The sequence below is a fragment of the uncultured Tissierella sp. genome, from assembly GCF_902479755.1.
In the GTDB taxonomy this organism is placed as follows: Bacteria; Bacillota; Clostridia; order Tissierellales; family Tissierellaceae; genus Tissierella; species Tissierella carlieri.
Map to the genome: position 1 here is coordinate 1 of NZ_CABSQO010000021.1, position 57,671 is coordinate 57,671.

Consider the following 57,671-nt stretch of genomic DNA (forward strand, 5'->3'; position numbering starts at 1 on the left):
ATTTTATACTTTTATATAAAATATTTTATTTAATACTTTAATTTATTGTAGTTTCATTTATAATAGATACTATACGATTTATTTTGAGTGTCGAAATGCTTGATAAATATTAACAAAAGGAGAATTGAGACCATATGAAAGCCTTTCTTTCTTTAAAAAACTTTTTTTCAAAGCATAAGTGGAATTATCTAATTGGAATCATTTGGCTTATAATTATAGATTCTGTTCAGCTAATAGTTCCACAAATATTCAGGAATTTAACAAATGATTTTGAAAATAACTTGTTAAATTCTAAGGGAATTACAAAGTATGTATGTTTAATTATACTGACTGGAACAGTCATAGCAGCTGGAAGATTTTTTTGGAGAATATATATTTTGGGCACTTCTCGTGAACTTGAATATTATTTAAGAAAAAAAATCTTTAATCACTTATTAACACTTTCACCTAACTATTTCAATACTCACAAAACTGGAGATTTAATGGCTCATGTAACAAATGATGTTAATGCAGTGCGAATGGCTATTGGACAAGGAACAATAATGATTGTTGATTCTGGTTTTATGATAATTCTATCTCTTATTATGATGATAAAAACTACAAATCTTAGACTAACTTCCATAGCTCTATTTACCTTACCGTTTATCATTATTGTAGTTAGCAAATTTGGTAAAATTATTCATAAGCGTTTCAAAATAGTTCAAGAGGCCTTTTCTGACCTTACAGACACTACCCAAGAAAGTTTTTCTGGTATCCGGGTCGTTAAATCTTTTGTACAAGAAGAGCTTGAATTAGAAAAGTTTTCTAGGGTAAATAAGGACAATTTGAATAAAAATATAGATTTAGTTAAAATATCTGGAACATTCCACCCATTTATCCAGTTTATATCTTCAATTAGCTTTCTTTTAGTAATATTTTATGGAGGCAAAGAAGTAATACTAAATAGAATTTCTTTGGGAGACTTTATTGCCTTTAACTCATATTTGGGCTTGTTAGTATGGCCAATGATGGCTTTAGGTTGGGTTATAAATGTTTTACAAAGAGGAGCTGCTTCTATGGATAGGATCAATTCTATTCTAGATGAGAAACCAGATATTTCTGATGTTGAAGATGCTATTAAATTAAATAAATCAAAAGGAAAAGTTGAATTCCAAGAGGTTAGCTTTAAATATCCTGGAGCTAATAGTTATGCTCTTAGGAATATAAATTTTACTGTAGAACAAGGAAAATCACTAGCAATAATCGGTAGAACTGGTAGCGGTAAATCAACAATTGTAAGTTTGCTGCTAAGGCTTTACGACATTCATAAAGGTAAGATTTTATTTGATGACATAGATATTAAGAATCTATCCTTAAAATCCCTTAGAGAAAATATAGGATATGTTCCGCAAGATAACTTTTTATTTTCTACTACTATAGAAGAAAATATTGGGTTTTCATTTGAAAATTCAATTTCACATGATAGGGTTATTCATGCAGCTATATTAGCTGAAGTATATGATAATATTCTAGAATTTCCAAATGATTTTCAAACAATTTTAGGAGAAAGAGGTGTCACCCTATCTGGAGGCCAAAAACAAAGAACTTCTATTGCACGGGCTATAATTAAAGAACCTTCTGTACTTATTTTAGATGATAGTTTATCTAGTGTAGATACTCAAACAGAAGAGAAAATATTAAAAAATTTGAAAAATTTTATGAATACAAGAACTACTATTATTATAAGCCATAGAATATCTACAGTGAAAAATTGTGATGAAATTATCTTCTTAGCTGATGGTGAAATTGCTGAAAGAGGAACACATGATTTTCTTATATCTCTTAATGGGTTATATTCAGATTTATATGAAAAACAATTATTAGAGGAAAAAATAGTTAATGATTAGGAGGGAAAAAATTGAGTAATGAATATAAAGATGATGAAATAATGGGAAAGGCCTATGACTCAAGGTTAATGAAACGACTTTTACAATATGCAAAACCTTATTTTCTATACCTTCTCTTAGCTATTATTATGATGATTGGAATTACAGCTTTAGAGCTTTTAAGACCTTATCTCCTCAAAATTACTATTGATGATTATATTACAGGATATAAAAAACCTATGTATGAAATGGAAATAAATGATCCCCATAAAGGTATAATTTTCAATAATAAAAAATATGTTAGACTTGATTCCATAGATATAGAAGAAAGAGTTAATTTTAATTCTTATCCTGTTGTTAATATAATACAAGAGAATGGAGAGTATTACCTTGGAGATTATAATAGTGAAATAATAGAAGATAGAATGCATTTAGATAATGAATCATATACAGACTTTAGAGAAATAGATATTAAAGGCATAAATAAAATATCAGCCATATTTATAATATCCATAATATTAGCTTTTGCTTTAAATTATTTTCAAGTGCTTATACTTAATTATACTTCACAAAAGATAGTGTTTAATATAAGACAAGAAATATTTTCACATATTCAAAGTCTTTCCATTTCTTATTTTGATAAAAATCCAATCGGAAGACTTGTTACTAGAGTAACAAATGATACAGAAACCTTAAACGAAATGTATACTTCAGTTTTAGTAAATCTCTTTAAAGATATATTTATCCTCATAGGTATTGTTTTTGTTATGATAAAAATGGATTTGACCTTAGCGTTGCTTTCCCTTACTCTGCTGCCTTTGATTTTAATAGCCTCAATAATATTTAGGAAAAAGATTAGAGTAATTTACAGATTAGGTCGAGCACAGCTAGCTAAAATCAATTCTACTTTGAATGAAAATATAACTGGAATGAGAATTATACAAATATTTAAAAGAGAGGATAAAATCTCTACTCAATTTGATGAGATTAATACTGATTATCTGAAAACAGCAAAGAAAGAAATCACTTTGTTTGCTATTTTTAGACCGTCTATTGAAGTAATCCGTTCATTAGGTATAGCTACTATTATATATTATGGAGGGGGACAAGTTGTTTCAAACGCTTTAGAGTTTGGAGTATTATATGCTTTTATAGATTATCTACAAAGATTTTTTGAGCCAATACTTGATTTAACCGAAAAATATAATATACTTCAGTCTGCTATGGCCTCAAGTGAAAGGATTTTCACTATACTTGACGATAATACTATAATTGAAAATCCCATTAATCCATTTATCCCTAATAATATTAAAGGTAAAATTGAATTTAAAAATGTGTGGTTTGCATATGAAGGTGAAAATTGGGTTTTGAAGGATGTTAGCTTTATAATAAATCCTGGAGATACTGTGGCTTTTGTAGGAGCAACTGGAGCAGGAAAATCATCTATTATCAACCTTATAACTAGATTCTATGATATACAAAGAGGTGAGATATTAATAGATGATATTAATATTAAAGAATATGATAAATTTCAGCTTCGCAAAAATATAGGTGTAGTATTACAAGATGTATTTCTTTTCACTGGAACAATAGAAGATAATATTAGACTAAATAACTTTGAAATCCCTGATGATAGGATAATAGAAGTATCAAAATATGTAAATGCAGACTATTTTATAAATAAATTGCCACTTAAATATAAAGAACCTGTGATGGAGAGAGGTTCAACATTATCTTCTGGTGAAAGACAGCTTCTTGCTTTTGCAAGAACTTTAGCTTATAATCCTAGTATATTGATATTAGATGAAGCAACTTCTAGTATAGATACAGAAACAGAACTATTAATTCAAGATGCCTTAGAAAAATTAATCAAAGGTAGAACTAGCATTGCCGTTGCTCATAGGTTATCAACTATACAACATGCAGATAAGATCATAGTTCTTAGCAAAGGTGTTATTAAAGAAGTTGGGACGCATCAGGAGCTATTATCTAAGGAAGGAATGTATTATGATTTATATAAACTTCAGTATAAAGAGGACTTCAGCCAATGACTCTTTACTACTTAGTAGTTTTTTAGTAGAATATTTTAGACAATAAATGTTTAGGAGTGTTAAACAAATGTATGATTTTCATCTTCATAGTGAATATTCCATTGATTCAAAAACATCCATGGAAGATATGGTAGTAACAGCAATTGATAAAAATATGAAAAGTATTTGTTTTACCGATCATGTTGATTTTGATTCTACTGCACAAAGAATTGATTTTGTTTTTAGAACTTCTGATTATTTTAAAAACATTAGACAAGTAAAATATAAGTATATGAAGGATATTGAAATACTTGCAGGAGTAGAAATTGGAATTCAACCTCACTTACTTGAAAGATACAATAGGTTTATTGAATCTAATGATTTTGATTTCGTGTTAATGTCAATTCATTCAGTAAATAAATTAGATATTTATTCTGATAATTTTACTAAAGGTGTTAAACCTATAACCGCTTTGGAAGAATACTATAAGGATATGTATTATTGCATAAAAAACTTTAACAATTTTGATGTCTTGGGACATCTAGATTATATAGACAGATATTTTGAAGATTATTCTTCTATCCCAAAATATGACGATTATTACTATCCTATAGAATGTATCTTGAAACTTCTAATAGAAAATGGTAAAGGTATTGAAATAAATACTGCAGGAATGAGATATGGATTAGGTTATTTCCATCCTAAGATTCAGATATTGAAATTATACAAAGAATTAGGTGGTGAAATAATAACCATAGGATCAGATTCTCATACCCCTGAAAATATAGGATATGAATATAGAACTGTAGAAAAAATGCTTAAAGAAATAGGTTTTAAATATATTCATATATTTAAAGAGAGAAAAAAATACCCTATAAATATTATCTAAAAATCCTCTTAAAGCTAGCTTTAAGAGGATTTTCGCCCACAATGCCGTCAACTCAGCTAATTCACACCCGCCTTAATAAAGGGGGGTTTCCTGTTAATATCTTCTAACGTCCTCTCTTAGAAGGCTTGTTATCCAATATTAAACGCAGACTCCCGTGTCTGTTATGTCGGTTGAATTATCAGAGATAACGCACACCGCAGAAAATTCTTATAATATTATTATACATCTTTTATTATGTTTTTTCAAGCAAACTAAAGATTTTATTCTTTTCTATGCTCTAATTAGTATTTTGTTAATTTCATCTTCAGATAATACTTCTTTTTCTATAAGATTCTCTGCTAAGGATTGTAAGCTATTCATATTACTATTTAATATATTAATAGTATCTAAATAAAGCTTCTCTAGTATCTCCTTAGCCCTATTTAATAACCTTCCATCATCCAAATTTCTACTGGATAAAACGTTATAGTTTAATAATCCAACTATTTCATCCATTCCGAATACTCCAATCATGGATAAAGTCATATTAGTAGCTTTCTCCAAATCTGAAGACGCCCCAGTTGTTATTTCTTCTTTTCCAAATATTATTTCTTCCGCCGCCCTTCCTCCAAGAGCAATCATAATATTGGATAATATATCTTTCTTTGTTTGATACATCTTATCTGGAGGAATATTTAAGCTAAATCCTCCCATACCCTTTGTACTAGGTATTATACTCACTTTAGTAACCCTATTATCTTTAGCTATTAATTTCGCCACTAGAGCATGTCCTGCCTCATGGTAAGCTGTGATTTCCTTATCCTTAATATCTATAGAGGATCTATCTTTTTTCTCTTCCCCAACTAACACTGAATAATATGCTTTATTTATATGATCCATAGTAATTTCTTTTGATTTTTCTTTTACGGCAATAATAGCAGATTCATTCATTAAATTTTCAAGTTTGGCACCACTAAAATAGATAGTTTCTAATGCAACTTTTTTTAAATCTACTTTTTTAGAGACAGGTTTGTTTTTACTGTGTAGCTTAAGTATTTCATATCTTCCATTTACATCAGGGAGAGAAACCTCTACTTGTCTATCAAATCTTCCAGGTCTAAGTAATGCTTCATCTAGTATATCTATTCTATTGGTAGCTGCCACTACAATAATTCCCTCATTTTCCTTGAAACCTGACATCTCCGTCAAGAGTGCATTTAATGTTCTATCCCCTTCTTCACTACCAGAAGGATGGTCTCCAGACTTTCTCTTTTTTCCAAGAGAATCTATTTCATCAATAAATATAACAGATTTTCCTGCTTCTTTAGCCTTTTTAAATAACTCTCTTATACGGCTAGCCCCAAGTCCTGCATATACTTGTACAAAGTCTGAACCTGATACAGCATAAAATGGAACTCCCGCTTCACCAGCCATAGCTTTTGCTAAAAGTGTCTTTCCTGTACCAGGAGCCCCATATAAAAGAACACCTCTAGGTAATCTTGCACCAAACTTATTATATATCTCTGGATTTTTGATAAAATCAACCATATCCATTAAAGATTCTTTAGCTTCTTCGTTGCCTGCTACATCATCAAATGTAATTCTCCTAGATGAATAATCTGTAGTTACCTTCGACATATTAGACATTTCTTTTTCCGCTTGCTTAGACATATTTCTATTTAAGTAGAATATCGTAAAGCCCATTACTGAAACTAACAAAAGCATAGGTATAGCTTGATTCAAATTCCCATCCTTTTCTACTACCTTAACATCATATAGTAATAATTCTTCTTTAAATTTTTCAGTTCTTGGATTATCAGTAATTGCAACTTTTCCATTTTTAAGTTTTATCTCAATCTTCCCATTATTCGATAATTTAACTTCCTCTACTAGACCTTTTTGTACATGAGTTAAAAATAAAGTATAAGGCATTTCCTCCACTTTATTTTTATTTTTTATATATAATAATCCAGTAGATAATATAACAATAGAAATAGCTATAGATATGATGATTTTCATTTTTTTATTTATCTCCATAACACCACTCCTTCGGTTTACATAATATCTATTAAATTATAACACCATCTTAGCCATATGTCTATTTCCTTGATTTGTTAATTTTGATACGAGGGATTAAAGTAGAATTTTCCTATTCGTTATAAAATAAGGGACCTTTCCATATATGGAGGCCCCTTATTTCTCTTACTTATTTTTATCTAACATTTCTAATATTTTATCCAATTTGGTATTTTGTTCCTCGCTCAACATAGGTCTGATGCTTTCCAACTTTTCCAATATTGTAGCAAATTGTTCTTCACTCATTTGATCTTCCATCTCAGATTTTACTCTAATAATCTCTACAAATATATCCTCATCTGATTTATCCATATACTTATCTGCAAGATTTCCAATCATTGAAAGTTCTGCATCACTAGGATTATACTCCCCAATATTGTCAATCATCTTCTTGATTTTCTTATCTTTCATTTTTATACCTCCCTTTCTTATATCATAATTTATGAAAGATAAAATAAATATATTACTAAATCATAGTGCAACTATTAATTTGCTTTTGCATATAATGAATATTATACCTAGAGTCAGGGGGGCTAATTTTGGATAATAAGTTATTAATATTTATATTTCTTTTAATAATTGGAAAGAATCAAGGCAATGAATTCGCTAGTCTGCAAACCTTAGGAAATTTTATAAACAACATTGAAATTGACCCTAAGTATACATTAGAAAAGATTAAGATAGTAAAAAAGGTCGGAGCATACTTTCCTGAGCATTACATACCTTTGATAAATAAATCAATACTATTTACCGAACGCCTTATAAAGATAAATGAATTAGTTGATTTTATGCAAAATGATGAGTATCAGTATATTAAAGAACCAATATCTGTAGATAACACTAAAGATAGATTAAATAAAATTATGCATACTATACAGAAAGAAGTTCCAAGACCAGAAGTGAATAACCTTGGAACTATGATGGATTTAATACTAAACATGGATAAGTATAAAAAAATGTTTTCAATGTTATCATCTCTTATGGGTAATCAAGATAATTCAAAAGATCCTACTCAGTTAATGAGTATGCTTGCACCTATGCTGGGTAACGATAGTCAAAAAAATAATGATAAACTTAAAGAAATGGGTAAAATGATGGAAATAATGAAAGTCTTAAACTCACCAAAGCAAGAAAATAGCAAAGAAGATAAGAAAATAGAAATAGTAGAAAAGCCACCTAAAGAATAAGTGTTACTTATTCTTTAGGTGGTTAATTAGTCTTTTCATATCCTCAGGTAGAGAGGCGATAAATTCTATATCTTTTTTTGTTCTAGGATGTTTTATTTTTAAATAATATGAATGCAAAGCTTGCCTATCTATATAAGGGCTTTCTTCATTATATAGAACATCTCCTATTATTGGATGGCCGATATGATTTAAATGAACTCTAATCTGATGAGATCTCCCTGTAAATATCTGTACATCAAGTAAGGATGCCTCTTTATATTTTTCAATTACAGTATATTTAGTTAAAGCCTTTTGCCCATTTTCTGTCACTACTTTTTTAACACTTTTGTCTTCCTCTCTTCCGATAGGTAAATCTATATAATCTTCATTTTTTTCTACAATACCAGATACTATTGCCTGATACTTTTTTTCCACTTCATTTGATTCAAACTGCAAAGCCATTTGCTGATGTGCAAAAGGATTCTTTGCTACAATTAAAATTCCAGTAGTATTCATATCTAGTCTATTTACAAATCTTATCTTCTTCTTTATACCTTTTTCTTTAAAATAATATGATATTCCATTGGATAAAGTATTTTCTTGATGAGACTTTGTTGGATGTACCACTATATTTGGTTGTTTATTTAAAATCAGAAGATCAAAATCCTCATAAATAATATCTATCTCCATTTTTTCTGGTGTTGTATTCTCATCTTCGTTTTCCATATATATAGATACTAAATCACCTTTTTCAAGAATTAATCCTTTTCTTTTAAATTTACCATTTACATATATTTGCTTTCCTTTGTATAACTTTCTAAATAATCGTCCTGAAATATCATTACTAGAGAGGAATTCCTCTAAATCTAGTCCATCTTTATCAGCTTTAAAAACAACAATATTTTCATTTTCTTTAAATAAATTCATAATTTCCTCCAAATTTTCTTATCTTTATTATATAATATTGGTAAACTAATTATATCAAATTTTATTTAATTTTAAAGATAAAAACCGTTTAGGGGGTCAATTTGTGAATACCATAGATAATAGAATAATTAATATTATTTCAAATTATAATTTTGAATCAAAGAAAACATCCCAGCTTTTATCAGAAAAGCTTAAATATAAAGGTTTCCATATACCAGAGAATTATAGCGACAATGCGGAGCTTAATATATGCGTTGGTGGTGATGGTGCATTTCTAAGAGCAGTACATCGCAATAAATTCCCTAGTATTCCTTTTGTAGGAATAAATACTGGTCATTTAGGTTTTTTTCAAGAAATATTACCTGGAAATATTGATGAATTTATTGATAAATATATAAATAAGGATTATGTTGTCGAAGAGATTTCGTTAGTAAATGCAAAAATATGTACTAAAAACAAATGCTTTTTTCTCACTGGTGTAAATGAAATAGTTATTAAAGGAATTAAATCCAAGGTAGTTCATCTAGAAATATTTATAGATGGTAATCATTTAGAGAAATTTAGTGGCGATGGGGTTATTATATCAACACCCGTAGGTAGTACTGCCTACAATTTTTCCAGTGGTGGAAGTATAATATATCCATCACTAAAAACACTACAACTTACTCCTCTATCACCTATTAGTTCTAAGGCTTATAGATCTCTGCCAAATAGTGCAGTGGTGCCGGGAGATATAATTATATCTATTAAACCAGAACTTAGATATGAAAATTCAATTTTAGTCATCAATGATGGAGTTGAATTCAAATACAATAACATCACTAGTATCGATTTGAAGATTTCTGATAAAACTATTAAAAAATTGAACTTCGATAAGAATATGTACTGGGATAATTTAAAGAGCAAGTTTCTATAGAAAACTCCCCCATTATAGTATAATGGGGGAACTTTGTTTAATCTTTATTCTCTAAACTCTCAATTATTCTATCCATGCCTTCCCTTATTTCTCTAATATCCCTTATAGCAGAAAGAACTTTAACGAAGATATATACACCTAAAGCCATAATAGCTATTAATGATAATAGACTAATATAGCTCATCAGTAATGAACTAAGATTGGGTAAAGCCCTTACCTCTACCATTATATTCCCCCCGTGAAAAACTTAAATTATATCAACTTATCCATCTCATCAACTAATTTACTAAATAACTTCATTGCATTATTTACTGGTTCTTCTGTAGTCATATCTACTCCTGCTGCTTTTAGTACATTTAATGGATAATCTGAGCTTCCACTCTTTAAGAAGTTTATATATCTATCTACTGCTGGTTTTCCTTCTTCTAATATCTTTTCAGATAATGCAACTGCTGCTGAATAACCTGTTGCATATTGGAATACATAGTAGTTATAGTAAAAATGAGGTATTCTTGCCCATTCCATTGCAATTTCGTCATCTACCACTACATCTGGTCCGTAATATAATTCATTTATTTTCTTATAGGCCTCACATAGATAATCAGCAGTCAATGCTCCGCCATCTTCAAGATATTCATTTATTGTTTTCTCAAATTCTGCAAACATAGTTTGTCTAAATACTGTAGTTCTAAAGCTTTCCAAATAATGATTTAATAAATATAATTTTTCATTTTTATCTTTAACATTTTTTAACATGTAATCCATAAGTAAAGCTTCATTTGCAGTGGACGCAACTTCAGCTACAAATATGGAGTAATCTCCATAAATATAAGGTTGTGTCTTTCTTGTGAAATAGCTATGAATGGAATGTCCTAATTCATGAGCCACTGTAAATACATTGTCCAATGTATCATGGTAATTTAATAAGATAAATGGTTTAGAATCATAGGAACCACCTGAATATGCACCAGATCTTTTCCCTCTATTTTCATATACATCTATCCACCTTGAACTGAATCCTTCTTCTACCGCTTCCATATATTCTCCGCCTAGAGGAACTAAGGCTTTTTTTACTAATTCTACGCCTTCCTCATATGGTATTTTTAAATCTACATCCTTTACTATTGGAGTATATAAGTCATACATATGAAGTTCTTCCACTCCTAAAGCTCTTTTTCTAATTGTCATATACTTATACATACTATCTAAATTATTATGAATGGACTTAATTAAATTATCATAAACCGATAAAGATACATTGTTTTGATCTAAGGATGCTTCCCTACTTGATTTATAATTTCTTACAGTAGCATTAAATATATTCTTTTTTAAATCTCCATTTAGCGAAGCAGCAAAGGTATTCTTAAATCCTTTATAAGTAGTATACAGAGCTTCAAATGCTCTCTTCCTCACATCCCTATCTTTTGATTCCATAAGTGGAATAAAATTACCATGAGTTACCTCTACATCTTTACCCTCTTCATCTTTTATTGTAGGAAATTTAATGTCTGCATTATTTAACATGGAGAATATTTTCTGTGGTGAATTAGCCACCTCTCCCATTTGAGCTAATATAGATTCTTCTCTAGCAGAAAGCACATGTTCTTTTTGCCTCATAATATCGTCAATATGCTTTTTATATAACTTTAATTCAGGTTTTTCTTCATAATATTTTTCTAATGTAGCTAAATCTAATGTTAATATTTCTGGTACTACATAGGAAGTCTTTTCTCCCACTTCTACGTATAACCCCAATCCTTTATCAGATAAGGCCTGAGAGTTTCCTTCTCTAGTATCTTCATCTAATTTCATATGCGCATAGGAATATAGATGTTCTGTTATTCTATATAAATCCCCCATATCATTTAACACATTATAAAGATTTTCACTACTTGAAACTACTTTTTCCTTATAGGATTCAAAGTTTTTAGCCATTTCTTTGGCATTATTATATGATTTTTCCCATTCGCTAAAATCAGCAAACATGGACTCTATATCCCACTTTTTTTCCTTTGGAATATCTTTTCTCTCAAGTATTTCATTTTTACTTGTCATCTTATTACCTCCCCTTATTCATTGATATTATTTATTACATGTAACATAATATCCCTCGCTATAGGTGCTGCAGATTTACCTCCAGTTGATCCTTCTTCTTCCAATATCACCGCAACTGCAACCTTTGGATCATCTGCTGGTGCAAAGCCAACAAACCATGCATGAGATTTACCTGAAGAATTTTCAGCTGTTCCTGTCTTCCCTGCCACCTTTACATTTTTTATTCTTGCATTTGTTCCTGTTCCAGATTTTATTACCTCTACCATCATATCCTTAACTTCATTGGCTATAATAGAATCTGTTCCTTGAGATAAAATTTCAGTTGTATTTTTTCTTAATATCTTATCATTTTTAGATATAATCTCTTTAACAAGAATAGGTTTAACTACCTGACCTCCATTTGCTATACCAGAAGCTATTAACGCCATATTCAGTGGTGTAACTAATAATTTGCCTTGACCTATAGCTGCGGCCGCAATATCTGTTTTACCTAAATTTTCTTTGAAAGGGAATTGAGAGTTTTTGATAGGTAAATCAAATGGAATGTCATTATTTATCATAAATTTCTCTGCCACATTTCCTATTTTATCTTTCCCTATTTCGATTGCCTTTTCAGTAAAATATGTGTTACACGATTTAACTAAAGCCTGTTTTAAATCAATATTGCCATGCGCCTTTCCTTGATAGTCTTTAAATACATATCCATTAATATTAGTACTACCTGTACACTCATAAGATTTATCTAGATTCACCGTATTTAAGGCAGCAATAGTAGTTATAATCTTAAATGTAGATCCAGGGGCATATAATCCTTGAGTAGCTCTATTTATAAGTGGGCTGTCTGGATTTTCTGTTATTTCCTTCCAGTCCTCTTTTAAATTTGATACATCAAAATCTGGGAGACTAACCATTGCATATACTTCTCCTGTAGTGGGGTTCATAGCGACAATTGACCCCTTCTTTCCCTTTAACAATGATCTAGCCTTAGTCTGTAGATCATGATCTATAGTTAATTTAATTGAATTTCCTTCAGTTGTTGGTGCAACAATATTTTTTATTTCATTTATAGCAGCATTTTCATTTATATTTAATAAGGTGTTATTATATTGAAGCTCTAAACCTGCTTTTCCATATTCTCTATAACTATAACCTATTATATGGCTATATAATCTCTCATATAAATAGTATCTATTATATACATCACCTTTTTTTTCACTATATGCTAATGTTCTTCCATTTCGATCTAGTATTGAGCCTCTTAATATTGATTCTTCGTTAATCCATAGTCTTTTGTTATAGCTATTATTCTTTATTGCTTCTGCTCTAAAGACTTGAAAATAACTAATATATACTATTAAAGATATAAACATTAAGCAGAATCCTACTAAGACAAAAATTACTCTTTTATTCTCCTTGTTCATCCTTGTCCTCCTTAATTTCTATTTCCTCAGAACATATTTGAAGTATTCCTAAAGCAATAAAACTTGATAATATAGAACTACCTCCATAGCTAACAAATGGTAAAGTTAATCCTGTTAAAGGTATCATCTTAAGTACGCCGCCTAAGATAATAAATGACTGAATTCCAAATAAAATACTGATGCCTAAAGCCAAGATTTTATAAAATGGATTCTCTTGAGATATTCCAATCTTAAACCCTCTGTATACTAAAATCATAAATAGCATTATTATACCTATGCCAGTAAAAATTCCCATTTCCTCACAAATAGCTGAAAAAATAAAATCTGTGTATACTACTGGAATAAACTCTGGATGACCTAGACCTAATCCCCTACCAAAGAAGCCACCTTCAGCAATAGCAAATAAGGACTGTGTTATCTGATAACCTTGCCTCTCTATATATTTCCAAGGATTCAACCAGGCTTGAAATCTAATTTTAACATGGTCAAATAATGTATATCCCAATATACCTCCTATAGTAAAAAGACCAATATTATAAAAGATTAGCTTTCTGTCCTCCTCATAGATAAATTGTATTGCAATAAATATTGCATAAAAAACTAGAGCTGTGCCTAAATCTCTTTGCAAAAATAATAATATAATAAATGAATATACAACTCCCATTAAATAATAAGACGAGTATTTCTTTTCTTTCCATTTTGAAATATTAGAGTAATAAGCTGCTAATATAAAAATAAGCAAGAGTTTTGTAATTTCGGCTGGTTGAAAAGCAACTTTTCCTAAGTTGACCCAGTTTATAGCACCTTTTTTTCTACTTCCAAATATAAATGTTATCAAAAAAAGAACATAGGATCCTGCTGTATAAAGATATATCCAATTTTTCCATCCTCTAATATACTTCAATATAAAATAGGTTATAAAAAACACAAATATACCAGTTGATAACCATATTAATTGTTTAATACCTAACCCTTCATCAATCCTATATATCATTATAATTCCTATGGATATTAGCATAGTAACAATTAAGAATATATAGTTGTCACCAGTAGAAACCTTAGCTAATATATAATTTGATAAATATATTATTAATATCAATCCTATACCTGTCCCTAATGTTAATCTATCAATTTTTTCTCCTTGATAGACTAATAATAAAGATAAAGCTAAAATTTCAAAAATAAATAATAAATTTCTTGGGGATTTCCCCCTAATTACTTTTTTAAACATAATATTCTCCTATCATCTATTCACAAATAGAAATTCTATCTGTCCAATTCTAATAATATCTCCGTCATTTAGTCTTGCTACATCAAAAATCTTATCCCCATTTAAATAAGTGCCATTAGCACTATTTAAATCTTCTAGATAATAATCTCCTTCATCTTCTATTATCTGAAAATGTCTCTTTGAAACAAAGGGATCCTTTACTACAATATTATTATCCCCGTGTCTACCTAAAGAAATAGAATCATCAATAGAGTAATATTCTTTTATCTTAAATGGTAAAGAATCTTTTCTATTAATTAGTTTCAGATATACTTTTTCATCAGAAGATATTCCTTCCATGCCTCTTATATCTAAATAAATAAGTCTAATAATACTAAAGATGAATAAATATATAATTACAATAAATATATATTTAAATAATATGGCTAATATATTGTACATAAACTATTCCTCCAAAATTCTCTCTATTTAACTATGTTATCACAAACTTTGTCCATTGTGAATTATTTTAAACCTATACATTCTAAATATATTGCTAATATTATTAATAATTTTAGCAACTACTATTTAAACAATAGTGAAAATCTGATAAGATATTATAAAAGCAAAAATGGGGGTGTTAATTTGAACAAATTAAAACGTTCTAAAAGTAACAGGGTTTTTTCTGGTGTTTGTGGTGGTTTAGGAGAATATTTTAATATTGATCCTACTATAGTACGTGTTGTCTGGGTATTACTTGGATTACCATCTTTTGGCACTACATTTGTAGTTTATCTAATATGTAGCTTTGTTATACCTGAAGATGATGGAATTATTCATAGTGATGATTATAATGAAAAACTTCGCAATAATACTCCTCTTTTAATAGGCGGTGGATTAATAATATGGGGTAGTTTCTTGTTAGCTAAGATACTATTTCCTTGGTTTACCATAAGGCTCGCAAGTTTATGGAGGTTTTGGCCAGTTCTATTAATATTATTGGGCATATATATCTTGATTAATCAAAGAGATAAATAAAAAAGGCTTATATCCAAAATGAATAAATTAAGTAAGCCTGTTTTGAAACCTGTAGAAAAGTTAAAATTTGAAAAGGATTTGTAGAAACTTTCCTATGGGTCATAAAAAGTCTTGGTATACCAAGACTTTTTACTAATACTTATATTTATGGCATATAATGTGAGAATATTATTATTTTAGCAAAAGGAGTTATTATGAAAATTACTAGTATTGAACCACAAAGAAATAAAAATAGAGTTAATATTTACGTAGATGATGTTTTCTCCATAGGAATAGCAGAAGAATTAAGATTCAAACATAAATTAGAAGTCGGCATGGAAGTAGATGATGATTTTATTAAAGACGTTCTTCAATCTGAAGAACAAAATAAAGTTTTAAATTATGCACTCAATTTACTGTCATATAGACAACGATCAGAAAAAGAAATGTATAATGCCCTTAAGCGTAAAAATTTTGAGGATTCTTATATCAAAAATGCAATGAATTATTGTAGAGAAAATCGTTATTTAGATGATAAAACCTTCACCGAATCATTCATTAGAGATAAAATAAATTTAAGTAAATTTGGCCCTGAAAGAATAAGGTATGAACTAATCTTGAAAGGAATACCAAAAAATATCATTGATGATCTTCTTATTCTTGACTATGATGAACAATATGAATCAGCAATGAATTTAGCATTGAAAAAACTATCCTCTTATAAAAAAGAGGATCGTAATAGCATCTATAGAAAACTCAGTGGTTTCCTACAGAGAAAAGGGTATTCCTATGATATTATATCTAAAGTTATGAAAGAAATCCTGAAGGATTAGGTGATTTAATTTGTGCTACGTGTATATCTTACGATGTAAGGACAATACTCTTTATACAGGCTGGACTGTAGATTTAAATAAAAGAATATATATGCATAATTTAGGTAAAGCTTCCAAGTACACTAGGGCAAGATTGCCAGTTGAACTAGTATATTTCGAAAAATTTGATAATAAAATAGAAGCACAAAGAAGAGAATATGCTATCAAGCAGCTTTCAAGGTCCCAAAAATTAAAGCTTATTAGCGATTATAATTAATTATATAGTTGAATCACAAGATTTTAGAGGTGATATAATGATTCATTTTTTTGATAGAGTATCAAAGAATCCTATAATTGCAGCAGTACAAAATTTAGATAAATTAGATGATGCCTTAGATTCTCCCTGTGAAATAATATTTCTTCTATCAGGAAATATATTTAACTTGAAAGAAATATCTTATAGAATAAGTTCAAAAAATAAGGGTTTATATATACATATAGACTCTATAGATGGTTTTTCCAAAGATACTTGGGGTTTGGAATATATAATTAAAAATATATCTCCTGACGGAATAATAACAGAAAAGAACAATTTAGTGAAATTAAGTAAGGATATGGGGGTATTCACTATACAAAGATTATTTATACCTAACTCATGTTCTCTAGAAAATTCCATATCCTCCATAAAAAAAACACGACCAAATGCTATTGAAATACTTCCTGGAATAATGCCAAAAATAATAAAAAAGGTTATTAAAGAAACAAAAATATCCGTAATCGCCAGTGGTTTAATTACGGATAAATATGATTTAGATTCTAGTCTAGATGCTGGAGCTATAGCTGTATCTGCATCTTGTAAAGATGTTTGGTATATATAAATTTATTCTCTGCCCTTTTTAAATATCCCAATAATAAGCCCTGTGGATAATCCAATAAATCCAGCAATCATTGTAGTTACAACGACCAATAATCTATTAACATCCCCCAATGTTGAAGAATCTACACCTACATAAAATAGATTATATATTCCTATTAAAATCAGGATGAATCCTGGAATATATTTTATAGCCCTATTTTTTTTAGAAATAAGATAGGTTATAAAAGTAATAACTATTGCTCCTAATGCAAACACTCCTAATATTTTTGCGAATTCTAAGTGAACGATTAATTCTTTCATGATTCATCCCCCATCTCTATATTAGTATTCTACCGCCTCAGCTTCATTCTTTAAAAATTCCTCTTCCCATAGCATAGTATATCTACCTGTAGCCCATTCTGCCATTACAATGGTTTCTGAGTTATCTATTTTAATCCTTCCTAATTCCTTTTGAGATATTTCATGATTATTAATTGAATATATTAATAAATTATTTCTTGTTACAATAATAATTATATCTTCATTGGGTGAGGTATAAGCATCTATAGCTTCAGGCACTTTAGATTTTATAACATTCCATGGTATGGCCAACTCATCATAATTTACTAATTCCTTAGGAGGAATTGTCTTTATATTATAATCCTTATAAAATTCTTCACCTTCACTCTGATAATTTATTCGGCCCTTCATAATCCAATATCCATTTCTTCTCGCTAATCCAAAACTCTCTTCATTTAAAAGTATATTAGAATTAGTTTTAACTATACTTTGAGCACCTTCTTTAAAAACCCTTAGCCCTTCCTCACCAATTATATCTGAAACTTTAATTCCTTTTTCATCGTTTAAATAATCAATTGGGTAAACCTGTAAAGTTCTTTTGTCATTTGATAAATCAATTAATTCTGTAGAAATATAATCATTACCAATATATAAAATATTTTTAAGTATAGATGGATATAACCCTTTTGCCTTAGGATTTAAGGAAGCTGTTATAAGAAGTGAAGCCGAATCATCAAGAAATCCCTCTTTAAATTTTCCTTTTTGCGTTGCTCTAATCTTATCATTTACAGAATTATCTATATCCTCTCTTTTCACCTCTACAAACCAAAAACCTTTTTTTCTAGGCACTAATAAATTATTCATTTCATATGCAGAAGCTATATTACGATTGTTGGTTCTGATCCAAATGGTCTTATATTTCCATCCATCAGTTTGATTCACTTCATCATAGGAATAAGACTTTATCCCTAGAAGAATTCCAGAACGTAATATATCTACTTCTTCCGCATTGGAAATTCTCATAATACTTTTCTCAATATTTATATATCTATCAATTTCTTCTTTACTTATTTGATCAACACTTTTCTTTAAAAAGTAAAATCTATCTTCAACGAAGGTAATCATTTCATTATCACTATATCTAATAAACTCATAATATTGATTATTACCTAATATAGTTATTATCTCAGCTTCCTCTTCAGAGAGATTTAATTCTTCAGGAGACACTTTATATTTATACAATAAGTAATCGGCAAGTTTCACATTCTTTAGTTTATAGGTAGGCTCTTCTACATAATCTTCACCTATTACTGTAGCAGATTTATGAAACAAAGCCTCCTTATTAATTAAAGACTCTGAATCTCCTATGCTTCCTTTTTTATAAGGACTATCGATAGCTTTCTCTATAATCCATTTACCCTGTATAGGAGGCAGATTATTTTCTGGAGCCTTTATTCTATCCTTAGTCTCAAATTTATTAATACTACAGGAAGTCGAAAAAATGAATAATATTATAATAGATATAATTAAATATACTTTTCTCATTAGCTGACCTCCCTCAATGGCAATCTTACTATTACTCTAGTTCCTTCGTTTATATTAGATAATATTTCCATGGTGCCATTATGAAGCTTAACAATTTCATCACAAATAGATAATCCGATGCCACTATGAGATTTACTGTTTTTCCCTTTGTAAAACTTTTCCTTCACCTTTGGCAAATCTTCTTCAGATATACCAACTCCATTATCTTTTACTTCTAATACTAAAATATCATTTTCTTTATATGCATTTAAAATAACTTTTCCATCTTCAGATGTAAATTTAAAAGCATTATCTAATAGATTGATGAGTACCTGCTTTATTCTATTTTCATCTCCAAGCATATATCCAAGACTTTGATCTATATTTATAATAAATTCAATCCTATTATTTACTGCTCTAGGTGTTAGTTGTTTTCCTATCATTTCAATTGTATCTTTTATCTGAAATTCATCATTTTCCAGCTTTATCCTTCCAGAAACAAATCTAGAAAAATCTAAAAGTTCTTCTACCATAATACTTAGTCTATCACTTTCTTTTTCAATGATTTCAAGTCCATCTAACATAATTTCATTTCCACCAAAATCTTCACATTTTAATGTAGCTGCCCACCCCTTTATAGATGTAAGTGGAGTACGAAGTTCATGTGATACCGAAGATATAAAATCATTCTTAATCTGTTCTTTCTTAACCAATTCCTCTGCCATATAGTTTAGCGTATCTGATAGTCTACCAATTTCATCTTCTAGTTCAATATCACTTCTCACTTTTAATTGTCCATCAGCCATTTTTTCTGCAACTCTCGTTACCTCCTGAAGTGGCCGTATTATAGAATTAGCAAGAAAAACACTTACCATACCAGAAATAAAAACGACTATAACACCCATACCTAACAACAAAAAAGAAATAAATCTTATTACTCCATTAGTTTCCTTAAGAGAAGTAATAAATCTGATAATTCCTATGACTCTATCTTGATCTTTTATTGCTGCTGAAACAGACATTACTGGACTATTATAATAGTTTACATTTCCTATCCAAACTCCTTTTTCTCCATTTATTGCCTTTTTTATATCTGGATATAAGTTTGAATTATCATTTGTAACCCCTAAAGAATCCATTATGAGTTTTCCATCAGAGTTAAGTATCTGAACCTGTGCTGTTGTATGCTGCCAGAATACATCTATGTCGTCTATGACTATATCTTCTAATCTATCTAAAGAAAAATATCTTAAATAATAGTCTATAGAAAATTCTATCTGATTGCTAAGTATATCCTCAATATTTTTATAATAATAGTCTTTCATACCATTTATTAATACAACCTCTAAAATAACCACGGTTATAATAATAATCAGCATAAAACTTTTAACTAATCTAGTCTTTATACTTTTTCTCATTAATCATTCCTCTAATCTTAACCTAATGTTAATTTGACAAAATTCTAACTTTTAACCTTCCATCTATATCCTATTCCCCAAACAGTTTCAATAAAATTGGGATTACTAGAATCATCTTCTATCTTAGATCTAAGTCTCCTAATATTTACGTCTACAATTTTAGAATCACCTACAAAATCATAACCCCATACTAAGTTTAGTATTTCATCTCTTTTGAAAGCCTTTCCAGAATTTTCTACAAAAAGTTTGGCTATAGCATATTCAGTAGGAGTAAGCTCTATCTCACAATTTTCTTTATAAAACTTACGGGAGTAGGTATCTATTTTAAAAGGTTCAGAAACCAATATAGTGTCTTCATTTATATTTTCTGACGACTCTATTCTTCTCGTTAAAGATTTTACTCTTAAGATTAACTCTGTAGGATTAAAAGGCTTGGTCATATAATCATCAGTCCCATACTCCAACCCCATAATCTTATCTACATCTTGAGATTTAGCAGTTAACATTATTATACCTAAGTTTGGCAACTCTTCTCGTAGAACTTTACATACCTCAAAACCATCAATTCCTGGTAACATAAGATCTAAAATAACTATATCCACCTTTTCATTTCTTGCAATTTCTATTCCTTCTTCTCCACTTCCTGCTTCCAGCACCTTGAAACCATTCCTTTCAAGGTTTATTCTTACAAACTTCCTTATAGATGATTCATCTTCTACTACAAGAATTGATTTACTCATTAAAAATCACATCCTTAATTTTAATCTTGATCCAGTACTCTAAATTCATATCCTTCTTCTATAAGATAATCAATTATTTCAGGTAAAGCCTCAACGGTTGTTTTTTTGGAATCAGAATCATGCATTAATATAATGATTTCTTTTTTTCCCTTTGCTGTAGCCTTCAATCTATCTATTAATTTATTTTTTGGTAAATCTATTCCTTCTGCATCGCCATTTAATGCATTCCAATTATAATTTTTATATCCTTTATCCGTAGCTGCTTTTAAAAATTTTTGTTTATGTTTTTCAAAGGACCCTCCTGGCAATCTTAGTAATTTCGTTTCAAAGTCCTCTCCCAAAACTTCTTTCAATACTTTATCTGTAGAATTAATCTCACCTAAGAAGTTATCAATATTTTTATATATATAACTATATTTATGACTATAAGAATGATGTCCAATAGAATGACCTTCTTCGTAAACCCTCTTTAGGACATCTTGATTCATATTAGCCATTTTTCCTAAAATAAAAAATGTAGCTTTGATATCATAATCAGCCAATATATCTAAAATTGCAGGTGTAATTTGCTTTGATGGTCCATCATCAAAAGTTAAATAAGCAATTTTCCCCTTTTTTACTTCTTCATTTACTATTTTTTGTTCCTCCGCTTTAGTTTTTTCTTCTTTAATTCTCTTTTCTTCTGCAATTCTTTTCTCTTCTGCTATTCTCTTTTCTTCTGCAATTCTTTCTGCCTCTGCTCTCAATCTTTCTTCCTCAATTTGTCTAATTTCCCCATCCAAAACTATGCTAACGGGATTGTTTGAGCCCATTATATTTAAAGTGTCTGCTACACTAACAGCTGCAACTGCATTAGTTGAATTGCAAAAAATCTTTACTGATATACTGCCAATTAAAAAAAATATAATAGCAAGCAAAAAAATATACCTTTTCTTTATAATAAAGGATTTTTTATGTTTTTTCATTTATGTCCCCCCTATATCCTTTTCTGTCTTATGTTTAATTCTAGCATATTATAAATATTAATTCTATTGGTTACAAACAAATTAATAAATAGTTACAAAGATTTTACATTATCTATTCTTATGTATATATATTTCCAGAAAATCAATATTCAAACTAAAATAGGCTGTTTTCAGCCTATTTATTATAGTGGAAAAAAGCTTCTGTTTCTCCTGAATAATTCAGAGATTAGTAAAATTGTTATTAAATCCCTAGTAATTCTGCTTCTTCCAAAAAATGGTCTTTGTTCTGCCCTAACCCTCCCTCTATACTTTCTTTCATATGGATCTTCATGTATTTCTGGATATTCATGTACCATTTTTATATATATATCATCCACCATCTTTTCCATTTGTTCTCTTGTAATCTTTTCCATAGAACAATTATCATCTAAATGCTCATTCACTGCTGATATAACCTTAGGATAGATTCTGTAATATAGTTCTGGATAATCATAATGCATAAAAACACCTCCCCTTTATATTCCTCTAATATAATATGATAAGGGAGGTGCTTTTGATACTTATTCTTGCATTAAATCCTTAAATTGAGATTTATATAGCTTAGCATATAAACCATCTTTTTCTATTAAATTTTCATGACTTCCTTGCTCTGCGATTCCATCTGCAGTTAACACTAGAATCTCATCTGCATTTTTTATTGTTGACAATCTATGAGCAATTACTAATGTAGTTCTTCCCTTAGACAAATCCTCTAAAGATTTTTGGATCATTATCTCAGTTTCATTATCTAGCGCAGATGTGGCTTCGTCTAATACCAATATAGGAGGATTCTTTAAAAATAATCTTGCAATTGAAATCCTTTGTTTTTGACCTCCAGATAACTTAACGCCCTTTTCACCTATAAAGGTATCATATCCCTCTGGTAAAGATATGATAAAATCGTGTATACTTGCTTTCTTAGCAGCTTCTATAACATCTTCATCCCTGGCTTCTGGATCACCATATATTATATTATCACGAATGGTACCTGTAAATAAAAATACATCTTGTTGAACAAGTCCTATTTTTTTTCTCAAATCTTTAATTTTTATATCTCTAATATCTATATTATCTAATAGAATTTCTCCCTCTTCTATTTCATAGAATCGCGGAATAAGATGGCATAAAGTAGTCTTGCCTGCACCTGATGGACCAACCAAAGCTACAGTTTTTCCTGCATCAATAGACAAATTCATATTAGAAAGAATTGTATTCTTACCATTGTTATAACTAAAAGATACATTATTAAATTCTATATCTCCTTTAACGTCTTTTAGTTCCATTGCATTTTCTCTATCGATAATATCTGGTTCTATATCCATGATCTCAACGAATCTCTCGAATCCTGTCATACCATCTTGAAGTTGTTGTGAGAATTCAGATAGCCTCCTAATTGGCTGCATAAAGAAATTGACGTAGAGTGTAAAGGAAAAAAGGTCTCCTATATTAATTATATCTTTATATACAAAGTATCCTCCAAGGCTTATCACCAACAGATTAAGAATACTTGACATTATTCCTATTCCTGATGCAAACTCAGCCATAACTTTATATGATTCTTTTCTAGCATTACTAAAACTAAGATTCCCTTCATTAAACTTTTCAATCTCATAGTCTTCATTAGTAAATGATTTTGCAACTCTAACCCCTGAAATACTATTTTCAAGTTGAGAATTTACATTTGCAATTTTCTTTCTTACCTCTCTAAAAGAATTTGACATTCTATTTCTTTTAGATATAACAAACCATATTATAATAGGTATAGCAGAAAATAATACTAAAGTAAGTTTCCATTCAATTCTAATCAGTACAATGAATGAACCTAACAACATTACCAAAGATATAAATAAATCTTCTGGACCATGATGAGCAAGTTCTGTTATGTCTCTTAAATCATTGACTATTCTAGACATTATGTGACCCGTTTTATTATTGTCATAGTAACTGAAAGGTAACGACTGCAGATGAGTAAATATATCTCTTCTCATATCATGTTCAATTCTAACTCCCAGCAAATGTCCCCAATAAGAAACTATATAGTTACTTATATATCTAAGGACAAATAAAATAGTCATTATAATCGTCCATCTTACAAGAAGATCCATTCTGCCCTCTGGTATAATTTCATTTATCATTTTTCTAGTGAAGACTGGAAAAACAAGATCAGATATAGATATAAGCAATGCAAAAAACATATCTATAAAAAACAATCTTTTGTGTGGCTTGTAATAAGATATAAATCTTCTAAGCAAATAATCACTCCCCCTTAACCTTTATAGTATAATATTTCGAGTCACGAATATTATATAATAGTTTTGCTTTTTTTTCAATTGTATTATATTATATATTAATTAACAACTACAAATTGGAGGTCAAAATGAATAGTATTCTAATGTTTTCGACTACATTTTTAATTCAAATAATAATAGCTATAGAAATGGGTGTAATTGGACCACTTGCCCCTTTCCTAGCAAAGCATTTTTCCATTAATGAAGGTATGGTAATGCTTTTTAACTTGGGCTATTCTGCTGTTGGATTTCTCGTTCCTTATCTAGGTGTTTTCGCAGATAAATATGGTAAGAAAAAAAGTCTAGTTATATCTTTAATATTATTTATTATTGGTTCTACTATTGGCGGATTCGCAAGATCGTCATATATATTTGCTTTTGCAAGAATCTTCATCGGATTTGCATATTTTTCTATAAGTGGAACAAACCTATCTTACATATCTGAATTTATATCTTATGAAAATCGTGGGAAAGCTTCTGGACTACTCAGGACTGCCTTTGGCTCAGCCATACTTTTTAGCCCAATTTATGCTACCTATCTAGTTAGTAAATATAACAATTTGGCTATAATATATATTCCATTAGCTATTGTAGGCACACTTTCTCTAATACTTTTAATTAATTTGCCTGAAACTAAAAAATCTCACGATGTAAAAGTAGATAAGAAAGAATTTTTATCTTTACTAAAAAATCCTATAGCTAAAAAGATGCTGCTTACTGTATTTTTATTACTAACCGCTCCATCTCTAATACTGAATTACTTGAGCATCTATCTTTCAAACAATTTTAATCTTTCTCAAGTAAATATTGGTATTGCGTACACATTCATAGCCCTCGGGACTATTGCTGGCATTCTTTTTTCAGCCATTTTTTCTGATAAGTTGGGGAAATATAAATTATCCAAAGGTTTATTTGTTTTAATGGTGTTAGCTATAATACCTATTACATATTTTAGTTCTTTGCCACTGGTATTGAGTTTTGTAACATTATTTTCTTTTGGATTAGACGGAGGATGGACTTCCTACCAAGCATTGGCATCTGAAATTATCCCAGAAAAAAGAGGAACCTTTATGAGTTTATTCTATACTGTAAATGCTCTTACTATAACATTTTACAGTATAATAGGCCCTCTTATCTATACCTTAGGCGGATTTAAACTCGTCCTAAGTATAGCAGCTATTTCCTCGATTTTAGCAATAATCATTATATCAAAGCTTGACATAAAAGAATAACTATTATTCAATCTTTAATCTATTGCTTATTATATCTAAGACTAGATAATGAATCATATAAATAAGTGTTATAACTCCCGTATCATTTAATGCAAAACCAACTAAAGAAGTGATGAAAATTATCATTGCTTCTTCTTTTATTTCTTTAGTATCTCTTATAATTCTTCTTAATTTATTAAGTATAATAGCCTGAAAAATCAATACTATAGAGAATGGTGGTAATATTGTTAATTTAAAGAGTTCCTTAGCCTTAAAGGATGCCAAGGATATCAATTCACTGATTCCGTTTTCCTTTAATCTATAGAAAAATCCAAATGCATGGGTATTCTCTCCTGTGAAATCATCAAATATTATATTTAAACTAAATATAAATATTCCTATTAAAAAGAATAAAAATAAATATCTCCTTATTTCTTTATTAGAGAAAAATAATCTATAAATCATAAGTCCAAATAATACAACAGATGTTATAAATCCACCAGTATTAGCTCCAAAGTATGTAGATAATGTTACCATATTAATTATAAAAATAAATAATCCAATAAATCTTTTTAAATTATCACTTTCTATTGATTTTGTTATGCTAAAAAAACTCAATATAGAAGTAACTAATAACACTCCCATGATTCCATTATTTAATCCATAATACCTAGCTCCATATACTAAATTATTAAATCCAATATATGAATTATAAATCATCTTTGGATATAAACAAGTCCCGAAAACTACTAAAGCATAAGTGAATATACTTATTAGCTTTACTAAATCTAGTTTTCTTTTTATAATAAGTCTAGTAATTAAATAAGAAATTAACAAATTAATGATTAAATAGATAAAAATATTTTTATGAAATTCAAACAATCCAAGTAATAGTGATGTGAAAATATTTGTAGATACAAAGGAATAAATAGTATATAACCACTTCTCTATTTTTTTAGATTTTAATATCCATACTCCAAGTAATACTTGAACAAAATAGATAAGTCCATGAAAGAGGTATGCAGCAATCAATAAATTCATATTCTTTTTGTATATATCTTCAATCTCTTTCTTAGGATTATCTGATTCTATGGATTTAAAAGGTTTTCCTATATCAATTTTCTTTTTATAACCATATGTCTCCTTTATCTGAGCTGAAATGTCTTCCAATGCAATAAGTCCTTCTCTTTTAGTAGATGAACTTGTCAATAAACCGTGGTTTCCCTTATTAATATGAATAATTGGAACAAGATATTTATTCAATAAATATTTATCTTCCGTCGCTACAGCTTTAGGCAAAATAATTATTTGCTCATTTTTATAATGATTTAAATATTGATTTAAAATCTCTATTCTATTATGCCCTTGTTTCAGATCATATTCTAATACTAATACATCTGATTTATTTAGTAAATTGTCAGTTTTTTCTACTAGCCAATTTAAACTATATATTATAGAATCCTCACTATAATCAACTATCCCCTCTCTATTTCCAATTATAAGATTACCTTTTCCTTCTCCGATATATGAAACATTTTCTTTTTTCAAAATATCACTTAAATAATCTATCTTTTTATCCTTTTTCCCAAAATTCTTTATATTTAGCTTTCTTCCTGTATTTATAGATAAGAATAATCCCTCTTCTGAATAGGGTGGCCTAGTCTTTAAATTCACAAAACCAATACTATATTGGTCTAAATATAATTCTTCTATCGTTTCTATTGAAAGTTCGTCAACTATTAATAGAATAGAATTTATGTCCTCTGCAAATATAATATTAGGTATTAATATTATTGAAATTAATATTATAAATTTTATTATTTTTTTCATCATAAAAAATCCACCTTAATATATAATTGAACTTAGAATTCTAAATATTCCTAGTACTAAGGAGAAGATACTTATTAGTATCCTATATCTGTAATTCCCATCTTTAACAATGTCTTTTTTCTTGCTAAAAACTCTTTCTTCCTCCACATTATCTATATCGTAGTTTTCTTTTATATAAATAAATATACTTATTGATAAAAAAACTATTCCGATCAACAATGTATTACCCCCTATGATTTAACCAAGATATTATATTATCCATTACTTGGCTTTTTTCTTTTTCATTTAAGATCTCATGATATAGATCATCATATATCTTTATCTCTTTATCCTTCGATGATATGCTATTGTAAAGATATACAGCTACTTCTTTAGGTACTATTTTATCTGCCCCTCCGTGAAGAATTAGACATGGATAGCTATACCTTTGAATATTTTTGTTAATATACTTCCTTCCTTTTACTAAAAATTGTACATAGAAATTTAATGTGGCATCTTTTAATATTAGAGGATCTTTTGTATAATCTGTCACAACATTTTCATCCCTGCAGATATCTTTTGTTATAGGGTTTTTTATTCTCATTTTTTTTGCAAATAAATTCAAAAACTCATATAAATATGACCTATATCCTTGAGCCTTTGGTAAGGTATTAACTGCAGCACCTGAAAATATTTGTCCCTTTAGTTTATTAGGATAGTTTAATCCATATAAACATGTAATAAATCCACCCATACTGTGTCCAAGCATAAAAATAGACAAATCATTGTTTTCCCTCTTAATTAACTCTACCATTTCATCACAATCTAATATAAAGTCCTCATAAGAATTTACATGACCCAGTATAGATTTAGTTCTCCCATGTCCTCTTAAATCATAGCGATATACACTATATCCTCCATAATTTAGGCTTTGTGTAATATAATCATATCTTACTAAATGCTCTGCGAATCCATGATTAATAAGTACTATTGCTTTAGGTGATTCTACAATATCTTTCCTGTAGAATAATTCTATGCCATCTCTAAGCTTTAAATAATTTTCCATTTAGGACACCCCTTTTATATGGCTATTTATTAATCTCTTCAATTAGTTCTATAGTATCATCATTTAATGTTTTTAGGCTTATCCTGTCAGTCTCTTTATCTTCTAATTTATACTTTTCTTTAAGCTTTAAAATTCTATAAACTTTCTCATCTATATCTTCCTGACTTATCTCTCCAGTTTCTATAGCTTCTTTTATTTTTTCAAATACTTTTCCCGGGTTATCTTTTCCGTGACAGACTAAAGCTATATCTCCTCCTGCCTTAATAAATGATAATACTCCATCCTCTAATGTATAATTCTGCACTATTGCACCCATAGTCATATCGTCAGATACTATTACTCCATCATAGTTTAATTCCTCTCTTAGAACGCCTTCAATTATCCTTGAAGACATAGTAGCAGGATATTCTTTATCTATCTCTGGATATAGTATATGAGCTACCATTACTATATCTACATTTTCTTTAATAGCTTCAATAAATGGTATCAGTTCAAATGATTTTAACTCTTCTATAGTTTTATCCACTCGGGGTAATTTCACATGTGAGTCTACCTCAGTATCTCCATGCCCTGGAAAATGCTTCACAGCAGGAATTACTCCTATATCACGTATACCATTCATTACCTCTAACCCATTATTGACTACTTGATCTATGGTAGTACCAAAAGCTCGATTTCCGATTACTGGATTCTTAGGATTAGAATTAATATCTAACACGGGTGCAAAATTTACATTGAAACCTAAAGCACTGACCCTCTGACCCAATATATTACCAGTTCTATAAGAAATGTCTTTGTCATTTTTCTTTCCTATTTTCATAGCCTCTGGTAACTTTGCAATTGACTTAGGTAATCTACTGACTTTTCCCCCCTCTTCATCAATAGATAAAAATAAAGGTATATCATTATTGGTATTTGCATCCTTAATGTCATTAAGGAGTTTTAGAGTTTGATTCTCATCTACTATATTCCTTGCAAATAATATAAATCCTCCAACCTTAAAATCTTCAATAGATCTAACAATTTCTTCATTAATACCTATTCCGTCAAAACCAACAATCATTAGCTGACCTATTTTTTCCTCTAGGGACATAGATTTAACTTTATCTTCTATAGAATCCACTACTTCTTCATTATTATTGTTAGGTATCTCTATATCTGATTCATCTAAATTTAAATTTTCTTGCTTGCAACCTCCTATAAAGATAACGGATATTAATAATATAAATGTTATTACTTTCAGCCTCATGCAATCACCTTTTCTTATGTTATATTAATTTTATTATAGTTTCACCTTATTTACAATAAGTATGAAAACAATAAATAAAATCAAATGGAGGGATTTTGTCCCTCCATCTATCTCTCTAAAATATATTTAAATTTAATTCTTTAGATAGATCTCTCATAATTCCATATCCAACTATGGAATTACCATATTGGTCTAATGTTGGACTAAATACACCAATACCCATTTTATATGGTATTGTTCCTAATATACCTCCACCTACTCCACTCTTTGATGGGATTCCTACTGTTGCAGCATATTCTCCACTAAAATTATACATGCCACATGTAGCCATTATTGCTGTTACTATTGACGCTATTCTAGCATCACATACTTTAATACTCTGTTCAAGCAGCTTACACCTATTAGCTAAAAATAATCCTATCTTAGCAATATCAACTGTTGTTATTTCTATAGAACATTGTTTAAAATATACATCTAATATTTCTTCTACATCGCCATCTATAAATCCCCTAGCCCTCATAAGATAAGCCATAGCTCTGTTCTTATGCCCTGTATCCTTTTCCGATAAATATACTTCTTCGTTATAGGATATACTTGGATTCTCTGTCACTGTTCTAATAAAATTTAACAGCCTATTAAAACGTTCTTCTCCCTTACCTTTGATCAAAGATGTTGTAACTATGGCACCTGAATTTATCATTGGATTGGAAGGTTTCACCGTATGAGGAAAATCTAGTTTAAATAATGTATTAAAAGGCTCTTCAGTAGGCTCATAATCGATTTTTTTAAATACCTTATCCTCACCATTATCTATTAAAGCTAACATGAGACTCATGATTTTAGATATACTTTGAATAGTAAATTTTACATCATAGTTTCCAGCCTTATAAATATTTCCATCAACATCCATAAGGCAAACCCCTATATTATTAGGATTAACTTTAGATAATGCTGGTATATAATCTGCTACTGCCCCTTTGGATATTAAATATCTATTTTTTTCAATAATCTTTGATAATAAATCTTCCATTTTATCCCCCTCATCTAGTGAACATCAAAATAAGTTTTTCCTATGAACTCTCTTAGAATAGAGTTTTGTGGTATTATGCTTTCATCTTCAATATCTCTAAAATATTCTAAGAATTTAAGTAATTTTTTTGCTTCTCCATAATAAATACTAGTGCTATTTATTTCTTCTAAAAGTGGCTTTATATGCTTTTTAAGAACTGCTAACTCATAAACCAAAGTGGAATCAAACATTATATCAGCTTCTTCTTGGAATGGGAAAATATATCTTTCTTCTCCTTTCCTTACTCCAGACCACAATTCCAAAGTACGTATGGCATCATTTCCTCTATATTTTATATCTCTAACGATTCTTCTAATAAGCCTTGTATCAGTCGTAGGAATACGATTATGTGCATCTATATTAAGCTGAGTCAAAGCTGAAATATAAATCTTATATTTATTTTTTTCTGGAATATAACTAGTCATTTTAGGATTTAAACTATGAATCCCTTCAACAATTATAGGATGATCCTTATCTACTTTAACTATTTTCCCTGATTTCTCACGTTTACCTGTAATAAAATTAAACTTAGGTAGCTCAACTTCTTCTCCCTCAATTAATTTTACCAAATCTTCATTTAACTTATCTAAATCTATTGCATTAATATTTTCAAAATCATAAGTACCATCTTCATTTAATGGTGTTTTTTCCCTGTCAACAAAGTAATCATCTACAGAAATAGATACTGGTCTTTTTCCATTTACCTTTAATTGAACCTCTAATCTTTTTGAAAAAGTGGTTTTTCCCGAAGAAGATGGTCCTGCTATTAAAATCAGATGAATGTCTTCATCCTCACAAATTCTATCTGCAATATTGGCAATCTTTTTTTCATGAAGTGCCTCAGATATTCTGATTACCTCAGCTATACCACCATCTATAATCTTTTCATTTAAAGAACCTACATATGCTAAATCCAGTATATCTCCCCAATCATTTGCTTCCTTAAATACCTTAGATAATTTCTTGAGTTCCTTAAATTCAGGTATTTGATAATTAGAGTTCATACTAGGAAACATAATTAAAACTCCTGGGTAATAGTATTTAAGCTTGAAAATCTCTACATATCCTGTGGATGGAGCTAAAAAACCGTGATATGTATCTCTATGGTCTCCTATATTATATACATCTACTTCCTCTCTGTCTAAAGTGTTAAAAAGTCTTATCTTATCATAGTAATTATATTCTTTAAAAAGTTTTATAGCCTTATCTTTAGACATTTTCTCACGTAGTATTGGAAGATCATCTTGAACTATTTCTTTCATTTTTTCTTGTATTTGTTCCACTTCTTTAAAAGTTATTGAATTACTTTTTTCAAAAGTCACATAAAGTCCTTCACCTAAGAAATGTTCTATTCTTACAGCCCTTTCAGGAAATAATTCTTTGCATGCCATTATAAATACAGCAGATATAGTTTTAGTATATATTCTATATCCATCCACATCATTAATATCCAGAAAAATTATATTCATATCTTCTTCAACTATTTTGCCTAAATTGAAAACTTCATTATTCACTTTAGCACCTAAATATTTCTTATAGTCTTCCTTAAAAACTTTTCTAGCCACATCTCTCAAAGTCGCTCCCTTTTCTACTAATAATTCTCCCATTCCTTCTACATGTAATTTAAGTTTGTAAGTCATCTTTACACCCCCAATAATTACTCAAATAAATCTCTTTCTATCTCTTCTGCTTTTCCAGTCAAGTCACCAATAAAAACCTTATGGTTTAAATACTCAAATTCATCATATAGTCCATTGAATTCTACTTTATATCCATGGAGCCATTGATTATCTAAAGAATATTCTTTATTAAACTTTCTATTAATTTCCCTATCCCCATATTTTCTATCTCCAATTACTGGATAGCCTAATGAAGATAGATGTCCTCTTATCTGATGAGTTCTTCCTGTAATTAACTCAATTTCAAGTAAAGAGTATCCATTTTTATTTTTCAATGGTTTTATAACAGTTGTGATTTTTTTTGAACCTTCGTAATCATCTTCATGAACTGCTACTTTGTTTTTATCTTCGTCCTTTGATAGATAACCTTCAGCTGTAAATTCTTTTCTTATATTTCCTTTAACTATGGTTTTATAAAACCTTCTTACTTTTCCCTCTTTTATCGCTTCATTTATAGCTTTTAATGACTGGTAGTTCTTAGCTCCTATTATTATACCAGAAGTATTTCTATCTAATCTATTACATATAGAAGGAGTAAAAGTCTTCTGAACTCTAGGTATAAAATCACCCTTTTCAATCAAGTAAGAAATCATACTATCTACTATATTTTCTTCAAATTCTTTAGATGCACCATGAGATAGTATCCCTACTGGTTTATTTATCAATATGATATTATCATCTTCGTATATAATATTAGGCACTAACTTTGATTTTATTTCTCCTTTTATTGCAATAAATTTATCTATGGTTTCCTCTGATAAATAAAGTTGAATTCTATCACCTTTATAAATGGTAGTTTCTGGTTGAGCCTTAGCATCATTCACCTTTATATTCTTCTTTCTGATCATCTTATATACAAATCCTTGAGGTGCTTCTGCTAAGTATTTCTTTAAAAATCTATCTAGTCTCTGTTCACTTTCATTTTTATCTACTATTATTTCTCTCAAAGTTTTCTCACCTTTTCTAAAATCTTATGTTATAATTATATTATACACTATTCTGGAATTAAAACCTAAATTTTTACAAAAGTTCTTTAGAGAGGTGAAGATATGAAAAATTTTCTTGAAGGAATAAAGGACATGCTATATGATTCAATAGACTACATAATAATGATTGGCATTATAGGCATTGTAGTTCTTGTCATAGGTTGGAGACTTGACCTTCTATTTGCAAAGGATGCACTAGATGTACCACCTAAGAATGATGTTGTTATTGAAGATAATGAAGATAAGAAACCTGATTCTTCAATAGATAATGAAGATCAAGATATTGAAGAACCCAATGACGAAAATCAAGATAATGAGCCTAAAGATAACAATGAAGGCAATACCAAGGTGGAAAATCCTCCTCAAGATTCTAATGATAGTGTAGAAGATTCTAATGATGGTAAAGTTGTTAAAATTACCATACCATCTGGCTCTTTGCCATCTAAAATCGGAAGCATTCTAGAATCAAATGGTCTTGTTAGTAAAACTGATTTTGTTCAAAAAGCTCAAGAATTAAAACTGGATACTAAATTGAAATCTGGTGATTATGATATTAAGATTGGCAGTTCAGTAGAAGATATAGTAAAATTAATTGCGGATAAAAAATAAAAGTCTTTTTATGAAGACTTTTATTTTTTATAGTCCATTTTAAAGTTTTCATCTTATAAAAAGAATTTAACTTCAGTAAGATTCCAAGAAAACTATCTATAATACTTTAATAAAAGCTTTTAATTTAATAGGTTTCATTAATATACTCATCTATTAAAGATACTTTTTTCTCTTCTATAAATACTCCTTCTTTTTTTAGTATGTCTAACAGCCAAATCGCTTTCGAATGAAATATTGCTTCCTTATAATCAAGAAGTACAATTTCATAAAGCTTATCTCTTAGGAGTTTTGAATTAACATTAATATAATATGCTTCTACTCCTTTAAATTCTAAGTACTTAAGTAAGCTAAGAGCTGCTTTATCTTTTTCATGATAATAATTATTTCCTTTATTTAAATAGTAATTATAATATTTTTGATGTTTTCTAGTATTTTTTACTTCCTTTGCTAGCATATTAAAATATTTAGCTAAAACATTATAATACTGATAATTATACATTCCCATCTCATAACTATCTATCCTCAAAAAAGGTTTCAAATTCATCTTCATTACTAAATCATAATTATATTCTAAAAATTGTTTTTTTGTTATATCTCCGTTTTCAAATTTAACTATTATGGCAGATCTATTATCAAAAAACGTTTCAAAATTGCCCCTTTTTTTTATATAAAAATTCAAACTACACACCCTATCTAATTTAATTTTTAGTTATATTATATCACATTTATATGACTTTTTAATAAATTTATCTCGTTTTCTGTTAGTTCTCTATACTCTCCTGGACTCAAGGATTCATCTAAATTTAAAGGTCCCATGGAAACTCTCTTTAAAAATAAAACTTTCATACCAATACTTTCAAACATTCTTTTAACCTGATGAAATTTACCTTCTTGTATAGTTAGATATACTTTAGATATAATATCAGCATTTATTATCTCTAAATCTGCTGGTAAGGTTTTATATCCATCATCCAAAGTAACTCCGTCTTTAAAGACTTCAATATATTTATCTTCTACATATCCGTCTACTTGGACATAATATTTTTTATTTACACCTTTTTTTGGAGATAATAATTCATGGGCCAGTTTTCCATCATTGCTTATCATCAACAATCCTTCTGTATCCTTATCTAATCTCCCTACTGGAAAAGGCTTATAAATTAAGTGCTGTCTTTGAAGTAAATCTATTACAGTTCTAGTTCTTGGATCATCTGTAGAAGAAACAAGACCTTGAGGCTTATTCATCATAATGTATATATATTCTCTATATAAAACCTCTTCATCACCCAAAAAAATTTCATCTTCGTATGGGCTTACTTTAAATTCATTATCTAAAATAATAGAATTATTTACCTTCACTCTACCATCTTTTATAAACTTTTTTACATCTTTTCTACTACCATATCCCATATTAGCAAGTATCTTATCAAGTCTTTCTTTTTTTGACATTCTATCACCTTTCCTATCTAATATCAATATTTTAACCTATTTTATATTTTATTTAAACTCCTCTAAAGAATAATTTTTTTTAAATTAGAAAAACTAATATTGTGAAAAATACTTTTTGAAAGGAGATTATTATGCACAAAGAAAATATTACTGAAGGAGTAAAATGTGTAGTAAACACTTGCCACTACTATAAAAATGGAGACCTTTGTACAGCTGGTCAAATTGAAATACGTCCAAGAAACGCTTCATCATCATCAGAAACTGATTGTGCTACATTCCAACCCGATAATAGTATGAGATAAATAAAATAAGTACTTATAAAAGGCAGGAATCACTCCTGCCTTTTATCTTATACTGCATATTCTGCTTCTAATTCTATACAATACTCCTTTAAATTATCTGGTATTTGCTCTATAGTATAATCCACGTTTATAAAGAACTCCATTTCAAATTTCTCACATATTATATTTAGATCCCTTACCAGTTTTTCTAGTTTTGGAATATCTAATTTTATTATCTTGTATATACTATCTACATAGATTTTTTCCACATCATAGTCCATTCCAATTAAGCCACACAAAAAGCCATAGAATGATTCAACATCTAATATATTGAATTCCATGGCATTAATTAGTCTCACATTATAATTTAAAGTAAATATATGGTCGTCATCCACATCAATAAAAGCAATATTACCATTGCCTTCCTTCATATCCTTGTTAGCGTTGTCAATTAACCATTTTGTTTTACCAGAACCTTTTTCACCTAAAATTAACTTAACCATGACTAACCACCTCTACCTTTCTTTTATTTGTTATATTATATATTCTATATAAGTTTAGAATTTCCTCTTTTATTTTACAAATTATTTGAATTTTTTTATTCCTTTTCCATTTAAGTAATCAAACTTGATGCCCTGTCTAGAATGTCTCGATTCCATAATAGATACTATCTCATCTCTAATCCTCCACCAAGATTCATTCCAATTAACAAATAATGAATTTTCTTCTGGAGCCCTTCCTATAACTCTTTGAATTATAATACTAGGATCAAGATGTTCTAAAAATAAAATTACTCTTTCAATATACTCGTCTTTAGATATTAAAGATATTTCTTCTTTCTTATATAAATTTCCTAAAGCAGTTCCATCCACAATATATAGAGCATGAAGTTTTATCTCCTCTATACCTAAAGCCGATAATATTTTTGCATTTTCAACTACATCAATATCATTATCCCATGGAAGGTTTAAGATTATATGGGTGCAGTTTCTGAGATTATATTTTTTAATTCTCATGCTTGCATCTATATATTCCCCTAAGGTGTGACCCCTATTAATTTTTTTTAAAGTCAAATAATTTACTGTTTGCAATCCTAACTCAATAGTTATATCTATATTATACTCTTTTTTCACATTAGATAAATATTCTAAATATTTATCATTTATACAGTCTGGTCTAGTTGAAATAGATATTTCAACTATATCATCTATTAAAGCCCCATCTATACAATCTTTAAAATTTTCAAAAGGTAAATAAGTATTTGTAAAATTTTGAAAATAGGCTATAAATTTTTTGGCCTTATACTTGTTGCCAATATATTCTTTATTTCTTATTAATTGCTCTCTTATTGATATTGAAGATGATAGATTCTCAAAAGAACCTCCCTCTTCTCCACAAAATATACATCCTCCCTTACCAACAGTACCGTCTCTATTTGGACAAGTTAAAGGTAAGCTTATAGGTAATTTATATACCTTTTCACCATATTTATCATTTAAGTATTTTGAATAGGTATTATATACTGTTATTTGATTCAATTTTTTCCTCCTTTCTTTATATATTTAATACCCTCTTTAGCTCAAAAGCAACACCTGATTCATTATTATCTTTTTCTGTAATTATTTCTGCTACAGATTTTACCAATAAACTACCATTTTTCATTGCTATACCAAGACCTGAATTTTTTATCATCTCTAAATCATTATTATCATCACCAATTGCAATTATTTCTTCAGGTTTAATATTTAATTTATTGGCATATTCAACTAAGCTAAGCCATTTGGTTCCAATAGGATTCATTATTTCCAGCATGGTTTCTGCGAATTTGATATTCTCCATTATATGAGCGTTATAAGAATCAGCATATTTATCCTTTATATACTCATAAAATGGATAAAGTGCGTCTTTAGATTCTCCATAAACTACTGCTAATATTTTATCGTCTTCTATTTCTAAATAACTGTTTACCTTCTTAAATCTATTATCCTGTCCTATATAGTTATAATATTCCTTGTCAGATTCAATTATTATATCTATCCCTTCTTCATAACCATCTATATGAATAATAGGATGAAGATTTCTTCTATTTCCTTCTTCAATAATTATCTTAAAGTCTTCTATATTAAGGTATCTTGCAAATATAATCTTATCGTCCTCGGAATTCCTAACTATGTTACCGTTATTAGCCAAAATTGTCATATGTCTATCTATGCCTTTAGTTAATTCCTTTGCAGACCAATATCTTCTTCCAGTGGCTATCACCACTTCATATCCTTTTTCAATTAATTCACTAATAGTATCCAAATTTTCTTTTGATATCTCTTTTTTATCATCTAGCAATGTTCCATCTAGATCAATTGCTATTAGTTTATACAATTGCTGTCCCCCCTAAATTGCATAAAAGCACTTCGCCAAAATGGCAAAGCGCTCTCATAAGACTATTCCTTATCGTCTTCTAACTCATCATAGTTTTCATATTCTACAAAATCTTCATCATCTAAAAATAAAGCTTCGAAAGCCTCTGATACAGTTGCAAATTCTTCCTCATCTTCAATTGGTAATAGATCAAATTCATCATTTTCAAGCTCAATATATTTATAAAGCAATACTTCTTCTTCTCCTAAAGGTAACAAGGCAATATATTCAACATCTTCAACCTCAAATATACCTAAAACACTGCATTCTAATTCAGTATCATCATCTAAAGTAAGATAGATTATATCGTCTCCATCCATATCTTCAAGCTCAAAATCTTCATATTCATGATCATCACTACAGTCGCATCCACATCCGCATCCTCCGCAATGCTCATCATTGTATTCAAAAGTTTCATCTTTCTTATTATCCATATTCATTCTCCTTTGCAATTATATTTAATTAATTATATGCTAATGATACCCTATTTAACTATAGAAGTACATATATATTTTAGAAAATTATTGAATTCTCTCTAATACTTTCAATAATAGATTGTATGTCCTTTCTGTAGAAGAAATACTAAGTTTTTCTCCAGGTGCATGTACTCCGTACATATTTGGACCAAAGGATACCATATCCATATCTCCAAATTTTTCTTTGAATAATCCACATTCAAGACCTGCATGAATAGCAGCAATATTTATATCCTTTCCATAAACCTCTTTATATGCTCCTTTGAATATATCTCTTATATAAGAATCTTTATTATATTCCCAAGCTGGATAGGCAGAAGAACTCTCCCACTGTGCTCCAACAGTTTCAGCTAATAACCTTATTTGATTTGAAATATGGTTTTTCAATGTCCCTACTGAGGATCTCATGGCTGATTCAATAGTTATATCATTTTCCATAGTCTTTATGACTCCTACATTGTTAGAGCTTTCTACTAATCCTTCTATATCCATACTCATAGTTTGAACTCCATTAGGTAAAAGCATTAAGGAAGTAATTACTCTAGTCTTAGTTTCGTTAGAAAACACTTTGCTTTTATCTTCTTTTGCTTTCTCTAATACTAGTGTAATATCTTTATCAGAGGAATTTAATTCAAACCTTAAATCCTTTTCTATTTTAGAAATTAGAATCTTAGTTTCTTCAATAATATCATTTGGAATAGAAATAATAGCCTTTGCATATCTAGGGATAGCATTAGATTTAGATCCACCTTCTATATAGCATAAATCTATATCTACTTTTCTATTCATTACATCTAATATTCTTCCAATTATTTTATTAGCATTTCCTCTACCTTTATGAATTTCCATTCCTGAATGTCCACCTTTTAACCCAGTGACTATTAACTCATATAATTCCTTATTATCAGATAATTTATTCCACTCTATTGGAATAGTTATTATATTTCTTTCTCCGCCTGCACAACTAACTAGAATTGTTCCTTCCTCTTCGGAGTCAATATTTATTAAAATCTTACCTTCTATATTATTTGGATCTAATGCTGCCGCTCCACTCATACCCGACTCTTCATTGGATGTAATTAGTACTTCTAATTGGGGATGGGAAATTTCTTTTGACTCTAATATAGCTAAAGCCATGGCTACTGCAATACCGTTATCAGCCCCAAGAGTAGTTTCCCTTGACACAATATAATCTCCATCTAATTCGAGCTTAATTGGATCTTTTGAAAAATCATGGTTTGACTCCTCAGTCTTTTCACCAACCATATCCATATGACCTTGTAGCACCACGATAGGACTATTTTCATAACCCTTAGATGCTGGCTTTTTTATTATTATATTTAATGCCTCATCCTGAATAACCTCTAAACCTAAATCATTTCCTATCTTAGCTAAGTAGTCACTTATTCTTTTTTCATCGTAAGAACAACGAGGTATTTTAGATATTTCTTCAAAATAATACATTACACGTTCTGGTTTAAGACCTTCTAATATTCTCAATTTTATCATCCTTTCTGCATTATTATTAAGATTTAAATTCTCCCTAATTTCATATAGTATTATAATTTTTACCAATGTCAATAATGTTTAAACTTTCATTTAGTTAAACCTATATATTATCCCAATCAATATTTTGATTTAATATCTCAACAAGTTTAATAAAATATTCCTCTTCTATCTTAGTAAATCTGTTTTTTACCGGACTATCTAAATCTAGTACTCCATAAACTTTATTATCTTTTATTAATGGAACAACAAGTTCTGAATTTGAAGCAGAATCACATGCAATATGACCCGGAAATAAATGAACATCTGATACTAATTGTAACTCCTTAGTTTCTACTGCTCTTCCACAAACTCCTTTACCTATAGCTATTCTGTTACAAGCAGGTAAACCTTGGAATGGTCCTAATACCAACTCATCATCCCTCAATATATAAAATCCTGCCCAGTTTAATCTCTCTATGCAGGCCATTATTATACCTGTTACATTAGATATATTAGCTAAATCATCTTTTTCTGAGCTAAGTTGCCCTTTTACAAGTATTAGCATATATTTTAATCTTTCCTCTTGATTCATATCCTTAATAGCATCTAATTTAAACATATATTTCACCCCTCGAAACATTTCTTTACATTATATTATCAAATATATTATGTTTTAACAATAAAAATAATCCTAAAAAAGGAAAAGAACGACCTGCGTCGTTCCTAATCCTCCCATCATCCTAAATATTTTTTTACATCTATTATTCTTTGATTTGTTGAACCTCTAAACTGTAGCATCATAGATTTTTCAGATATGTCAAACTTACCATCAATCAATAAATCTGTTTGTAATAATAAATCTCTAAATTTCTTGTTACGAAGTATCTCTTCAAAGGTGTATCCCGTATAGGTAACTACGCTTAATCCTAAAACTTTAACTTTTTTAGCTAAGATACTACATTCCAATGATTGCTCAAAAGGTTCTCCGCCACTGATGGTAATTCCATCTAGTAACGGATTTTCCTTTATCATATTTACTATACTATCTATATCCACTAGTTCTCCTCCATCAAAGGAATGTGTCTCGGGATTATGGCAGCCAATACACTGATGATTACATCCCTGAGTAAATATTACAAATCTAATCCCCGGACCATCTACAATGGATTCCTCTTCTATTCCTGCTATTCTTATTTTCTCCATCCTACTACCCCTTATCTATTAGAACAAGAAAAATGTTTTACTCTGTCCCTTTCCTCAGCTTTCTTTGCATCATTAAATCTATCAAGAGTACCTACTAAATATCCTGTTATACGACGAATTCTCTCAAATTTAATAGTTCCTTCTTCTCTTCCACATTGAGGACATACATCTCCTATGATACCTGTATATCCACATACCGGATCTCTATCTACAGGATGATTAATAGAGCCATACCCAATGCCGGCCTCTTTCATAGCTCTAACGATCTTTTCAAATGCATTTAAATTATAAGAAGGATCTCCATCTAACTCTACATAAGTTATATGTCCAGCATTTGTTAATTCATGATATGGTGCTTCGATATTTATCTTATCTATTGCTTTAATCTTATGGTAAACTGGAACATGGAAGCTATTTGTATAATATTCTCTTGCAGTAACACCCTCTATATTCCCATATATTTCCCTATCCATTTTAACGAACCTACCTGCTGTACCTTCTGCAGGAGTTCCTATCAAAGTAAAATTCATCTTATATTGCTTACTAATATCATCCATCCTATCTCTAATATGTTTAACTATGCCCAAACCAAGAGCTTGAGCTTCCTTACTTTCACCATGATGGCTGCCTACTAAAGCTTTTAAGCATTCTGCTAAACCTATGAATCCGATTGATAATGTCCCATGTTTTAATATTTCTCTTATCTTATCATCTCTTGATAACTTGTCAGAATCAATCCAAACTCCTTGCCCCATAAGGAAAGGATAATTACTTACTTTTTTACTAGCTTGAATCTCAAATCTTTCTATCAATTGTTCTATTACTAGGTCAATGGTTTGATCTAATCTTTTATAGAATCTACCTATATCACCTTTATTCTCAAGACCTAATCTTGGTAAATTTATAGTAGTAAAACTTAGATTTCCCCTACCATTTACAATTTCTCTAGACGGGTCATACACATTTCCTATAACTCTAGTCCTACATCCCATATAGGCTACTTCTGTCTCTGGGTATCCTTCTTTATAGTACTTGAGATTAAAGGGTGCATCTATAAATGAAAAATTTGGAAATAATCTCTTTGAACTTACTTTGCATGCTAATTTAAATAAATCATAATTTATATCCTCTTTATTATAATTAATTCCTTCTTTTACTTTAAAAATTTGTATCGGAAATATAGGTGTCTCTCCATTTCCTAAGCCTTCTTCAGTTGTCAATAATAAATTTTTAATTACCATTCTACCTTCCACTGATGTATCTGTTCCATAATTAATGGAACTAAACGGAATTTGAGCTCCTGCTCTAGAATGCATAGTATTTAAATTATGAATCAAAGCTTCCATAGCTTGAAAAGTTCTTTTATCTGTATCCCTATAACTATTTCTCTCGGCAAATTTTTGAATCTTTTCAACAATCTCTTCATCACTCAATAATTCTTTTAAATATTCAGCTTCCTTCTCTTTATATTGCTCACTGCTACTTAAAGTTGGTAATAGTTTATATTCTTCTTCTAAAATTTTAAATACATTATCTAAATTATCATCTAAATCTGTATCCTCCACTAATAATTCAATAGCTTTTCTTAAATTTTGTCTATATTGTTTAATATAAGTTTTTCTAACCCCAGGTGCCATCCCATAATCAAAATTAGGTATAGATTGCCCTCCATGCTGATCATTTTGATTTGACTGTATGGCAATACAAGCTAGAGCTGCATAGGATTGTATATCTTTTGGCTCTCTCAAAAAACCATGTCCAGTACAAAAACCTTTATCAAATAATTTCACTATATCAATCTGACAACAAGTAGTAGTTAATGTAAGGAAATCTAAATCATGTATATGAATATCTCCTTCTTTATGAGCCTTTGAATGATTTGGATTTAGAACAAATAAGTCATAAAATTGCTTAGCAGATTCAGAACCATACTTTAGCATAGTTCCCATAGGTGTATCCCCATCTATATTTGCATTTTCTCTTTTTATATCAACATCCTTAGCTTCCTTAAATGTTAAATCTTCAAAAACCTTCATAAGTCTAGTATTCATTTCTCTTACTTTGTTTCTTTCTGCTCTATATAATATGTACTCTTTAGCAGTTTTAGCATGCCCTGACTCAATGAGAATTTTTTCAACAATATCTTGTAAATCCTCTACTCCAGGTACTGTACCTCGAAATTTTTCATCAGCAACAGCTATAACCTTTTCGGCCAAAGCCATAGATGTATTATAATCATGGCCACCAGCAGCCTGAGCTGCTTTAAAAATCGCATTAGAAATCTTCTCGATATTAAAAGGAACCTCTCTACCATCCCTTTTCCTAATTTTAGTAATCAATCAAAATCCCCCTTATCTTCTTGAAACTCTATATATTGTTATTCTATTTTAACAAACCTCTATATATTGTGTCAACCTTTTGTATAATAATTAAATATTTAACTTAAAGTTATCAATTAAAACGAGTTCTGAATCCGCATTTTCTACACATTTCTTCAACAACTACTCTCCTAGAAAATCCGTTATAGATCCTTGTGGCTCTTTCTCCAGATATAATTTCACTTAATCTTGTTTTAAAGATATTGCCTAACGATATTTTCCCTTCCCCGTCTAGGCAGCAAGGTATTACAGTACCATCAACTAAAATTCCTATTTGATCTCTTAGTCCGTAACAATATCCTTTATTACCAAACTCTTGATTTTTTAAATCAGGCCATATAAACTCTGAATCCTGATTTAAATATATTCTATCATCTATCTTAATCCCTCTTTTGGGATTTATCACATCTTCAATCTTAAATGGCAGTTTAAACTCAGTTTCTATTCTATTTAAAATTTCTTTGTTTCTATTTACTTCTTTATTAAATAAATTATCACCTGTCAAATTCCAAAGTCTTAATGCTATTATTAAAGATTTATCTTCTTTAGCTAATTCAATAAATTCAAATATATTATCTAGATATTTTTCTTTGCTATTAATATTGTTATTTCCATCAAAGCTATGTAGTGAAATATTAATTTGCCTAAGGGCGGGCTTATGGATTAATTTTTCTTTTACCTTGGAAAGCAAAGTACCGTTTGTTGTGATATTTACTTTAACCTCCTTATCATAGGATATATCTAAAAATTCGTCTATATTCGGATGTAAAAGAGGTTCACCTTTTACATGAAAATAAACGTAATCAGTAAATTCTCTTATTTCATCTAATACATAAGAGAATTCAGAAAGTCCAAGAAATCTTTGCTGCCTATTAGTTTTAGGGCAAAAATAGCATTGAAGATTACAAACATTTGTTATTTCTATATATACTTTCTTAAACCTTTTCATTATCTCAACTCCAATATACATTAAAAGAATCCCCTAAGGGATTCAGTTCTATCTACTTAAATCTATATGACAATAACCACCCGGATTCTTCTTTAAATAATCTTGGTGATATTCCTCAGCATCATAAAAAGATTTCAATGGTATAATCTCTGTTACTATGGATTTATCATATTTAGCTTTTTGTTCTTCTAAAGTTTTATTTATAACATTTATATCCTGACTATCAACATAATAAATTCCAGTTCTATATTGATTACCTATATCAGGACCTTGCCTGTTAAGTATAGTTGGATCTATTATTTGCCAGAATCTATTTAACAATTCTTCTAAAGAGATAATGCTCTCATCATATTTAACATAAGTCGTTTCAGCATGACCAGTAGTTCCTGTACATACTTCTTTATAGGTTGGATTTTCTTTAATGCCATTTGCATAGCCTACTCTGGTTTCTACTATACCATCTATTCTCGACATATATTCTTCTACGCCCCAAAAACATCCACCTGCTAAATATATCTCTTTCATATTTTTCCTCCAATATAATTTTATAATACTGTATTTTCATAACAATAGTATTATACTACTAATTTCATAAAAAATACAGGGTTAACCCCTGTATAAAATTTACTAAAATGGAGCAAATCCTTGATTAGTCCACCAGTCTGTCTTGTGCTTATTATACTGCTCAGTAAATTGTTCAAGATGTACTTTTTCCCATTTAATCAATAAGTCAAAAAGTTTTCTAGCTTCATCAAATCTAGTTTTTGATTTAGCAGCTTCATAAAATTCTATCGATGATTTCTCCATCTGAATTCCTATACCAAAAACAGACATGGCTAATGAGTTATATTCTTTATCAACCTTCTTCCAATTATAAATATCTGGAGAAGGAGGTGTTGCTTCTAAAGCTAATTTTATATCATCATCCTTATTATCTTTAATTTTATTAAATAATGCCTTTAAATATTCAACATGTTTTAATTCCTCATTAGCTAACTCCAAAAATGCTTCTTCACTTTCACTTGTTCCAGCTTGATTTGCTGCCATTCTATAAAATTCATATCCTTCAACCTCATTTAGAATAGCCTGGCTAATTATATTTAGTTCTTCTTTATACATTTATCTCATCTCCCTTCAATATTCTCTTTATACTTACCCAATTTTAAAACTATATCACTTATTACTAATCAACAAAATAAAATCTATACTTTGAATCACTATATTATTATTTTCATCTACTCTACCGTTAATTTCATTAAATATAAATTTAATCTCAATATTCTCCACATCACTACGAACTGCCACTCCATAACTCATATCTTCATAATTCATCATATTGTTATTTTCATCTGTAGCCTTTGCCTCTTGTTTTTCATATATATCTTTTACAAACTCAATCATATCCTGTTCTAATATAATTCTATCGTCTTTAGATATAATCAAAGCATTTTTTAATCTATCATATTGTAAAATCAATCCAGCAACTTCTCTTTTATTTTCATTCCATGAATTCATGTGTACATAATAATCATAACCTTTAATATCAACAGCATCTTCTGCATTATGAGTTCCATAATAAAAATATCGATTTTGCTCATATGGAAATGAATAATAAGGCTCATATTTAAATCCCATCACAGTCTCCATCTTGTCTAAATCAAAATCCTTTGGTAATACCTTAATATCCTTCAACTTATGATTTGAATGAAAATAGCTTATTATATTACTGATTTGTCTTTTATCTTCTAAGGTTATTTCACTATTTCTAATTATCTCTCCATTACTTAACATATTATTTCTAGCTAGTAAACTCTCAAGTCTCTTGTTCTGACTAAATTTTGAAATAGCAAAACTACTTATTGGCCCATATACAGAACTAAATATAATAAAAGATAAACTAATAGGTATAACAATATTTCTCAAAGGTTTTTTAAATGAAAAATATAACATTACTCCCAATATCCATAATCCAAGAACTACTACATAATATCTATTTTCAGTTATACCATATTGTGCTATCCTTTGATAGATTGACATAAACATCATAAAAAGTACAGGTAATATTATCTTAGGAAATAATACTTTGAACAATTTTGCAACCTTATTTTCTTCTAATATTGGAGTAATTAAAAATATTACTCCTACTGATAAAGTTGAGTACCATAATACTAGATGAGACATCAATCCCCTAGGCCATTCTTTCGTTATGAGTATCTTTCCAAAATAAACATAGAGTATAGCAGTATATACGGTCACTAAAGGAATAACTATATATACTAAAAGTATCTTTAGGGATTTAGTATATTCAGTCATATGATATTCTTCATCAGCAGATGGCAATTTAGATAGAAATAAAGATACTGCAAATATCAAGGATACTATTAAAAACATATAGTAATAAAATTCTCCCTTGATATTTACATCGAAAAGTTGATCTATAGTAAAGAATATTCCTACTATACCAAAGTATAGAACAAATGAATATACAAAAGTCAAAGCAAAACTAGACCATATATCCATTACATAATATTCATAATCATTCTTTTTTCCTATCCTTGGTATATACAAAGATGCTAATATTAGAAATAACATAGTCGCTAGATATCTAGACATAGATACCATTCCATAATTTTTTATGAATACAAAATAATATAATATCAAAATTCCAGTGCCAATGCTATATAATAATATTGAAATTATTTTTTTCTTTTCAAAAAACCTCTCTATTAGTAACCCAATACATAGAGAAAAAGGAATTCCTAGCCCTATTACTAAATTAATTTTTTCTAATATTTCCTGATCATCTCCAGTTAAATGACTTTCATTCATATAAATTAAAAGTATAGTCAAAACTGTAGATATTGCTACTGTTATTGGAAATCTTTTGATACTCTTCCTTATACTTATTAAAGTTGATTTTACCCTATCAAAACTCTTCATGATATCAACTCCTTTCTACTATATAGTATATATTTACCCAACAAGAAAAAAAGTATTTGAAAAAATCAAATACTTTAGAAATCATGGTTTAATATTACATCTAATATTCCCTCTTTTCTCTCTATCCAGTCATCAAATGAATGTATATCTGTAAAGAGTTTTCCAATATTATAATTCAAAGATTTAATGCTGCAATCACTTAAGAAATCAACATCAACTTCTTTCGAGAAAGTAGTGGCAATAGTCTCCAATACACAAGTAACTATTTCTTCTTTTTGAGATTCTTCTATATTTTTATTCTCTAATATCATCATCAAATTCTCATGGAATCTATATCTAATAAATATCATAAACCCTTCAAAATCTTCTGCATTATTCCCTTCTTCTATTTCAAATATTATCCTAAAAAATAAATTCCACCTAAAATCTTTATTTATTATTTCTAGGATACTACTCCCAATTTTTCTTGTAAAATCATCATTGAAAAAAATTTCCCTTTCAAAATTTATATATCTATTAAAGGATATATCATTTTTTCCTATATCATTCAGTCTATTTAATATTCGAAGGAAATTCACACTATAATTTTCTGATTCCTCAGGTCCACCTTTCATGAATATATAATTTACAATCACATCTGTAGACTTTTTAAAATCTACAACAAATCCAATTTCCTGTCTTATCTTAACTATATATATATCATGAATAATCTTTGATAACAATGCTTGTAATTGTACTTTTTTTGTTAAAGAATTACTTGCATCCATTCCATTAAGATGATTATAGACAAGCATTAACTGCCTATCAATCATAGATAAATTATCTTTTATTGAAGACATGATATCCCTAAAAAAGTCTTCAGTTAACATATAATTAAAATTCTTATAGAGTATTCTATGGTCAATTTCTCCCCAGAAAACATTTACTAAAGATTTTATCTGAAGTTCAAAGTTGATACAAGTACCATCTTTACAATACTTCCCATCAATTTTATATATTTCAAATCCATTCTTTTGCTTCTGAGGTTGTTTTTCGTCTAATTGTAACATAATATTAGAATTCAAAGGATTTGTATAAAAGCCATTTTCACATTTTATATCAAATAGTTTCATAATATCTTTATAAATTTTATTTTCATCTTCAATAAATCTACATTCAATTCTAAAACCTATTAAGTCAGATAAATTATTTAATAAATTCTCTGGTGTTTTATACTTTATGTAGAAATTATGCCTAAGTATTTTTTCTCTTAAACTCTCTGGAGATTTAATTCTGTAATTGACATTTAAAAAATGATCCTTTATAAAAAAACTATCTGTAAAAAATTTTTCTAAAGAATTAGCAACATTTTCTATACTTTCTTTTCTTTCTTCTATAAGTGCTAAAGTTTCATCTATAAAGTCAAACAATTCAAGTTTCATTCTCTATCCCCCTAAGGATTTTTTGTATATATAATATATACCATTTAATTATATCATAAAAAATAAGATATTAGTCCATAAAAAAGAGAAATCCCTTGGATTTCTCTTAATCAAATTTATCAAAATATATTAATTCTTCAGGTAAACCTTTTTCCATAAGAGCACTCACCATAGAGTCTATCATACCTGGATTTCCACAAAGATAAGCTTCTTTATTGTCTGAATTATCCAGATACTTATCTATAGCATTATTAACTCTACCTCTTTCTCCAGCCCAGTGATGTTCTTCTGTTATCCTTGATAAAGTAGGTATAAATTTAAAATCATATAGTTTTTCTTCTAATTCCCTAAAATAATCTAGTAAAAATAAATCATCTGGAGTTTTTGCACCAAAATAAAATCTTGCCTTTCTATTTATCTTATATTCTTTCATATGTTTAAGTATAGAAAGTATAGGTGCAATTCCTGTACCAGCTGCAACTAATATAACTTCTCTATCATTATCATCGTGGAAATAGAAATCTCCATAAGGACCATTAATTTGGACAGTATCTCCCACTTTTAAATATTTGTGTACATAAGTAGTACATTTTCCTCCAGGCACATATCCAATAAATAGCTCAATATAACTCTTATCCCCTGGAGAAGAAGCTATAGAATAAGCTCTATAAACTTCTTCATCATTACCTTCATAAAGTGGTGCTTTAAGCTGAATAAACTGTCCTGGTTTAAAATTAATTTCTTCTCCTTCAGGTAGTTTGATTTTCAATCTCTTAATTACGGAAGTCATATCTTCAATCTCTTCTACTGTTGCAAAATACTCTTTTACGTTAAATAACTCTTCCGGTATCTGAATTTTAATATTTTGTTTTACCTTACATTGACAAGAAAGTCTAACATTGTCTTTTAATTCCTCATCTGTTAGAAAAGGGGTTTCTGTTGGTAAAACAGGTCCTCCTCCATCAAGAACTTTTACTTTACAATATCCACAGGTTCCCTTCCCTCCGCAAGCAGAGGGAATAAAAATCTTTTCATCAATTAATGTGGATAATAGAGAAGATCCTCCATTAACGGTATATTCTTTATCTTCATTTATAACTAATTTTACTTCACCATAGTTCCCTATGGTTCTATCAGCAAGAGTAAGCAAAAAAGCGAATATAGCCGATATACCTGTAACAGCAGCTGTTGTTATAATTATTTCATTCATATTTTTTGCCCTCCTTATTGAATTTGGACTATGCCTGAAAAGCCTATAAAAGCCAATGCCATTAATCCAGTAATAATTAAAGTTATACCTGGGCCTTCCAGTCCTTTAGGAATAGATCCTTTCTTTATCTTTTTACGTATACCAGCTAAGGCCACTATGGCTAAAGTCCATCCAATTCCAGACCCGATGCTAAAACCAATTGATTGAAGAAAGTTATAGTTACGAATTATCATAAATAATGAAACCCCTAAAATAGCACAATTAACAGTTATTAATGGTAGAAATATACCCAATGCATAATATAGATTTGGAAGGTATCTTTCTACAATCATCTCTAATAGTTGCACAAATGCTGCTATACTAACAATAAAAACTATAAATCTTAAGTAATCTAAATGTAATGGCACCAAAACATAATGATATATAAGATAATTTATTATTGTAGTACAGGCCAGAACAAATGTAACAGCTTGGCCAAGCCCAAGGGAAGTAGGAATTTCCCTTGAAACCGCTATATATGAACACATACCTAAGAAATTACTAAATATCATATTATTTGTAAATATTGCCGCAAAGAATATGATGAAAGGATTAAGTTCTATCATGAGCTAACCACCTGACCTTTCTTCTCATCTTGTTTTTTCTCTTTTTCTTGAATAGTTTTAGTTATCCAAATGATAACTGCTAGGATAAAAAAGGCGGCTGGCGGCATTATCATAATAGTCCAAGGTGTCCACCATTCCCCTAATACTTGAATACCAAATATCGTACCAAAACCTAATAACTCTCTAAAAAATGCTATAGTTAATAGAACTAAGGTATAGCCTAATCCCGAGGCTACTCCATCCAAAAATGAAGGTATTGGAGGGTTCTTTTGTGCATACGCTTCTGCTCTACCCATTATTATACAGTTTGTAATGATTAACCCTACATAAGGTCCTAAAGCTTTACTCATTTCAGGCATATATGCTTTTAAGAAAATATCAACTATAATTACATAGGCTGCTATTATAAGTACCTGTACCATCATTCTAATATGTTTTGGAGTAAATGATCTAATTAATGATACCGTAAAAGATGATAATGCAGTGACAAAAATTAATCCTACTCCCATAATTAATGAATTTAACATAAGATTGGTTACAGCTAGTGCTGAACATATGCCTATTATTTGAACTAGTACTGGATTATCTTCCCATAGTCCCATCTTAAATATTTTTTTAGGGCTATCTCCTATCATTTCCTATTCCCCCTTTCTCTCTTTAATGAAATTATCTATGTCTTCATTTAAGAATTTACTCACAGATTTTGAAGTCAAAGTTGCACCAGCTATAGCATCTACATTTCCTCCAGGCGCTGGCTTATATATAATATAATTTCCATTCTGTGATCCTGTTATATCAATTCCTCTGAATTGTTCTTTATACCAATCCTCCGATATTCTACCACCTAATCCCGGTGTTTCACTATGAGAAGTAAAATCTAGCCCAAGAATTGTTGAATAGTCGGCCGAAATTCCAACATATCCTTCTATACTTCCCCAGAGACCAGAGCCATTTATGGGTACAGCATATCCTAGGATTTCTTGATTCTTATCATAATATACGTACATAGAATCATCACCAAACGGTATAGAGCCTATATTTTCCATAAAAGCTTCATTAATGTCATTGGGATTTTCAGATAGTGGCTCAATATCAAAAATATATAGAAGTTTCCTACTTAACTCAATTTCTTGATTAAATGCAATTTTATCAGCAGTACTATAATTTAAAAAAGCTAATATAAAAGTGAAAAAAGCAGTAATAATAATCATGAAAATTATTGGAAAACTAAAGGATTTCTTCATATTGCCACCTCTTCCTTTTTAGCCTTTGATTCTTTTCTGTATTTCTTATAAGCATTGACTCCCTCATCAATTATCGGTGCAAAGGTATTAGCTATCAGTATTGCAAACATCATACCACCAGCAAATAATGCATATCCCCTTATAATTACAGTAACTATACCTATAAGAATACCATATATCCATTTTCCTTCCTTTGTCTTCGGAGCTGATATAGGATCCGTTGCCATAAATACAGTACCAAATAATAATCCTCCAGCAAGTATACCAAAAATAGGATTAGGAATCTGACTATTACCTAATGCATAGAGGATACTACTTAGACCTGTAAATCCGATTAAAACACCAGCCATTATTTGCCAAGAAGCAACCTTCTTATAAATTAAGTAAATACCAGCTAACACTATTAAAACAGCAGATGTTTCTCCCATAGACCCTGAAACATTTCCAATGACTAGGTCCATTAAAGAGGCCATTTTTCCCGTATCTCTAAATAATAGCATAGGCGTGGCTTGGGATACTGCCTCTACTCCTTCAGTTATATAGGTACCTAATCCTCCTGGAAAACCTAAAGCTGCTTTTGACCATTCTATAGTCAAAGGGGTTGGGAAACACACATATACAAATGCTCTAGCAACTAAAGCCGGATTAAAAACATTTTTTCCAAAACCTCCGAATACTTCTTTTGCAAATAAAATACCAAATATAATCCCTGTTACTGCTATCCAATATGGCGTAGTAGGAGGCAATGTCAATGTGTATAAAATACAACTAACAAATACTGCCTCTGATACTTTTCTATTATATTTTTTTTCAAATATCCATTCTGTAGTTACTCCAGCAACTGTAACGATTCCTAAAAGTATCAAAGTTCTCCATCCGAAAAAATAGATTGATGCAAATATTATAGGTATTAAAGAAATAATAACTGTTCGCATCATCTTTTGTTTAATAAAATACTTTGAGAAATTCTTTAAGTTCAAAATAACACCTCCATATTTTAATGAGTTAATATATAGTATGATATATTCCCAATATTTTGATAAAATAACATTTGTTAACTATATTGATAATAAAGATACTATATTATTTAGAATAAGTTCTAAAAATACGGCATACTTATAGAAAATCCATAGGCATACAACACAAAGCACCTATGGATTTTCAAATATTTTAACTTATATTTATTTTAAATAATATCTTAATTATAATCTTATTAGCCTTTATAGTTTCTAGCTCTTTCTAATATATAAAATTATATTAAATATATAAACATACTTAAATACTTCTTTTATCTATCAACTCAAAAACTTGGCTATTACATTTAGAGCATCTTTTCAGCTTTAATTCTTCTATGGTTCTAAATTTCTCTAAACTTCCTACCTTCAGCATCTCTCCACATTTTTTACATTTATATAGACGTGCCGTGGCCCTAAGTTCTCCAGTATAGATAGCTCCTTCATAAGAGTTCCCCACTAATGCTTTACTATTATTAGTGGTTTTAAGAATTATCATCTGCCCTATATTACCAATTATTTCTGCTCCTTCATAGGTGTTAAATCTAGTTATTATCTCTGAAACTACAAGACCCATTTTCAAAAAGTTCTTTTGCATATCTAACTCAAAATCTGGAGATTTATGAGCATAGGAAAGATATATAAAAAGTCCGCTTTCATCATTTAAAGCTTCTATTCCCCTTGAAAGAAATAAGTTCATTCCCTCAAGAGTATAAGGAGGATCTGTAAAAAAACAATCAAACTGCTTTTTAAAATCTTTTGATAGTTCTTTTCTAAAATCTATATATTCACATTTGATAGGAAGATTTTCTTCTATAGCTATATTATTTATATAGTTAATAATCCTTTTATCTATATCCATTACTGTAATGGAAGTCTTATATTTTATAGAAGTTTTGTAAAGCTTTCTCAATAAAAATCCTATAGCTATACTAACTAAATCATCATCACCTATGCATAAAATCTTTTTTCCTATTAACGTATGATTTTTAATACATAATACTGCTCTTTTAATTGCTGTATCTATACTACACTTTGATTGATCAATAGTAACATCTACCTGAGGACGATTTTTAAAAATTATATTTAATTCTTCTCTTATTTCAATAATCTCCTTATGATCTTTCCACGGTTCTGTCAATAGTTTAATATATAAATTTTTATTTATATTCTTAAATCCCAATTCATCTTCTATAAACGCTTTCCCTTCTGAAGTAAGTCTTATTCCTCTATCTTGAATAAGTATTTTTCTCTTTATAAACTCTTTCTTTATGGCAGCAACTATTGGGATGGGTAAAAGCATATTTCTTCCCAATTCTTTAGTAGAAATTCCCTCTTTAAAATATATATTTATTAATATGTTCTCTATAACATTTTTTCCTTCTTCTATTTTTATATTTTTATTTACTTCTTCTATATAATTAAACATCATTATAACCCTCCATATAATATATTAAGTTCTAAAGGACTAAGGTAGAAACTACTCATGACGGTTATATTCAAACTAATATTTAAAAGTAAAATAGAAACTTCAACAAAAAAGACCATAGCAACACAAAGTGTCACTACAGCCTTTTTATAACTTAAAATATACACCAAGAACTAATATCCTCTTTAATTATAAAATAACAATAGTAATTAAAAGAAAGTATATTACTATTATGACTATAAGAGAATATATAATAATTTTGGGCATAAAAAAACCGTACAAAAGCACGGTTTTTACAATATATCATAAGGTCTAATGATTTCCGTGTTCCTAACTTACTCTTAAAAAACCGTCAACAAATAAACCTAAACACTTCTAGGTTAAAGTTTTTTAAGATTCAACTATTTAGTTGATTTAGTTAAGAACAAACGCTGACATCAACTTCTCTCCCTTACTTGTTTCTATAATTTATTTACTACAATTTACATTATAGCATATATATAAATATATAACAATTATAAATATGATTTTTCATATAATCTTTTTAGTTTTTTACAATAATTTTCTTTATTATATTTACATATTATTTACTACTTCATATTTTTGTTTTAATTCATTTGTCTTATCCAAATAAGCTTGTTGTTGCTTCATTCCAAGTACTTGATCAGTTATTTGAGCCTTAACTTCATCAAATGTGCTCATAGTTTCTTTATTCTTGGCTGTTAATTTGATTATATGATACCCAAACTGAGTTTTTACTGGCTCTGAGATAGTATCTACTTCCATATTAAAAGCTGCTGTTTCAAACTCTGGAACCATTTGTCCTTTAGTAAATTCACCTAAGTTTCCTCCTTGCTCTTTAGAAGGACATGATGAATAATTTATCGCAGCGTCTTCAAAAGAAAGACCTTCATTTATCTCTTTTATAATATCTTTAGCTTTTTCTTCATTATCTACTAAAATATGACTAGCAACTACAGTTTCAGGTTTATGAAAATTATTTTTGTTTTGATTATAAAAATCTAATATCTCTCCCTCTGTTACCGTGATTTCAGATAAAATATTATTTAGGGCATATTGTTTAAGTAATCCCTCTTTCAACCTTTCTAGTTCTTTAGTGAAATCTTCTTTTTTATCCAAGCCATTTTCTAGAGCATTCAAATATATTAATTCCTGATTTACTAACTCATCTACTACCCTTTTAATGCCTTCCGGCGATTGAAACTGCATTGCCATTTGAGGCCCCAAATCATTAAGGAATCTAAGTACAGTATCCTCTGTTATCTCTTTACCATTAACTACTGCAAGAACTCTCTTTTCACTCATATGTATTCTCCTTTTATTTAAATTTTTAATACATTTCCCTGTTCTAAATAATCAATAAATCTTTTATCTTCAATAATATAAAACCTCTTAAAGATATATCTTTAAGAGGTTGTGAGTATCCATTTACTATAGAATAGTGATGTTTTCAGCTTGTAGACCTTTAGCGCCTTCTACAACGTTGAATTCAACTTCTTGACCTTCTTCTAAAGTTTTGAATCCTTCTTTGTTGATTTGTGAGAAGTGAGCGAATACATCGTTTCCTTCTTCAGTAGTAATAAATCCAAATCCTTTTTCTGCATTAAACCATTTTACTGTACCTTTCATTGCATATACCTCCGAAATTTTATTTCTTTAATTCTTTGTAAAAATACCAACAATAAAATTTCTTTACTATATGCAGATAAAATTCTGAACCTGTAGAAATTATTGTGTATTGATTATTTACTTCCGAATTAAAGCTACACCCTAATCTTAACACACTCTAAGATAGATTGCAACTACATTTTATATCTTTTTTAACAAATCTAGAGCTTAATTTGTCTTAATACCATAATAAATTTTCAAACTATTTTGGTATTCTCAAATTGGAAAAATCAACTATTTCCCTCATATATTCCTCATCCATTAATGGTGAAGATAGTATATAATCTGCAGACGATCTATTGGTTGCTATAGGTATATCATATAAAACAGCAATTCGAAGTAAGGCTTTCACATCTGGATCATGAGGCTGAGCTTCCAAGGGATCCCAGAAAAAAATTACCATATCAATTTTCCCCTCAACAATACGAGCTCCTATTTGCTGATCTCCACCCAACGGACCAGATTTAAAAGCTTTCACTGGTAAATCTGTACTATCTGATATTCGCCTGGAAGTAGTTCCTGTACCACATAAAAAGTGTTTTGATAAAATCTCTCTATTTTCTTTTACCCAATCTATCAGATCATCTTTCTTATTATCATGAGCAATAAGAGCTATATTTTTTTGCTTTTCCATTCTTATTTTCATCATTAGCACCCCTCAAACTTAATACATTTAATATTAAATTTTTATTTTAAATATAGTATACCTATTTTATCATTAATTTGGGCAAAATTATATAGAGTAATTCACTTAGTTTTGACTAAAATATAACAAAACTTTATTTTACTATTCTTTAGTGTTATTATAATGATGTGAATATATCTTACATCGTTATTCAAATTTAATAAAATTCAATAAACAAAGGAGCGTTTTAAATGAACTCTATGATTCAAAAGTATGTAACACAAGAATTTATGACCGAAGCAGAAGGTAACTATATTGAAGAAGCTATTGCTAAAAAAGAATCTGTTATTGTATCTGGACATAGATCAGCAGGTATAAGACCATTGATGGCTACCCTAATGGCAGTAGCAAAAGGTAGTTTTACATCAGTTCAAGTAAAAGGGTTTGAAGATTTAAATAGTGATGTTGAATATTTTCTTATTCCGGGCCTAGATAATTTGGATTTTGAAAAATTAATTGGTGAAGCCATGGCAAAACCAAACACATCATTTGTAACTCTAAAAGAACCTGAACATCCTTATTCAATTCTAAAATTATTAAAAGATGTTTATAAACTAACGGGAGATACTTCTAAAATATATCATCTTGTAGAATGTGCTAAGATTGATAATGTACCAAAATTAAC

The 57,671-nt window shown here is 29.2% G+C and carries 59 protein-coding genes and 1 other RNA gene (1 of these 60 running past the window's edge); 13 read left to right on the plus strand and 47 right to left on the minus strand.

Annotated elements, in window-relative coordinates:
- Window positions 1-134 precede the first annotated feature (134 nt).
- The 3 genes from RDK80_RS11810 to RDK80_RS11820 all read left to right on the plus strand — a co-directional run bounded on the left by RDK80_RS11810 (window position 135) and on the right by RDK80_RS11820 (window position 4,784).
- Window positions 135-1,886: an ABC transporter ATP-binding protein gene (locus RDK80_RS11810; RefSeq protein WP_308524376.1), complete on the plus strand. Its 1,752-nt coding sequence runs from the start codon at window positions 135-137 to the stop codon at window positions 1,884-1,886.
- Between the two features lie 11 nt (window positions 1,887-1,897).
- Entirely contained in the window at window positions 1,898-3,916 is a 2,019-nt protein-coding gene (locus RDK80_RS11815; RefSeq protein WP_308524377.1) for an ABC transporter ATP-binding protein, read from the plus strand.
- Window positions 3,917-3,983: 67 nt separating this feature from the next.
- On the plus strand, window positions 3,984-4,784 hold the full coding sequence (locus tag RDK80_RS11820) for a histidinol-phosphatase HisJ family protein (RefSeq protein ID WP_256312002.1): 801 nt from the start codon (window positions 3,984-3,986) through the stop codon (window positions 4,782-4,784).
- A gap of 29 nt (window positions 4,785-4,813) precedes the next feature.
- Here RDK80_RS11820 and ssrS read toward each other — a convergent pair.
- The 3 genes from ssrS to RDK80_RS11835 form a co-directional block, all read right to left on the minus strand.
- Window positions 4,814-4,990: non-coding RNA, 6S RNA (ssrS, locus tag RDK80_RS11825), on the minus strand.
- Between the two features lie 64 nt (window positions 4,991-5,054).
- Entirely contained in the window at window positions 5,055-6,800 is a 1,746-nt protein-coding gene (locus RDK80_RS11830; RefSeq protein WP_256312003.1) for an ATP-dependent metallopeptidase FtsH/Yme1/Tma family protein, read from the minus strand.
- Between the two features lie 165 nt (window positions 6,801-6,965).
- On the minus strand, window positions 6,966-7,250 hold the full coding sequence (locus RDK80_RS11835; RefSeq protein WP_094901682.1) for a hypothetical protein: 285 nt from the start codon (window positions 7,248-7,250) through the stop codon (window positions 6,966-6,968).
- 128 nt (window positions 7,251-7,378) lie between these two features.
- Here RDK80_RS11835 and RDK80_RS11840 point away from each other — a divergent pair, with 128 nt between their 5' ends.
- Window positions 7,379-8,026, plus strand: coding sequence for a hypothetical protein (locus RDK80_RS11840; protein WP_256312004.1), 648 nt, complete (start codon window positions 7,379-7,381; stop codon window positions 8,024-8,026).
- Window positions 8,027-8,029: 3 nt separating this feature from the next.
- Here the strand turns inward: RDK80_RS11840 and RDK80_RS11845 are convergent, their stop codons facing one another.
- Complete coding sequence (locus RDK80_RS11845; RefSeq protein WP_308524378.1) at window positions 8,030-8,932, minus strand: RluA family pseudouridine synthase; 903 nt, start codon at window positions 8,930-8,932, stop codon at window positions 8,030-8,032.
- 112 nt (window positions 8,933-9,044) lie between these two features.
- Between RDK80_RS11845 and RDK80_RS11850 the strand changes: the two genes are divergently transcribed.
- Entirely contained in the window at window positions 9,045-9,848 is an 804-nt protein-coding gene (locus tag RDK80_RS11850; protein ID WP_094901731.1) for an NAD(+)/NADH kinase, read from the plus strand.
- Window positions 9,849-9,885: 37 nt separating this feature from the next.
- Here the strand turns inward: RDK80_RS11850 and RDK80_RS11855 are convergent, their stop codons facing one another.
- Genes RDK80_RS11855 through RDK80_RS11875 form a run of 5 tightly spaced genes read right to left on the minus strand, consistent with a single transcriptional unit; the run spans window position 9,886 to window position 14,996 of the window.
- Window positions 9,886-10,074, minus strand: coding sequence for a hypothetical protein (locus RDK80_RS11855; protein ID WP_308524379.1), 189 nt, complete (start codon window positions 10,072-10,074; stop codon window positions 9,886-9,888).
- 26 nt (window positions 10,075-10,100) lie between these two features.
- Window positions 10,101-11,903, minus strand: coding sequence for an oligoendopeptidase F (gene pepF / locus RDK80_RS11860; protein WP_308524380.1), 1,803 nt, complete (start codon window positions 11,901-11,903; stop codon window positions 10,101-10,103).
- Between the two features lie 14 nt (window positions 11,904-11,917).
- Window positions 11,918-13,324 (minus strand): penicillin-binding transpeptidase domain-containing protein, encoded by a 1,407-nt coding sequence (locus RDK80_RS11865; RefSeq protein ID WP_308524381.1) that lies wholly within the window; start codon window positions 13,322-13,324, stop codon window positions 11,918-11,920.
- Window positions 13,308-14,555 carry an FtsW/RodA/SpoVE family cell cycle protein gene (locus tag RDK80_RS11870; RefSeq protein ID WP_094901670.1) on the minus strand — a complete coding sequence of 416 codons (1,248 nt, stop codon included), beginning with the start codon at window positions 14,553-14,555 and terminating at the stop codon, window positions 13,308-13,310. The genes RDK80_RS11865 and RDK80_RS11870 overlap by 17 nt, the downstream gene beginning before the upstream one ends.
- 12 nt (window positions 14,556-14,567) lie before the next feature.
- Window positions 14,568-14,996 (minus strand): FHA domain-containing protein, encoded by a 429-nt coding sequence (locus tag RDK80_RS11875; protein WP_094901668.1) that lies wholly within the window; start codon window positions 14,994-14,996, stop codon window positions 14,568-14,570.
- Window positions 14,997-15,179: 183 nt separating this feature from the next.
- On the opposite strand from RDK80_RS11875, the gene RDK80_RS11880 reads away from it, so the two are divergent.
- The 4 genes from RDK80_RS11880 (at window position 15,180) to RDK80_RS11895 (ending at window position 17,241) form a co-directional block, all read left to right on the plus strand.
- Window positions 15,180-15,572, plus strand: coding sequence for a PspC domain-containing protein (locus RDK80_RS11880; protein WP_094901666.1), 393 nt, complete (start codon window positions 15,180-15,182; stop codon window positions 15,570-15,572).
- Between the two features lie 194 nt (window positions 15,573-15,766).
- A complete protein-coding gene (locus tag RDK80_RS11885) occupies window positions 15,767-16,384 on the plus strand; it encodes a regulatory protein RecX (RefSeq protein WP_094901664.1) in 618 nt (205 codons plus the stop codon).
- A gap of 10 nt (window positions 16,385-16,394) precedes the next feature.
- Window positions 16,395-16,640, plus strand: coding sequence for a GIY-YIG nuclease family protein (locus RDK80_RS11890; RefSeq protein ID WP_094901662.1), 246 nt, complete (start codon window positions 16,395-16,397; stop codon window positions 16,638-16,640).
- Window positions 16,641-16,677: 37 nt separating this feature from the next.
- Window positions 16,678-17,241: a glycerol-3-phosphate responsive antiterminator gene (locus RDK80_RS11895; RefSeq protein ID WP_201259855.1), complete on the plus strand. Its 564-nt coding sequence runs from the start codon at window positions 16,678-16,680 to the stop codon at window positions 17,239-17,241.
- A 2-nt stretch (window positions 17,242-17,243) separates the two neighbouring features.
- Here the strand turns inward: RDK80_RS11895 and RDK80_RS11900 are convergent, their stop codons facing one another.
- The 7 genes from RDK80_RS11900 to RDK80_RS11930 form a co-directional block, all read right to left on the minus strand.
- Complete coding sequence (locus tag RDK80_RS11900) at window positions 17,244-17,540, minus strand: hypothetical protein (protein WP_094901659.1); 297 nt, start codon at window positions 17,538-17,540, stop codon at window positions 17,244-17,246.
- Window positions 17,541-17,561: 21 nt separating this feature from the next.
- Window positions 17,562-19,064: a hypothetical protein gene (locus RDK80_RS11905; RefSeq protein ID WP_308524382.1), complete on the minus strand. Its 1,503-nt coding sequence runs from the start codon at window positions 19,062-19,064 to the stop codon at window positions 17,562-17,564.
- Window positions 19,064-20,461: a HAMP domain-containing sensor histidine kinase gene (locus RDK80_RS11910; protein WP_308524383.1), complete on the minus strand. Its 1,398-nt coding sequence runs from the start codon at window positions 20,459-20,461 to the stop codon at window positions 19,064-19,066. Before RDK80_RS11910 ends, RDK80_RS11905 begins: the two co-directional genes overlap by 1 nt.
- 44 nt (window positions 20,462-20,505) lie before the next feature.
- Window positions 20,506-21,201, minus strand: a complete 696-nt coding sequence (locus tag RDK80_RS11915) for a response regulator transcription factor (protein ID WP_308524384.1) — start codon at window positions 21,199-21,201, stop codon at window positions 20,506-20,508.
- Between the two features lie 20 nt (window positions 21,202-21,221).
- Window positions 21,222-22,166 (minus strand): polysaccharide deacetylase family protein, encoded by a 945-nt coding sequence (locus RDK80_RS11920; RefSeq protein WP_308524385.1) that lies wholly within the window; start codon window positions 22,164-22,166, stop codon window positions 21,222-21,224.
- 182 nt (window positions 22,167-22,348) lie between these two features.
- Entirely contained in the window at window positions 22,349-22,666 is a 318-nt protein-coding gene (locus RDK80_RS11925) for a hypothetical protein (RefSeq protein ID WP_094901649.1), read from the minus strand.
- Window positions 22,667-22,726: 60 nt separating this feature from the next.
- The gene (locus RDK80_RS11930) at window positions 22,727-24,457 is read right to left on the minus strand and encodes an ABC transporter ATP-binding protein (RefSeq protein ID WP_308524386.1); all 1,731 of its coding nucleotides are present in this window, start codon (window positions 24,455-24,457) and stop codon (window positions 22,727-22,729) included.
- A gap of 125 nt (window positions 24,458-24,582) precedes the next feature.
- Here RDK80_RS11930 and RDK80_RS11935 point away from each other — a divergent pair, with 125 nt between their 5' ends.
- A complete protein-coding gene (locus RDK80_RS11935; RefSeq protein ID WP_094901645.1) occupies window positions 24,583-25,725 on the plus strand; it encodes an MFS transporter in 1,143 nt (380 codons plus the stop codon).
- A gap of 3 nt (window positions 25,726-25,728) precedes the next feature.
- Here the strand turns inward: RDK80_RS11935 and RDK80_RS11940 are convergent, their stop codons facing one another.
- From RDK80_RS11940 to RDK80_RS11970, 7 genes are all read right to left on the minus strand, one after another.
- The gene (locus RDK80_RS11940; RefSeq protein ID WP_308524387.1) at window positions 25,729-27,537 is read right to left on the minus strand and encodes a hypothetical protein; all 1,809 of its coding nucleotides are present in this window, start codon (window positions 27,535-27,537) and stop codon (window positions 25,729-25,731) included.
- Between the two features lie 12 nt (window positions 27,538-27,549).
- Window positions 27,550-27,753: a hypothetical protein gene (locus RDK80_RS11945; RefSeq protein WP_308524388.1), complete on the minus strand. Its 204-nt coding sequence runs from the start codon at window positions 27,751-27,753 to the stop codon at window positions 27,550-27,552.
- A 4-nt stretch (window positions 27,754-27,757) separates the two neighbouring features.
- On the minus strand, window positions 27,758-28,579 hold the full coding sequence (locus RDK80_RS11950) for an alpha/beta hydrolase (protein WP_308524389.1): 822 nt from the start codon (window positions 28,577-28,579) through the stop codon (window positions 27,758-27,760).
- Between the two features lie 22 nt (window positions 28,580-28,601).
- Window positions 28,602-29,828, minus strand: a complete 1,227-nt coding sequence (gene nagZ, locus RDK80_RS11955) for a beta-N-acetylhexosaminidase (protein WP_308524390.1) — start codon at window positions 29,826-29,828, stop codon at window positions 28,602-28,604.
- Window positions 29,829-29,943: 115 nt separating this feature from the next.
- Entirely contained in the window at window positions 29,944-30,858 is a 915-nt protein-coding gene (gene glsA, locus RDK80_RS11960) for a glutaminase A (RefSeq protein WP_308524391.1), read from the minus strand.
- Between the two features lie 14 nt (window positions 30,859-30,872).
- Complete coding sequence (locus RDK80_RS11965) at window positions 30,873-32,537, minus strand: nucleoside kinase (protein WP_308524392.1); 1,665 nt, start codon at window positions 32,535-32,537, stop codon at window positions 30,873-30,875.
- A gap of 17 nt (window positions 32,538-32,554) precedes the next feature.
- Window positions 32,555-33,523 carry an RluA family pseudouridine synthase gene (locus RDK80_RS11970; protein WP_308524393.1) on the minus strand — a complete coding sequence of 323 codons (969 nt, stop codon included), beginning with the start codon at window positions 33,521-33,523 and terminating at the stop codon, window positions 32,555-32,557.
- 102 nt (window positions 33,524-33,625) lie between these two features.
- Between RDK80_RS11970 and RDK80_RS11975 the strand changes: the two genes are divergently transcribed.
- Window positions 33,626-34,171, plus strand: coding sequence for a hypothetical protein (locus tag RDK80_RS11975; protein WP_308524394.1), 546 nt, complete (start codon window positions 33,626-33,628; stop codon window positions 34,169-34,171).
- Window positions 34,172-34,295: 124 nt separating this feature from the next.
- Here RDK80_RS11975 and RDK80_RS11980 read toward each other — a convergent pair whose 3' ends face one another.
- Window positions 34,296-34,850, minus strand: a complete 555-nt coding sequence (locus tag RDK80_RS11980; RefSeq protein WP_235601317.1) for a DUF6648 family protein — start codon at window positions 34,848-34,850, stop codon at window positions 34,296-34,298.
- 35 nt (window positions 34,851-34,885) lie between these two features.
- Window positions 34,886-35,620 (minus strand): pseudouridine synthase, encoded by a 735-nt coding sequence (locus RDK80_RS11985; protein WP_094901727.1) that lies wholly within the window; start codon window positions 35,618-35,620, stop codon window positions 34,886-34,888.
- 131 nt (window positions 35,621-35,751) lie between these two features.
- Between RDK80_RS11985 and RDK80_RS11990 the strand changes: the two genes are divergently transcribed.
- Complete coding sequence (locus RDK80_RS11990) at window positions 35,752-35,922, plus strand: DUF1540 domain-containing protein (RefSeq protein WP_094901627.1); 171 nt, start codon at window positions 35,752-35,754, stop codon at window positions 35,920-35,922.
- 47 nt (window positions 35,923-35,969) lie between these two features.
- Here RDK80_RS11990 and RDK80_RS11995 read toward each other — a convergent pair whose 3' ends face one another.
- From RDK80_RS11995 to RDK80_RS12100, 22 genes are all read right to left on the minus strand, one after another.
- Window positions 35,970-36,404 (minus strand): hypothetical protein, encoded by a 435-nt coding sequence (locus RDK80_RS11995; RefSeq protein WP_094901625.1) that lies wholly within the window; start codon window positions 36,402-36,404, stop codon window positions 35,970-35,972.
- An 81-nt stretch (window positions 36,405-36,485) separates the two neighbouring features.
- Complete coding sequence (locus RDK80_RS12000) at window positions 36,486-37,439, minus strand: TIGR01212 family radical SAM protein (protein WP_094901623.1); 954 nt, start codon at window positions 37,437-37,439, stop codon at window positions 36,486-36,488.
- A gap of 16 nt (window positions 37,440-37,455) precedes the next feature.
- Window positions 37,456-38,277, minus strand: a complete 822-nt coding sequence (locus tag RDK80_RS12005) for a Cof-type HAD-IIB family hydrolase (protein ID WP_308524395.1) — start codon at window positions 38,275-38,277, stop codon at window positions 37,456-37,458.
- A gap of 62 nt (window positions 38,278-38,339) precedes the next feature.
- A complete protein-coding gene (locus tag RDK80_RS12010) occupies window positions 38,340-38,750 on the minus strand; it encodes a DUF1292 domain-containing protein (RefSeq protein WP_094901620.1) in 411 nt (136 codons plus the stop codon).
- Between the two features lie 87 nt (window positions 38,751-38,837).
- Complete coding sequence (locus RDK80_RS12015; RefSeq protein ID WP_374041671.1) at window positions 38,838-40,292, minus strand: aminoacyl-histidine dipeptidase; 1,455 nt, start codon at window positions 40,290-40,292, stop codon at window positions 38,838-38,840.
- Window positions 40,293-40,401: 109 nt separating this feature from the next.
- On the minus strand, window positions 40,402-40,899 hold the full coding sequence (locus tag RDK80_RS12020) for a GAF domain-containing protein (protein ID WP_094901618.1): 498 nt from the start codon (window positions 40,897-40,899) through the stop codon (window positions 40,402-40,404).
- A 116-nt stretch (window positions 40,900-41,015) separates the two neighbouring features.
- Window positions 41,016-41,483: an anaerobic ribonucleoside-triphosphate reductase activating protein gene (gene nrdG, locus RDK80_RS12025; protein ID WP_094901616.1), complete on the minus strand. Its 468-nt coding sequence runs from the start codon at window positions 41,481-41,483 to the stop codon at window positions 41,016-41,018.
- 11 nt (window positions 41,484-41,494) lie between these two features.
- Complete coding sequence (locus RDK80_RS12030; RefSeq protein WP_308524397.1) at window positions 41,495-43,822, minus strand: anaerobic ribonucleoside triphosphate reductase; 2,328 nt, start codon at window positions 43,820-43,822, stop codon at window positions 41,495-41,497.
- Between the two features lie 112 nt (window positions 43,823-43,934).
- A complete protein-coding gene (locus RDK80_RS12035) occupies window positions 43,935-44,810 on the minus strand; it encodes a radical SAM/SPASM domain-containing protein (protein WP_094901725.1) in 876 nt (291 codons plus the stop codon).
- Window positions 44,811-44,858: 48 nt separating this feature from the next.
- Window positions 44,859-45,335 carry a peptide-methionine (S)-S-oxide reductase MsrA gene (gene msrA, locus RDK80_RS12040; RefSeq protein WP_308524398.1) on the minus strand — a complete coding sequence of 159 codons (477 nt, stop codon included), beginning with the start codon at window positions 45,333-45,335 and terminating at the stop codon, window positions 44,859-44,861.
- A 102-nt stretch (window positions 45,336-45,437) separates the two neighbouring features.
- Complete coding sequence (locus tag RDK80_RS12045) at window positions 45,438-45,929, minus strand: ferritin family protein (RefSeq protein WP_308524399.1); 492 nt, start codon at window positions 45,927-45,929, stop codon at window positions 45,438-45,440.
- A gap of 54 nt (window positions 45,930-45,983) precedes the next feature.
- Window positions 45,984-47,750 (minus strand): DUF4153 domain-containing protein, encoded by a 1,767-nt coding sequence (locus tag RDK80_RS12050; protein WP_308524400.1) that lies wholly within the window; start codon window positions 47,748-47,750, stop codon window positions 45,984-45,986.
- 74 nt (window positions 47,751-47,824) lie between these two features.
- Window positions 47,825-49,171, minus strand: a complete 1,347-nt coding sequence (locus RDK80_RS12055; protein WP_094901608.1) for a GTP pyrophosphokinase family protein — start codon at window positions 49,169-49,171, stop codon at window positions 47,825-47,827.
- A 106-nt stretch (window positions 49,172-49,277) separates the two neighbouring features.
- Window positions 49,278-50,381: an NADH:ubiquinone reductase (Na(+)-transporting) subunit F gene (locus RDK80_RS12060; RefSeq protein ID WP_094901606.1), complete on the minus strand. Its 1,104-nt coding sequence runs from the start codon at window positions 50,379-50,381 to the stop codon at window positions 49,278-49,280.
- Between the two features lie 14 nt (window positions 50,382-50,395).
- Window positions 50,396-50,986: an NADH:ubiquinone reductase (Na(+)-transporting) subunit E gene (locus RDK80_RS12065; RefSeq protein ID WP_235601316.1), complete on the minus strand. Its 591-nt coding sequence runs from the start codon at window positions 50,984-50,986 to the stop codon at window positions 50,396-50,398.
- On the minus strand, window positions 50,983-51,621 hold the full coding sequence (locus tag RDK80_RS12070; RefSeq protein ID WP_235601315.1) for an NADH:ubiquinone reductase (Na(+)-transporting) subunit D: 639 nt from the start codon (window positions 51,619-51,621) through the stop codon (window positions 50,983-50,985). Before RDK80_RS12070 ends, RDK80_RS12065 begins: the two co-directional genes overlap by 4 nt.
- A 3-nt stretch (window positions 51,622-51,624) precedes the next feature.
- The gene (locus tag RDK80_RS12075; RefSeq protein WP_094901604.1) at window positions 51,625-52,230 is read right to left on the minus strand and encodes an FMN-binding protein; all 606 of its coding nucleotides are present in this window, start codon (window positions 52,228-52,230) and stop codon (window positions 51,625-51,627) included.
- Window positions 52,227-53,210: an RnfABCDGE type electron transport complex subunit D gene (locus tag RDK80_RS12080; RefSeq protein WP_308524401.1), complete on the minus strand. Its 984-nt coding sequence runs from the start codon at window positions 53,208-53,210 to the stop codon at window positions 52,227-52,229. Before RDK80_RS12080 ends, RDK80_RS12075 begins: the two co-directional genes overlap by 4 nt.
- 295 nt (window positions 53,211-53,505) lie before the next feature.
- On the minus strand, window positions 53,506-54,672 hold the full coding sequence (locus RDK80_RS12085) for a bis-aminopropyl spermidine synthase family protein (protein WP_094901717.1): 1,167 nt from the start codon (window positions 54,670-54,672) through the stop codon (window positions 53,506-53,508).
- 576 nt (window positions 54,673-55,248) lie between these two features.
- Window positions 55,249-55,998, minus strand: a complete 750-nt coding sequence (locus RDK80_RS12090; RefSeq protein ID WP_308524402.1) for a peptidylprolyl isomerase — start codon at window positions 55,996-55,998, stop codon at window positions 55,249-55,251.
- A gap of 126 nt (window positions 55,999-56,124) precedes the next feature.
- The gene (locus tag RDK80_RS12095) at window positions 56,125-56,322 is read right to left on the minus strand and encodes a cold-shock protein (RefSeq protein WP_094901600.1); all 198 of its coding nucleotides are present in this window, start codon (window positions 56,320-56,322) and stop codon (window positions 56,125-56,127) included.
- 241 nt (window positions 56,323-56,563) lie between these two features.
- A complete protein-coding gene (locus RDK80_RS12100; RefSeq protein ID WP_235601313.1) occupies window positions 56,564-57,007 on the minus strand; it encodes a methylglyoxal synthase in 444 nt (147 codons plus the stop codon).
- 230 nt (window positions 57,008-57,237) lie between these two features.
- Here RDK80_RS12100 and RDK80_RS12105 point away from each other — a divergent pair, with 230 nt between their 5' ends.
- Window positions 57,238-57,671, plus strand: the 5' portion of a protein-coding gene (locus RDK80_RS12105) for a hypothetical protein (protein ID WP_094901596.1). 64 nt of this gene lie beyond the right edge of the window; the window shows 434 of its 498 coding nt (coding positions 1-434); the start codon lies at window positions 57,238-57,240; its stop codon lies off the right edge, out of view.

What these genes read in the sequence shown, in the direction of transcription:
- RDK80_RS11810 (WP_308524376.1), top strand. Translation starts at nt 135, where the DNA reads ATGAAAGCCTTTCTTTCTTTAAAAAACTTTTTTTCAAAGCATAAGTGG.
- RDK80_RS11820 (WP_256312002.1), top strand. Translation starts at nt 3,984, where the DNA reads ATGTATGATTTTCATCTTCATAGTGAATATTCCATTGATTCAAAAACA.
- RDK80_RS11830 (WP_256312003.1), bottom strand. Translation starts at nt 6,800, where the DNA reads ATGGAGATAAATAAAAAAATGAAAATCATCATATCTATAGCTATTTCT.
- RDK80_RS11835 (WP_094901682.1), bottom strand. Translation starts at nt 7,250, where the DNA reads ATGAAAGATAAGAAAATCAAGAAGATGATTGACAATATTGGGGAGTAT.
- RDK80_RS11845 (WP_308524378.1), bottom strand. Translation starts at nt 8,932, where the DNA reads ATGAATTTATTTAAAGAAAATGAAAATATTGTTGTTTTTAAAGCTGAT.
- RDK80_RS11855 (WP_308524379.1), bottom strand. Translation starts at nt 10,074, where the DNA reads ATGGTAGAGGTAAGGGCTTTACCCAATCTTAGTTCATTACTGATGAGC.
- pepF (WP_308524380.1), bottom strand. Translation starts at nt 11,903, where the DNA reads ATGACAAGTAAAAATGAAATACTTGAGAGAAAAGATATTCCAAAGGAA.
- RDK80_RS11865 (WP_308524381.1), bottom strand. Translation starts at nt 13,324, where the DNA reads ATGAACAAGGAGAATAAAAGAGTAATTTTTGTCTTAGTAGGATTCTGC.
- RDK80_RS11870 (WP_094901670.1), bottom strand. Translation starts at nt 14,555, where the DNA reads ATGTTTAAAAAAGTAATTAGGGGGAAATCCCCAAGAAATTTATTATTT.
- RDK80_RS11875 (WP_094901668.1), bottom strand. Translation starts at nt 14,996, where the DNA reads ATGTACAATATATTAGCCATATTATTTAAATATATATTTATTGTAATT.
- RDK80_RS11885 (WP_094901664.1), top strand. Translation starts at nt 15,767, where the DNA reads ATGAAAATTACTAGTATTGAACCACAAAGAAATAAAAATAGAGTTAAT.
- RDK80_RS11895 (WP_201259855.1), top strand. Translation starts at nt 16,678, where the DNA reads ATGATTCATTTTTTTGATAGAGTATCAAAGAATCCTATAATTGCAGCA.
- RDK80_RS11900 (WP_094901659.1), bottom strand. Translation starts at nt 17,540, where the DNA reads ATGAAAGAATTAATCGTTCACTTAGAATTCGCAAAAATATTAGGAGTG.
- RDK80_RS11905 (WP_308524382.1), bottom strand. Translation starts at nt 19,064, where the DNA reads ATGAGAAAAGTATATTTAATTATATCTATTATAATATTATTCATTTTT.
- RDK80_RS11910 (WP_308524383.1), bottom strand. Translation starts at nt 20,461, where the DNA reads ATGAGAAAAAGTATAAAGACTAGATTAGTTAAAAGTTTTATGCTGATT.
- RDK80_RS11915 (WP_308524384.1), bottom strand. Translation starts at nt 21,201, where the DNA reads ATGAGTAAATCAATTCTTGTAGTAGAAGATGAATCATCTATAAGGAAG.
- RDK80_RS11920 (WP_308524385.1), bottom strand. Translation starts at nt 22,166, where the DNA reads ATGAAAAAACATAAAAAATCCTTTATTATAAAGAAAAGGTATATTTTT.
- RDK80_RS11925 (WP_094901649.1), bottom strand. Translation starts at nt 22,666, where the DNA reads ATGCATTATGATTATCCAGAACTATATTACAGAATCTATCCTAAGGTT.
- RDK80_RS11935 (WP_094901645.1), top strand. Translation starts at nt 24,583, where the DNA reads ATGAATAGTATTCTAATGTTTTCGACTACATTTTTAATTCAAATAATA.
- RDK80_RS11940 (WP_308524387.1), bottom strand. Translation starts at nt 27,537, where the DNA reads ATGATGAAAAAAATAATAAAATTTATAATATTAATTTCAATAATATTA.
- RDK80_RS11950 (WP_308524389.1), bottom strand. Translation starts at nt 28,579, where the DNA reads ATGGAAAATTATTTAAAGCTTAGAGATGGCATAGAATTATTCTACAGG.
- nagZ (WP_308524390.1), bottom strand. Translation starts at nt 29,828, where the DNA reads ATGAGGCTGAAAGTAATAACATTTATATTATTAATATCCGTTATCTTT.
- glsA (WP_308524391.1), bottom strand. Translation starts at nt 30,858, where the DNA reads ATGGAAGATTTATTATCAAAGATTATTGAAAAAAATAGATATTTAATA.
- RDK80_RS11965 (WP_308524392.1), bottom strand. Translation starts at nt 32,537, where the DNA reads ATGACTTACAAACTTAAATTACATGTAGAAGGAATGGGAGAATTATTA.
- RDK80_RS11975 (WP_308524394.1), top strand. Translation starts at nt 33,626, where the DNA reads ATGAAAAATTTTCTTGAAGGAATAAAGGACATGCTATATGATTCAATA.
- RDK80_RS11985 (WP_094901727.1), bottom strand. Translation starts at nt 35,620, where the DNA reads ATGTCAAAAAAAGAAAGACTTGATAAGATACTTGCTAATATGGGATAT.
- RDK80_RS11990 (WP_094901627.1), top strand. Translation starts at nt 35,752, where the DNA reads ATGCACAAAGAAAATATTACTGAAGGAGTAAAATGTGTAGTAAACACT.
- RDK80_RS11995 (WP_094901625.1), bottom strand. Translation starts at nt 36,404, where the DNA reads ATGGTTAAGTTAATTTTAGGTGAAAAAGGTTCTGGTAAAACAAAATGG.
- RDK80_RS12010 (WP_094901620.1), bottom strand. Translation starts at nt 38,750, where the DNA reads ATGGATAATAAGAAAGATGAAACTTTTGAATACAATGATGAGCATTGC.
- RDK80_RS12020 (WP_094901618.1), bottom strand. Translation starts at nt 40,899, where the DNA reads ATGTTTAAATTAGATGCTATTAAGGATATGAATCAAGAGGAAAGATTA.
- nrdG (WP_094901616.1), bottom strand. Translation starts at nt 41,483, where the DNA reads ATGGAGAAAATAAGAATAGCAGGAATAGAAGAGGAATCCATTGTAGAT.
- RDK80_RS12035 (WP_094901725.1), bottom strand. Translation starts at nt 44,810, where the DNA reads ATGAAAAGGTTTAAGAAAGTATATATAGAAATAACAAATGTTTGTAAT.
- msrA (WP_308524398.1), bottom strand. Translation starts at nt 45,335, where the DNA reads ATGAAAGAGATATATTTAGCAGGTGGATGTTTTTGGGGCGTAGAAGAA.
- RDK80_RS12045 (WP_308524399.1), bottom strand. Translation starts at nt 45,929, where the DNA reads ATGTATAAAGAAGAACTAAATATAATTAGCCAGGCTATTCTAAATGAG.
- RDK80_RS12050 (WP_308524400.1), bottom strand. Translation starts at nt 47,750, where the DNA reads ATGAAGAGTTTTGATAGGGTAAAATCAACTTTAATAAGTATAAGGAAG.
- RDK80_RS12055 (WP_094901608.1), bottom strand. Translation starts at nt 49,171, where the DNA reads ATGAAACTTGAATTGTTTGACTTTATAGATGAAACTTTAGCACTTATA.
- RDK80_RS12060 (WP_094901606.1), bottom strand. Translation starts at nt 50,381, where the DNA reads ATGAATGAAATAATTATAACAACAGCTGCTGTTACAGGTATATCGGCT.
- RDK80_RS12065 (WP_235601316.1), bottom strand. Translation starts at nt 50,986, where the DNA reads ATGATAGAACTTAATCCTTTCATCATATTCTTTGCGGCAATATTTACA.
- RDK80_RS12070 (WP_235601315.1), bottom strand. Translation starts at nt 51,621, where the DNA reads ATGATAGGAGATAGCCCTAAAAAAATATTTAAGATGGGACTATGGGAA.
- RDK80_RS12075 (WP_094901604.1), bottom strand. Translation starts at nt 52,230, where the DNA reads ATGAAGAAATCCTTTAGTTTTCCAATAATTTTCATGATTATTATTACT.
- RDK80_RS12085 (WP_094901717.1), bottom strand. Translation starts at nt 54,672, where the DNA reads ATGTTTAATTATATAGAAGAAGTAAATAAAAATATAAAAATAGAAGAA.
- RDK80_RS12090 (WP_308524402.1), bottom strand. Translation starts at nt 55,998, where the DNA reads ATGAGTGAAAAGAGAGTTCTTGCAGTAGTTAATGGTAAAGAGATAACA.
- RDK80_RS12095 (WP_094901600.1), bottom strand. Translation starts at nt 56,322, where the DNA reads ATGAAAGGTACAGTAAAATGGTTTAATGCAGAAAAAGGATTTGGATTT.
- RDK80_RS12100 (WP_235601313.1), bottom strand. Translation starts at nt 57,007, where the DNA reads ATGAAAATAAGAATGGAAAAGCAAAAAAATATAGCTCTTATTGCTCAT.